This window comes from Kitasatospora griseola (assembly GCF_014648555.1).
Classification (GTDB): Bacteria; Actinomycetota; Actinomycetes; order Streptomycetales; family Streptomycetaceae; genus Kitasatospora; species Kitasatospora griseola.
On the sequence record NZ_BMRI01000006.1, the window covers coordinates 77,861 to 133,129 of the forward strand.

54 protein-coding genes are annotated in these 55,269 nt (G+C 74.5%); 31 read left to right on the top strand and 23 right to left on the bottom strand.

Annotated elements, in window-relative coordinates:
* The first annotated feature begins 243 nt into the window (after positions 1 to 243).
* The 3 genes from IEZ12_RS09935 to IEZ12_RS09945 all read left to right on the top strand — a co-directional run bounded on the left by IEZ12_RS09935 (position 244) and on the right by IEZ12_RS09945 (position 5,382).
* Complete coding sequence (locus IEZ12_RS09935) at positions 244 to 918, top strand: response regulator (protein ID WP_189271667.1); 675 nt, start codon at positions 244 to 246, stop codon at positions 916 to 918.
* A gap of 115 nt (positions 919 to 1,033) precedes the next feature.
* On the top strand, positions 1,034 to 4,732 hold the full coding sequence (locus tag IEZ12_RS39995; RefSeq protein WP_189271668.1) for a DUF4132 domain-containing protein: 3,699 nt from the start codon (positions 1,034 to 1,036) through the stop codon (positions 4,730 to 4,732).
* Between the two features lie 86 nt (positions 4,733 to 4,818).
* A complete protein-coding gene (locus IEZ12_RS09945; protein WP_189271669.1) occupies positions 4,819 to 5,382 on the top strand; it encodes a dihydrofolate reductase family protein in 564 nt (187 codons plus the stop codon).
* 40 nt (positions 5,383 to 5,422) lie between these two features.
* Here the strand turns inward: IEZ12_RS09945 and IEZ12_RS09950 are convergent, their stop codons facing one another.
* Positions 5,423 to 6,031, bottom strand: coding sequence for a DUF5134 domain-containing protein (locus tag IEZ12_RS09950; RefSeq protein ID WP_189271670.1), 609 nt, complete (start codon positions 6,029 to 6,031; stop codon positions 5,423 to 5,425).
* A gap of 68 nt (positions 6,032 to 6,099) precedes the next feature.
* On the bottom strand, positions 6,100 to 7,608 hold the full coding sequence (locus IEZ12_RS09955; protein WP_189271671.1) for a tyrosinase family protein: 1,509 nt from the start codon (positions 7,606 to 7,608) through the stop codon (positions 6,100 to 6,102).
* 509 nt (positions 7,609 to 8,117) lie between these two features.
* Between IEZ12_RS09955 and IEZ12_RS09960 the strand changes: the two genes are divergently transcribed.
* The 3 genes from IEZ12_RS09960 to IEZ12_RS09970 all read left to right on the top strand — a co-directional run bounded on the left by IEZ12_RS09960 (position 8,118) and on the right by IEZ12_RS09970 (position 11,032).
* Positions 8,118 to 8,948, top strand: coding sequence for an amidohydrolase family protein (locus IEZ12_RS09960; protein ID WP_229847426.1), 831 nt, complete (start codon positions 8,118 to 8,120; stop codon positions 8,946 to 8,948).
* Positions 8,949 to 9,056: 108 nt separating this feature from the next.
* Positions 9,057 to 10,259 carry a sensor histidine kinase gene (locus tag IEZ12_RS09965; protein ID WP_229847386.1) on the top strand — a complete coding sequence of 401 codons (1,203 nt, stop codon included), beginning with the start codon at positions 9,057 to 9,059 and terminating at the stop codon, positions 10,257 to 10,259.
* On the top strand, positions 10,256 to 11,032 hold the full coding sequence (locus IEZ12_RS09970; RefSeq protein ID WP_189271673.1) for a response regulator: 777 nt from the start codon (positions 10,256 to 10,258) through the stop codon (positions 11,030 to 11,032). Before IEZ12_RS09965 ends, IEZ12_RS09970 begins: the two co-directional genes overlap by 4 nt.
* Positions 11,033 to 11,071: 39 nt before the next feature.
* On the opposite strand, the gene IEZ12_RS09975 is transcribed toward IEZ12_RS09970, so the two are convergent.
* A complete protein-coding gene (locus tag IEZ12_RS09975) occupies positions 11,072 to 12,247 on the bottom strand; it encodes an alpha/beta hydrolase family protein (RefSeq protein WP_189271674.1) in 1,176 nt (391 codons plus the stop codon).
* Between the two features lie 234 nt (positions 12,248 to 12,481).
* On the opposite strand from IEZ12_RS09975, the gene IEZ12_RS09980 reads away from it, so the two are divergent.
* Positions 12,482 to 15,841: a DUF4132 domain-containing protein gene (locus IEZ12_RS09980; RefSeq protein WP_189271675.1), complete on the top strand. Its 3,360-nt coding sequence runs from the start codon at positions 12,482 to 12,484 to the stop codon at positions 15,839 to 15,841.
* A 42-nt stretch (positions 15,842 to 15,883) separates the two neighbouring features.
* Here the strand turns inward: IEZ12_RS09980 and IEZ12_RS09985 are convergent, their stop codons facing one another.
* The gene (locus tag IEZ12_RS09985; protein WP_189271676.1) at positions 15,884 to 16,336 is read right to left on the bottom strand and encodes an NUDIX domain-containing protein; all 453 of its coding nucleotides are present in this window, start codon (positions 16,334 to 16,336) and stop codon (positions 15,884 to 15,886) included.
* A 250-nt stretch (positions 16,337 to 16,586) separates the two neighbouring features.
* On the opposite strand from IEZ12_RS09985, the gene IEZ12_RS38090 reads away from it, so the two are divergent.
* The 3 genes from IEZ12_RS38090 to IEZ12_RS10000 all read left to right on the top strand — a co-directional run bounded on the left by IEZ12_RS38090 (position 16,587) and on the right by IEZ12_RS10000 (position 18,041).
* The gene (locus tag IEZ12_RS38090) at positions 16,587 to 17,021 is read left to right on the top strand and encodes a MarR family winged helix-turn-helix transcriptional regulator (RefSeq protein ID WP_229847387.1); all 435 of its coding nucleotides are present in this window, start codon (positions 16,587 to 16,589) and stop codon (positions 17,019 to 17,021) included.
* Positions 17,018 to 17,479, top strand: coding sequence for a hypothetical protein (locus tag IEZ12_RS09995; protein ID WP_229847388.1), 462 nt, complete (start codon positions 17,018 to 17,020; stop codon positions 17,477 to 17,479). The genes IEZ12_RS38090 and IEZ12_RS09995 overlap by 4 nt, the downstream gene beginning before the upstream one ends.
* A gap of 244 nt (positions 17,480 to 17,723) precedes the next feature.
* Complete coding sequence (locus tag IEZ12_RS10000) at positions 17,724 to 18,041, top strand: hypothetical protein (RefSeq protein ID WP_373295458.1); 318 nt, start codon at positions 17,724 to 17,726, stop codon at positions 18,039 to 18,041.
* Here the strand turns inward: IEZ12_RS10000 and IEZ12_RS10005 are convergent.
* Positions 18,010 to 18,936 carry an NAD(P)-dependent oxidoreductase gene (locus IEZ12_RS10005; protein ID WP_189271678.1) on the bottom strand — a complete coding sequence of 309 codons (927 nt, stop codon included), beginning with the start codon at positions 18,934 to 18,936 and terminating at the stop codon, positions 18,010 to 18,012. The genes IEZ12_RS10000 and IEZ12_RS10005 overlap by 32 nt on opposite strands.
* Before the next feature lie 98 nt (positions 18,937 to 19,034).
* On the opposite strand from IEZ12_RS10005, the gene IEZ12_RS10010 reads away from it, so the two are divergent.
* From IEZ12_RS10010 to IEZ12_RS10020, 3 genes are all read left to right on the top strand, one after another.
* Positions 19,035 to 19,379 carry a winged helix-turn-helix transcriptional regulator gene (locus tag IEZ12_RS10010; RefSeq protein WP_189271679.1) on the top strand — a complete coding sequence of 115 codons (345 nt, stop codon included), beginning with the start codon at positions 19,035 to 19,037 and terminating at the stop codon, positions 19,377 to 19,379.
* A 153-nt stretch (positions 19,380 to 19,532) separates the two neighbouring features.
* Entirely contained in the window at positions 19,533 to 20,495 is a 963-nt protein-coding gene (locus IEZ12_RS10015) for a quinone oxidoreductase family protein (protein ID WP_189271680.1), read from the top strand.
* Between the two features lie 56 nt (positions 20,496 to 20,551).
* Entirely contained in the window at positions 20,552 to 21,142 is a 591-nt protein-coding gene (locus tag IEZ12_RS10020; RefSeq protein ID WP_189271681.1) for a TetR/AcrR family transcriptional regulator, read from the top strand.
* A gap of 138 nt (positions 21,143 to 21,280) precedes the next feature.
* On the opposite strand, the gene IEZ12_RS10025 is transcribed toward IEZ12_RS10020, so the two are convergent.
* The 3 genes from IEZ12_RS10025 to IEZ12_RS10035 form a co-directional block, all read right to left on the bottom strand.
* Entirely contained in the window at positions 21,281 to 22,993 is a 1,713-nt protein-coding gene (locus tag IEZ12_RS10025) for a sensor histidine kinase (protein WP_189271682.1), read from the bottom strand.
* 153 nt (positions 22,994 to 23,146) lie between these two features.
* Positions 23,147 to 23,917, bottom strand: a complete 771-nt coding sequence (locus tag IEZ12_RS10030; protein WP_308431022.1) for an ATP-grasp domain-containing protein — start codon at positions 23,915 to 23,917, stop codon at positions 23,147 to 23,149.
* Entirely contained in the window at positions 23,914 to 24,780 is an 867-nt protein-coding gene (locus IEZ12_RS10035; RefSeq protein ID WP_189271683.1) for an ATP-grasp domain-containing protein, read from the bottom strand. The genes IEZ12_RS10030 and IEZ12_RS10035 overlap by 4 nt, the downstream gene beginning before the upstream one ends.
* Before the next feature lie 214 nt (positions 24,781 to 24,994).
* Between IEZ12_RS10035 and IEZ12_RS10040 the strand changes: the two genes are divergently transcribed.
* Genes IEZ12_RS10040 through IEZ12_RS10050 form a run of 3 tightly spaced genes read left to right on the top strand, consistent with a single transcriptional unit; the run spans position 24,995 to position 27,133 of the window.
* Entirely contained in the window at positions 24,995 to 25,681 is a 687-nt protein-coding gene (locus tag IEZ12_RS10040) for a P-loop nucleotide/nucleoside kinase family protein (protein WP_229847389.1), read from the top strand.
* A 52-nt stretch (positions 25,682 to 25,733) separates the two neighbouring features.
* Complete coding sequence (locus IEZ12_RS10045; RefSeq protein WP_189271685.1) at positions 25,734 to 26,960, top strand: hypothetical protein; 1,227 nt, start codon at positions 25,734 to 25,736, stop codon at positions 26,958 to 26,960.
* Positions 26,921 to 27,133 (top strand): hypothetical protein, encoded by a 213-nt coding sequence (locus IEZ12_RS10050; protein ID WP_189271686.1) that lies wholly within the window; start codon positions 26,921 to 26,923, stop codon positions 27,131 to 27,133. The genes IEZ12_RS10045 and IEZ12_RS10050 overlap by 40 nt, the downstream gene beginning before the upstream one ends.
* Here the strand turns inward: IEZ12_RS10050 and IEZ12_RS10055 are convergent.
* Positions 27,105 to 28,679, bottom strand: coding sequence for a sensor histidine kinase (locus IEZ12_RS10055; protein ID WP_229847390.1), 1,575 nt, complete (start codon positions 28,677 to 28,679; stop codon positions 27,105 to 27,107). The two genes, IEZ12_RS10050 and IEZ12_RS10055, sit on opposite strands and share 29 nt — an antisense overlap.
* Before the next feature lie 340 nt (positions 28,680 to 29,019).
* Positions 29,020 to 30,258 (bottom strand): methyltransferase domain-containing protein, encoded by a 1,239-nt coding sequence (locus IEZ12_RS10060; protein WP_229847391.1) that lies wholly within the window; start codon positions 30,256 to 30,258, stop codon positions 29,020 to 29,022.
* A 188-nt stretch (positions 30,259 to 30,446) separates the two neighbouring features.
* Between IEZ12_RS10060 and IEZ12_RS10065 the strand changes: the two genes are divergently transcribed.
* The gene (locus IEZ12_RS10065; RefSeq protein ID WP_189271688.1) at positions 30,447 to 31,400 is read left to right on the top strand and encodes a polysaccharide deacetylase family protein; all 954 of its coding nucleotides are present in this window, start codon (positions 30,447 to 30,449) and stop codon (positions 31,398 to 31,400) included.
* 44 nt (positions 31,401 to 31,444) lie between these two features.
* Here the strand turns inward: IEZ12_RS10065 and IEZ12_RS10070 are convergent, their stop codons facing one another.
* Both IEZ12_RS10070 and IEZ12_RS10075 read right to left on the bottom strand, forming a co-directional pair.
* Positions 31,445 to 31,942, bottom strand: coding sequence for a mycothiol transferase (locus IEZ12_RS10070; RefSeq protein WP_189271689.1), 498 nt, complete (start codon positions 31,940 to 31,942; stop codon positions 31,445 to 31,447).
* A gap of 15 nt (positions 31,943 to 31,957) precedes the next feature.
* Positions 31,958 to 32,335 (bottom strand): VOC family protein, encoded by a 378-nt coding sequence (locus IEZ12_RS10075; protein WP_189271690.1) that lies wholly within the window; start codon positions 32,333 to 32,335, stop codon positions 31,958 to 31,960.
* A 70-nt stretch (positions 32,336 to 32,405) separates the two neighbouring features.
* On the opposite strand from IEZ12_RS10075, the gene IEZ12_RS10080 reads away from it, so the two are divergent.
* Entirely contained in the window at positions 32,406 to 33,455 is a 1,050-nt protein-coding gene (locus IEZ12_RS10080; RefSeq protein WP_229847392.1) for a sigma-70 family RNA polymerase sigma factor, read from the top strand.
* A gap of 8 nt (positions 33,456 to 33,463) precedes the next feature.
* Positions 33,464 to 34,177, top strand: a complete 714-nt coding sequence (locus IEZ12_RS10085; RefSeq protein ID WP_189271692.1) for a hypothetical protein — start codon at positions 33,464 to 33,466, stop codon at positions 34,175 to 34,177.
* On the opposite strand, the gene IEZ12_RS10090 is transcribed toward IEZ12_RS10085, so the two are convergent.
* Genes IEZ12_RS10090 through IEZ12_RS10100 form a run of 3 tightly spaced genes read right to left on the bottom strand, consistent with a single transcriptional unit; the run spans position 34,167 to position 37,083 of the window.
* The gene (locus IEZ12_RS10090; protein ID WP_189271693.1) at positions 34,167 to 34,814 is read right to left on the bottom strand and encodes a response regulator; all 648 of its coding nucleotides are present in this window, start codon (positions 34,812 to 34,814) and stop codon (positions 34,167 to 34,169) included. The genes IEZ12_RS10085 and IEZ12_RS10090 overlap by 11 nt on opposite strands.
* Positions 34,811 to 36,094: a sensor histidine kinase gene (locus IEZ12_RS10095; protein WP_229847393.1), complete on the bottom strand. Its 1,284-nt coding sequence runs from the start codon at positions 36,092 to 36,094 to the stop codon at positions 34,811 to 34,813. The genes IEZ12_RS10090 and IEZ12_RS10095 overlap by 4 nt, the downstream gene beginning before the upstream one ends.
* Positions 36,091 to 37,083 (bottom strand): hypothetical protein, encoded by a 993-nt coding sequence (locus IEZ12_RS10100; RefSeq protein WP_189271694.1) that lies wholly within the window; start codon positions 37,081 to 37,083, stop codon positions 36,091 to 36,093. The genes IEZ12_RS10095 and IEZ12_RS10100 overlap by 4 nt, the downstream gene beginning before the upstream one ends.
* A gap of 400 nt (positions 37,084 to 37,483) precedes the next feature.
* On the opposite strand from IEZ12_RS10100, the gene IEZ12_RS10105 reads away from it, so the two are divergent.
* On the top strand, positions 37,484 to 38,473 hold the full coding sequence (locus IEZ12_RS10105) for a YihY/virulence factor BrkB family protein (protein WP_189271695.1): 990 nt from the start codon (positions 37,484 to 37,486) through the stop codon (positions 38,471 to 38,473).
* A gap of 47 nt (positions 38,474 to 38,520) precedes the next feature.
* A complete protein-coding gene (locus IEZ12_RS10110) occupies positions 38,521 to 38,877 on the top strand; it encodes an immunity 51 family protein (protein WP_189271696.1) in 357 nt (118 codons plus the stop codon).
* A gap of 107 nt (positions 38,878 to 38,984) precedes the next feature.
* Here IEZ12_RS10110 and IEZ12_RS10115 read toward each other — a convergent pair whose 3' ends face one another.
* The 3 genes from IEZ12_RS10115 to IEZ12_RS10125 form a co-directional block, all read right to left on the bottom strand.
* Positions 38,985 to 39,395: a transglycosylase family protein gene (locus tag IEZ12_RS10115; protein WP_373295455.1), complete on the bottom strand. Its 411-nt coding sequence runs from the start codon at positions 39,393 to 39,395 to the stop codon at positions 38,985 to 38,987.
* Between the two features lie 499 nt (positions 39,396 to 39,894).
* The gene (gene map, locus IEZ12_RS10120) at positions 39,895 to 40,662 is read right to left on the bottom strand and encodes a type I methionyl aminopeptidase (protein WP_189271697.1); all 768 of its coding nucleotides are present in this window, start codon (positions 40,660 to 40,662) and stop codon (positions 39,895 to 39,897) included.
* A 99-nt stretch (positions 40,663 to 40,761) separates the two neighbouring features.
* The gene (locus tag IEZ12_RS10125; protein WP_189271698.1) at positions 40,762 to 41,346 is read right to left on the bottom strand and encodes a TetR/AcrR family transcriptional regulator; all 585 of its coding nucleotides are present in this window, start codon (positions 41,344 to 41,346) and stop codon (positions 40,762 to 40,764) included.
* Between the two features lie 140 nt (positions 41,347 to 41,486).
* Between IEZ12_RS10125 and IEZ12_RS10130 the strand changes: the two genes are divergently transcribed.
* The gene (locus IEZ12_RS10130) at positions 41,487 to 41,942 is read left to right on the top strand and encodes a nuclear transport factor 2 family protein (RefSeq protein ID WP_189271699.1); all 456 of its coding nucleotides are present in this window, start codon (positions 41,487 to 41,489) and stop codon (positions 41,940 to 41,942) included.
* A 59-nt stretch (positions 41,943 to 42,001) separates the two neighbouring features.
* Positions 42,002 to 42,274, top strand: a complete 273-nt coding sequence (locus tag IEZ12_RS10135; protein WP_043907991.1) for a helix-turn-helix domain-containing protein — start codon at positions 42,002 to 42,004, stop codon at positions 42,272 to 42,274.
* An 8-nt stretch (positions 42,275 to 42,282) separates the two neighbouring features.
* On the opposite strand, the gene IEZ12_RS10140 is transcribed toward IEZ12_RS10135, so the two are convergent.
* Positions 42,283 to 42,933 (bottom strand): class I SAM-dependent methyltransferase, encoded by a 651-nt coding sequence (locus tag IEZ12_RS10140; protein ID WP_189271700.1) that lies wholly within the window; start codon positions 42,931 to 42,933, stop codon positions 42,283 to 42,285.
* 136 nt (positions 42,934 to 43,069) lie between these two features.
* On the opposite strand from IEZ12_RS10140, the gene IEZ12_RS10145 reads away from it, so the two are divergent.
* Positions 43,070 to 44,167 carry a serine hydrolase domain-containing protein gene (locus IEZ12_RS10145; RefSeq protein WP_189271701.1) on the top strand — a complete coding sequence of 366 codons (1,098 nt, stop codon included), beginning with the start codon at positions 43,070 to 43,072 and terminating at the stop codon, positions 44,165 to 44,167.
* Positions 44,164 to 44,940 carry a MerR family transcriptional regulator gene (locus tag IEZ12_RS10150; protein WP_189271702.1) on the top strand — a complete coding sequence of 259 codons (777 nt, stop codon included), beginning with the start codon at positions 44,164 to 44,166 and terminating at the stop codon, positions 44,938 to 44,940. Before IEZ12_RS10145 ends, IEZ12_RS10150 begins: the two co-directional genes overlap by 4 nt.
* 9 nt (positions 44,941 to 44,949) lie before the next feature.
* Here the strand turns inward: IEZ12_RS10150 and IEZ12_RS10155 are convergent, their stop codons facing one another.
* Positions 44,950 to 45,876 (bottom strand): aminoglycoside phosphotransferase family protein, encoded by a 927-nt coding sequence (locus tag IEZ12_RS10155; RefSeq protein ID WP_189271703.1) that lies wholly within the window; start codon positions 45,874 to 45,876, stop codon positions 44,950 to 44,952.
* Between the two features lie 214 nt (positions 45,877 to 46,090).
* A complete protein-coding gene (locus IEZ12_RS10160; protein WP_229847394.1) occupies positions 46,091 to 46,444 on the bottom strand; it encodes a hypothetical protein in 354 nt (117 codons plus the stop codon).
* Between the two features lie 216 nt (positions 46,445 to 46,660).
* On the opposite strand from IEZ12_RS10160, the gene IEZ12_RS10165 reads away from it, so the two are divergent.
* Positions 46,661 to 47,440 carry an alpha/beta fold hydrolase gene (locus IEZ12_RS10165; protein ID WP_229847395.1) on the top strand — a complete coding sequence of 260 codons (780 nt, stop codon included), beginning with the start codon at positions 46,661 to 46,663 and terminating at the stop codon, positions 47,438 to 47,440.
* Between the two features lie 246 nt (positions 47,441 to 47,686).
* On the top strand, positions 47,687 to 49,297 hold the full coding sequence (locus IEZ12_RS10170; protein WP_229847396.1) for a sigma-70 family RNA polymerase sigma factor: 1,611 nt from the start codon (positions 47,687 to 47,689) through the stop codon (positions 49,295 to 49,297).
* Between the two features lie 164 nt (positions 49,298 to 49,461).
* On the opposite strand, the gene IEZ12_RS10175 is transcribed toward IEZ12_RS10170, so the two are convergent.
* Positions 49,462 to 49,890 carry an STAS domain-containing protein gene (locus tag IEZ12_RS10175; protein ID WP_052509036.1) on the bottom strand — a complete coding sequence of 143 codons (429 nt, stop codon included), beginning with the start codon at positions 49,888 to 49,890 and terminating at the stop codon, positions 49,462 to 49,464.
* A gap of 299 nt (positions 49,891 to 50,189) precedes the next feature.
* Here IEZ12_RS10175 and IEZ12_RS10180 point away from each other — a divergent pair, with 299 nt between their 5' ends.
* Positions 50,190 to 50,996, top strand: coding sequence for a VOC family protein (locus IEZ12_RS10180; protein WP_189271706.1), 807 nt, complete (start codon positions 50,190 to 50,192; stop codon positions 50,994 to 50,996).
* 7 nt (positions 50,997 to 51,003) lie between these two features.
* Here the strand turns inward: IEZ12_RS10180 and IEZ12_RS10185 are convergent, their stop codons facing one another.
* Positions 51,004 to 52,356, bottom strand: coding sequence for a cryptochrome/photolyase family protein (locus IEZ12_RS10185; protein ID WP_189271707.1), 1,353 nt, complete (start codon positions 52,354 to 52,356; stop codon positions 51,004 to 51,006).
* A gap of 230 nt (positions 52,357 to 52,586) precedes the next feature.
* On the opposite strand from IEZ12_RS10185, the gene IEZ12_RS10190 reads away from it, so the two are divergent.
* The 3 genes from IEZ12_RS10190 (at position 52,587) to IEZ12_RS10200 (ending at position 55,226) form a co-directional block, all read left to right on the top strand.
* Complete coding sequence (locus IEZ12_RS10190) at positions 52,587 to 53,267, top strand: DUF5701 family protein (RefSeq protein ID WP_189271708.1); 681 nt, start codon at positions 52,587 to 52,589, stop codon at positions 53,265 to 53,267.
* A 191-nt stretch (positions 53,268 to 53,458) separates the two neighbouring features.
* Positions 53,459 to 54,394 (top strand): serine/threonine dehydratase, encoded by a 936-nt coding sequence (locus IEZ12_RS10195; protein ID WP_189271709.1) that lies wholly within the window; start codon positions 53,459 to 53,461, stop codon positions 54,392 to 54,394.
* A gap of 55 nt (positions 54,395 to 54,449) precedes the next feature.
* Complete coding sequence (locus tag IEZ12_RS10200) at positions 54,450 to 55,226, top strand: hypothetical protein (RefSeq protein ID WP_189271710.1); 777 nt, start codon at positions 54,450 to 54,452, stop codon at positions 55,224 to 55,226.
* The last annotated feature ends 43 nt before the right edge of the window (positions 55,227 to 55,269 follow it).

Sequence of the window (55,269 nt, forward strand, 5' to 3'; positions counted from 1 at the left end):
TGCCCGGCCGGTCGGGCCCGAAGCGGTGCGGGCCCGACGGCTCCTCCCGTCGACCTGCCGGACGGAGCCGCCATCGTTCGAGAACGTCCGGACGATGGCTGTCAAGGGCCGACCGGCCCCGGTCCGGGGACGGTCGGAGGCGGAGGGCCCTGTCGGCCTGCGGGTAGCGTTTGGCAGACTGCAGGGTGTCTGCGTCCGGACGTCGGTCCGGACGTCCGCGATTGCGCGAGGAGAGTTGCTGCCATGTCCGAGGGTTCGGCACCGATCAGGGTGTTCCTGCTGGACGACCACGAGGTGGTCCGCCGCGGGGTGCACGACCTGCTGGACTCCGAGCCCGACCTGGACGTGGTCGGCGAGGCCGGCACCGTCGAACAGGCGCTGGCCCGGGTGCCGGCGCTGCGCCCGGACGTCGCGGTGCTCGACATGCGGCTGCCCGACGGCGACGGCGTCTCGGTGTGCCGGGAGTTGCGTTCACGGATGCCGCAACTCGCCTGCCTGATGCTCACCTCGTTCGACGACGAGGAGGCGCTGCTCGACTCGATCATGGCGGGCGCGGCCGGCTACGTGCTGAAGCAGATCAGCGGCACCGACCTGGTCACCGCGATCCGCACCGTCGCCTCCGGTCAGTCCATGCTCGACCCGGGCGCGGCGACCCGGCTGATGGCCCGCCTGCGCGGCGAGGCCCCCGCGCCCGCCCCCGACTTCCCCAACCTGACCGAGCGGGAGCGGGAGATCCTCGCCCTGATCGGCGAGGGCCTGACCAACCGGCAGATCGGCGAGCGGGTGTTCCTCGCCGAGAAAACCGTCAAGAACCACATCTCCCGGCTGCTGGCCAAGCTCGGCGTCGAGCGCCGGGTGCAGGCCGCGGTGATCGCCACCCAGACGCTGGGCGCGCACTCCTCCGGGCGCGGCGCCTGATCGCGGGACGGTCCCGTTCCGGGGCCGGTGGTGTCGGGGCCGCTCGTTAGGGTTCCCCCGGGTGGCCGGCCGACCGTGGCGGCCGCCCGGAAGCCATCGGTTGTCTGGAGGAACAGTGCGGCGCTGGGAACTGGTCGGGGACGGTTCGGCGAAGTTCTGGGAGGCGGGGGCCGACGGCGCATCCGTGCAGGTCCGCTACGGCCGGATCGGCACCGCGGGACGCGTCCAGGTCAAGGAGCTCGCGGACCCGGCCGCCGCCGAGGCGCACCTGGCGAAGCAAATCGCCGAGAAGGAGCGCAAGGGCTACCGGGAGACGGGAGTTGCCGCCGCTGCGACGGCAGCCCCGGTCACTGTCACTGCCACTGCAGCAGGCGCCCAGGCCGGCCCGGGCTCGCCGGCCGTTGGAGAGCTCGCGCAGCCCTTCGAAGGCGCCCGCGAGGACGCGCCCGAAGACACCGTCCAGGACGCCGAGTTCGCCGAACTGCCGGACGAGGACGCCTTTGTGCTGCCGGAGTCCTGGTACCCGCTGGTGGTGCCGCGCCGCGGTGGCGGGGTGCCCGCGGGGCCGGCCCGGCCGCCGGTGGACGCGGCGGCGGCCGGGGAGTTGGAGTCGCTGCGGATCGCCAAGAACGAGACCTGGATCGAGCGGGTGCTCGACGACCCCAACTCCGAGCGGTACCTGGTGCGGGCCGCCCGCGCGTACCTGCGCGGGATGCCGGACCCGATCGGCGCGGCGGCGATCGCGGCGATGCTGCGCGAGACCTGGCAGAAGGGCGGGATCCAGCAGGTCCTGGACTCCTGGATCGCCCGGTTCGGGCTGGGTTTCGCGGCCCGCGCCGCGGTGGCGTCCTTCGAGTTCGACTCGGGTTGCGCCCGGCCGAACCACCACCGGATCGGGCTGATCTCGGAGGGGTCGGGCCGCCGGGAGCTGCGCGGGGCGGAGTTCGGATTCGTGCTGGCGCAGGGGGTGCGGCAGGCGCTGGCGCTCGCCGACGAGCCCGAATACCGTTCCGCGCTGGCCGAGTTGACGGCGATCCGGACTCGGCGGGATCGCCGGGCGGCGACCGCCTTCCTGGCCCCGGAGGCGCCGGGCTGGGTGGACGAGTGCCTGGCCGAGCTGCCGACGTTCGGGAAGGTCAGCGAGGTTTCGTACGCCCAGCTGGTGCACGCGATCGGCACGGCGGAGCAGGTCGCGCGGATCGCGCAGTACCCGCTCCGCTCCTGGATGGACTGGCCGCCGAGCCAACTGCCCACGCTGGCCGACGCGGTGGGCGCCGCGTGCGCGCCGCTGTTCGAGCGCGCCCTGGACACCCAGTACGACCACGACAAGGTCCGTCAACTCGCGCTCCAGATCGCCGAGTTCCCCGGCGACGAGGCGTTCCGGCTGCTGCTCGACCGGATCGCCGTCCGGCACGTCCGGCCCGGTCTGCTGCACGCGATGCGTCGCTACCCGGTGCGCGCGGTACGACTGTTGGCGGAGTTCGTCCGGCAGCACACCGGCCCGGAGGCGGCGAGCGCACGGCAGCTGCTGGTCAGTCAGGTCGGCGCGCTCCGGCCGCAGTTGCCCGCCGTCCTCGCCCGACTCGACGCCGACACCGCCGAGTTCGTCGCCGCGCTGGACGTCACGCGGCAGCAGCTGCCGGAGGCCGGGACGGGCGCGCTGCCGGAGCTGCTGACCTCGCCGCCGTGGGCCCGTCCGCGTCCCGTCCGCAAGCCGAAGGTGCTGGCCGGGATCACCGCCGACGAAACCGCCCAACTGCTGTGGAAGGACGGCGAGTCGGAGCAGTGGCAGGAGGGCAGGTCGGCCCCGTGGTCGTCCTTCGGTCCGGGCTTCGACTGGGCCGCCGAGGCGAGGAGCCGCCTGACGGAGGCCGGCAGCCTCTGGTACGGCGCGGAGCTGCTCGCGCACGGCCCCGAGGAGATCGTGGGCCGGTATCTGGCGGGCTGGCGGCCCGGCGAGTACTGGAACGCGGCGGAGTCGCTGCGCCCGGTGGTGGCCAGGTTCGGTCTGGCCGCGCTGCCGCTGCTGCGCGAAGGGGCGGCTGCCCAGCCGGGCCACGTGGTGCCGCTGCTGCTGCCGTTCCGTGACGCCACCGTGGCGGCGGTGATGGCGGATGCCCTGGTCCGGCTCAAGTCGCACCGGGCGACGGCCCGTTCGTGGTTCGTCCGGCACGGTCTGGCGGGTGCGCTGCTGGTGGTGCCGAACGCGGTCGGCAGGGCGGGCCGGGCGCGGTCGGCCGCGGAGAGCGCGCTGCGGCTGGTCGCGGCGGAGCAGGGCGCGGACGCGCTGCTCGCGGCGGTGCAGGAACGTTACGGCGAGGCAGTGGCGGCCGTGGTCGCGGAGGCGCTGAGCGCGGACCCGCTGGTCAACGCGCTGCCCGCGCGGATGCCGGAGTTCCCGGACTGGCTGCTGCTCGGTGCGCTGCCGCAGCTGGTGCTGCGCTCGGGCGAGGCGCTGCCGCGGTCGGCGGTGCGCCAGGTGGTGACCATGATGACGCTGTCGAAGCTGCGCGACCCGTATCCGGGGCTGCCGCTGGTGGCGGAACTGCTCCGGCCGGAGTCCGCGGCCGCGTTCGCCTGGACGCTGTTCGAGGAGTGGCGGCAGGCGGGAATGCCGGCGGCGGACAGTTGGGCGCTGTACGTGCTGGGCGAGTGGGGCGACGACGGGACGGCGCGCCGGCTGGCGCCGGTGCTGCGCGAGTGGCCGGGCGCGGGTGCGCACCACCGGGCGGTGGAGGGCCTGGACGTGCTGGCGGCGATCGGCAGCGACGTCGCGCTGCTGCAGTTGCACGGCATCGCGCAGCGGGTGAAGTTCAAGGCGCTGAAGTCGCGGGCGCAGGAGAAGGTCACCGAGATCGCCGAGGCGCTCGGCCTGACGGCCGATCAGCTCGGCGACCGGCTGGTGCCGGACCTGGGGCTGGACGCGAACGGCACGACGGTCGTCGACTACGGAGCGCGGACGTTCACGGTCGGGTTCGACGAGCAGCTGCGTCCGTTCGTGCTGGACGCGGCCGGCAAGCGCCGCACGGATCTGCCCGCGCCCGGCGCCGCCGACGACCCGCAGCTCGCGCCGGTCGAGCGCAAGCGCTTCGCCGCGCTGAAGAAGGACGTCCGGACGCTGGCGGCCGACCAACTGAACCGCCTGGAGGCCGCGATGCTCGCCGGGCGGACCTGGACGGCGGCCGAGTTCCGCACTCTGCTGGTCGACCACCCGCTGCTCCGGCACCTGGTCCGACGGCTCGTCTGGACGACTGCGGAAACCGCTTTCCGCGTCACCGGGGACCGCACCTTCACCGACGTCCACGACGCGGCGTTCACGCTGCCCGAGGACGCCGTGGTCCGGCTCGCCCACCCGCTGCACCTCGGTGCCGACCTGGCCGGCTGGACCGAGCTGTTCGCCCGCCACGAGCTCCGCCAGCCGTTCCGTCAGCTGGCCCGTCCGGTGGTCGCGTTGACGGCCGAGGAGGCGGCCGGGCACCGGCTGCACCGCTTCGAGGGGGCGAAGGTTCCGGTGGGCCGGCTGCTGGGCCTGACCAAGCGCGGCTGGCAGCGCGGCACGCCCGAGGACGCGGGGGTGGAGCGCTGGTTCCACAAGCCGCTGCCGGACGGCCGGCACCTGGTGCTCGACCTCGACCCGGGCATCTACGTGGGCGCGGTGGCCGAGTTCGCCGAGCAGACCTTCCGCGTGGTGTTCGTGGACACCCGGGCGTACGACTACCGGGCGAGCCGCGAGTACCGCGAGCGGTTCGCGGACCTGGACGCCGTCACCGCCTCCGAACTCCTCGCCGACCTGGAGGAACTGACGGCCGACTGAGAACCCCTCCGGGGACCGCGACGAGCCTCCCGGTCCGGCGGTCGGACCGGCCGTACGGTGGGAGGCGGCACCGAGGAGGGCTTCCGATGCGCAGCGTGATCTGCTCGATGGGCGTCTCGCTCGACGGCTATGTCGCCGGGCCGGACGGCGAGTTCGGCTGGACGGCGCCCGACGAGGAGCTGTTCCGCTTCGTCACCGACGAGATTCGCGGGGTCGCCGTCTACCTGCTCGGACGGCGGCTGTACGAGACGATGCTGTACTGGGAGACCGCCGGTCGGGATCCGTCGCTCGACGCCCCGAGGCGGGAGTGGGCCGCGCTCTGGAATGCGCTCCCCAAGGTGGTCTTCTCCACCACCTTGTCGTCGGTCCGGGGCAACGCCCGCCTGGCCACCGGGGGCTTGGCCGAGGAGATCGCGCGGTGGCGGGCCGAGCCGGGGCCGGGCGAGATCGCGATCGGCGGCCCGACGCTCGCCGTGCAGGCGGCCGAGTCGGGCCTGATCGACGAGTACCGCGCCAGGGTCCACCCGGTGCTGGTCGGCGGCGGCACCCCGTTCTTCCCGCGGGACGGGCACCGGGTGGATCTGGACCTCGTCGAGACCCGCACCTTCCCCTCGAAGGTCGTCAACCTCCGGTACCGCGTGCTGCGTTGAATCCCTGGGCGGTCGGGCCGCCGCCGCCCGGCAACCAGGGTCAGCTCATGCCGACCAGCATGTAGAACATGCCGATGGCCATCACCGTGCGCCGGGCCGAGACCAGTCGGAGCGGGGCGGGCGGCCCGGGTCCGCGGTCAAGGGCCGGATACCGGCCCGTGGTCGGGCGGGGCAGCAGGAGCGAGGCGACTCCGACGGCGGCGTACGCCAGGAAGTACGCGGCCAGCAGGAACAGCGTCCAGGCCGGCACCGCGGCGTGGACGGCCTCGTGGACACCGCTGCCGCCGGTGTGGCGGTGCTTCGGCGCCACGGCCAGGGCGGCCATCGCGGACGCGCCGACGACGTGGTGGGCGTAGTGCGCCCGGGCCCCGGGCGACGCCGGATCGCCGTCGTGGTGACGCCCGGCGCGGGCCGGGCGTCGGCGGGCCGGCCAGGCCGCGGACGCGGCGAGCAGGGCCGCCCACAGGCCCTGCGGCAGGGGGTCGAACGCCGGTGCCATCATCGCGACCACCGCGAGCGCCATCACGATCTCGGCCGCCTCCAGTCGGCGGTCCGCGCATCGGCCGCCCGCGATGCCGGACACGCCGTGCAGCACGCACCAGCCGGTCAGTGCGATCAGCAGGGCGGTGGCGATCACGGGTTCTCGCACCGGAACCTCCCTTCCGCGGCCGCGCCACCGCCACCGAACCCGGCACCAGCCGCGCCACCGCCACCGGGCTACGCGTCCTGCACCAGCAGCCGCGCGTTGACAGTCGGGCTGCCGGCCTGCGCGAGCGGGAACGCGGTGCCGATCTCCGCGGGGTGCCCGGGCACGTCGATGCGGACGGACAGCTTCCGGTCCTGGAGTTGTTCCTGCGGCATCCGGAAGTCGAGGTTGATGATGCCGTGCTTCACGCAGGTCGGGCACTTCCGCGGGGTCTTCGGCTGGAAGAAGTAGCGCTTCGCGACCGGCTCGCCGTCGGCGAGCAGCGTCACGAAGAACGACCCCGGGATGTTCAGCCGGTCGATTCCCTTCACCCGCACCGACACCGGGTCGGCGCTGCGGAACGCGAAGGGGCTGGCGGCGTCGGTGCTTCCGGTCAGGTTCTCCATGACGCTCTCCGCGGGGCCGGGGGCGGGGACGTCCAGCCGGTCGTACGAGACGGTGGTCTCGATCGTCTGGTCGGCCGTCGTGGTGAACGGCGGCAGGGCGTTGAACGGCGCGGTGAGCCAGCCGGTGTCGGTCCCCAGGGTGGACCGGAAGCCGGTCAGCGTGGTCGCCTGGGCGCGGGTCTGCCAGCTCAGCCAGAGGCGGTCGATGTTGCAGTGGAAGAACCAGAACACCGGGTCGAACGACGCGACGTTCTGGTCGGCCATCGTCGGCCCGATCGAGCCGTGGCCGCCGTCGTGGGCCTGGATCGAGAAGTCCTGGTACCCGTTCACGTTGTACGCGCCCCAGAGCGACTGGGTCAACGAGGTGGTGATGTCGTCCAGCACCCCGAAGTCCTGCACGTTCTGGGTGATGGTCGCGACGGAGAAGCGCTGGGTCGTGTACGGGAAGTACCCGGTGACGGGCTGCGGCGTCGCGGTGGCACCGGGGTCGGCCGGCAGGACGTACTGGTCGAGCGGCGGGTGCTGGAGCCGGTCCGGCAGGGCGGTCGTGATGTCCCAGTAGGGGAGCGTCACCGTCTCGCAGCCCGGGACGGACCGCAGCGCGTCCTCGAACTCGATCAGGTACTGACGGTGCCAGGGGTTGAACCGGTCCTCGTGGTGCAGGCACCAGCTCTGCGGGAGACCGTGCTGCCCGGCCAGCACGAAGTAGCTGTCCGCCGCCGACGGGTCGCGGGCCATCAGGCCGCTGAACGCGGTCTTCAGCAGCGTGAACTCGGCGTCGGTCAGTGTGGTGACGTCCTTGCGCAGCCTGGTCGGGGCCGGTCCGCCCCCCGTGGGCCCGCCGCCCGTCGCCGTACCGAGCGGCATGCCGTTGACGATCCAGTTCTTGAACGTCTGGGAGCGTTCGGCGCTCCACTGCCCGGCCTGGTCCGGGGGCATCTGCGGGTTCGGCGAGGAGGTCTGCGCGAGGATGGCGAGCGCGTTCCTCTTCACCCCGTCGTAGGTTCCGAGCTCGATCCCCTTGACGGCCATGTGGGAGACGTCCTCGGGCCGGAAGTAGAAGCGGATGTCCGCCAGATAGGTGGGCGCTGCGACGACCTGGTCGGGGGTCGGGTTTCCTGGGGTCGTGGTCATGCTTCCTCCGCTGGGCTCCGAACGGGAGTGACGAGGCCGGCTGCGCGGTGCAGCCGTCGGGGCGGTCGCATCAGTCGCTCCGGGTGGCCGAGCACTCAAGGAGGTGGCTGCGCGATCGACGCACAGGGTCCATGGTCGGAGCGTGCGCGGCCGCCTGCCAGGCAGGCTGGGCCGCTCAGGGCGCGGCCGGACGGAGGAACGCCCGCCGACGGAGCGGGAGCGGAGGGCCGGCGGGGCGGGGGCGGGAGCCGGGAGGGGAGGGCGGGCGCGGGCGGGAACCGGGGGCGGCATACGCTGATCCGGTTTCGCGCGTTTCGCACGGTCCGCACGTCCAGAGGAGAGAGGCAGTTCAGGTGAGTTCACCCCGCCGGCCGCACAGTGTCGAGCCCCCGAACGAGGAGTCCGGCGAGGAGTTCCCCGAGACGCCGGGCGAGGGGTTCCCCGAGACGCCGGGCGAGGGGTTCCGCGCGGAGGCGGACGAGGTTCGCCGGTTCTGGGGCGGGCTCGGGCTGCCCGGGCTGATCGACGTGCACACCCACTTCATGCCGGAGCGGGTGCTGCGCAAGGTGTGGGAGTACTTCGACGCCAACGGGCCGCTGGTCGGCGGACTGGCCTGGCCGATCACCTACCGCACCGAGGAGGCCGAACGCACCGCCGTGCTGCGGGACTTCGGCGTCCTGGCGTTCACCTCGATGCTCTACCCGCACAAGCCGGGCATGGCGCGGTGGCTGAACGACTGGGCCGTCGACTTCGCCCGCCGCACGCCGGACTGCCTGCACACGGCCACGCTGTACCCCGAGCCGGACACCGGGGAGTACGTCCGGGCGGCGCTCGACGCGGGCGCCCGGGTGTTCAAGGCCCATGTGCAGGTCGGCGACTACGACCCGGCGGACGAGCAACTGCACTCGGCGTGGGGGATGTTGGCGGAGGCGGGCGTCCCGGTGGTGATGCACTGCGGTTCCGGGCCGGCGCCCGGCCGGTTCACCGGGCCCGAGTCCGCCGCCCGGGTGCTCGCCCGGCACCCCCGACTGCGGCTGATCGTCGCCCACTTGGGCATGCCCGAGTACGACGAGTTCCTGGACCTGGCCGAGCGGTACCCGCAGGTGCACCTCGACACCACCATGGCGTTCACCGACTTCACCGAGAGCTTCATGCCCTTCCCCCGGCAGGCGCTGCCCCGGCTCGCCGACCTCGGCGACCGCATCCTGCTCGGCACCGACTTCCCGAACATCCCCTACCCGTACCTGCATCAACTCCGGTCCCTGGAACGGCTGGACCTCGGATCCGACTGGCTGCGCGCGGTCTGCCACCACAACGCCGCGAAGCTGTTCGGCTGCTGACCGCCCGCACCCCGGCGCCGCCGTCCGCACCCCGGCACCGCCGTCCGCCTGCGGGTGTCCGCCCACGGGCGGACGCCCGGCGGCGGCGGAGATCACTACCATCGCCGCATGGATCGGGACGTGCCGCGCGCGCCGTGGCTGAGGCGACTGCCGTCGGGGGTCTGGACGGCACTGGCCTGGTGCGCCGCCGGGCAGTTGGCCCTGCTGCTCTTCATGTCGACGACGTTCGAGCTGGCCCCGCCGCTCGGACTCCGGCACCCGCCCTCCGTGACGGGCCTCGCCCTGCGGGCGGCCCTGGCCGTGGTGCTCGCGCTGCCGGTCTGCTGGGCCAGGCGGTGGCCGACGCAGGTGTTCGGGGTGCTGCTGGCCGAGGCGGCGGTCGTCCTGCTGCTCGGTGAGCGGACCTGGCCGCTGTTCATGGCGATGGACGTTCTGATCGGCTACCTCGCGGCGGTCCGCCCGGGTCGGGTCTCCATTCCCGCCGGCCTCGCCGAATTCGCCTTCTGGCTGGTCGATTTGGCGATAACGAAGCGCGGCGCGGTGACGACCGGTGACATCGTGAGCAGCGCCGTGGCGTTCGCCGCCGGCATCGCGATTCCATGGGCGATCGGCAACTCGGTCCACCAGCAACGCCGTTACAGCAGCGACCTGCGCGCGTACGCCGCCCGTCAGGCGATCACGGTCGAACGGCTGCGGATCGCCCGGGAGTTGCACGACGTGGTGGCGCACAGCATCGGCGTGATCGCGATCCAGGCCGGTGCGGCGAGCATGGTGCTCGACGTGGAGCCGGCCGGGGCCCGCCGGGCGCTGGACGCCATCGACGCCACCAGCCGGGAGACGCTGGCCGGTCTGCGCCGGATGCTCGTCTCGCTGCGGCACGCCGAGACCGGCGCCGACGATCCCTCGATCGCCGTGCCGCTCGCCGGACTTGAGGCCGTCGAGCGGCTGACGGCGACGATGGCGCAAGCCGGCGTCGAGGTCGACGTACAGTGGCGGGGGCGGGCGCGCCCGCTGCCGCCCGAGATCGACCTGGCCGCCTTCCGGATCGTCCAGGAGTCGGTCACCAACGTGCTCCGGCACGCCGGCGCCGACCGCTGCGAGGTGCACATCGCCTACCACGAGGAGGAGTTGGCCATCGACGTGATCGACGAGGGCCACGGCCGCGCGCCCGACCGCCGCACCGGCGGCACCGGCGGCACCGGGTACGGCATCGCCGGGATGCGCGAGCGGGTCGCCCTGCTGAACGGCCGCTTCAGTGCCGGCTCCCGCCCCGAGGGCGGCTTCCGGGTCGCCGCGAGGCTTCCCGCATGACGGCCACCGACCGAACTGCCGCCGCCCGAACGGCCGTTGACCGAACCGCCACTGCCCGAACCGCCGCCGACCGGACGCCCGGTGACCGCGCAGCGGCCGACGGCGTCGGCTCGGCGATCCGGGTGCTGCTCGCCGACGACCAGGAGTTGGTGCGCGCCGGGCTGGGCATGGCGATCGGCCACTCCCCCGGTCTGGAGCTCGTCGGCGAGGCGGCCACCGGCGCCGAGGCCGTCCAACGGGCCGCCGAGGTCCGCCCGGACGTCGTGGTGATGGACATTCGGATGCCCGGCACGGACGGGATCGAGGCCACCGGGCTGCTCACCGCGGGCGCGGCCGGCCCGGTGCCCCGGGTGCTGATCCTGACCACCTTCGACGACGACGAGAACGTCTACGCCGCGCTGCGGGCCGGTGCGAGCGGCTTCCTGGTCAAGGACATGGCGCTGGCGGAGATCCTCGCGGCGATCCGGGTGGTCGCAGCCGGCGACGCCCTGATCGCCCCGAGCGTCACCCGGCGACTGATCGCCGACCTCACCGCCCGGCCCGCGCCCGTCGCACCGAAGCGCCGCCTCCCGGGCGTCACCGAACGCGAGCGCGAGGTCCTGGCGCTGGTCGGTCGCGGTCTGTCCAATGCCGAGATCGCCGAGCAGCTGTTCATCGCCCCCGCCACCGCCAAGACCCATGTCGCCCGGCTGCTGGCCAAGTTGGACGCCCGCGACCGCGTCCATCTCGTCATCGCCGCCTACGACGCGGGCCTGGTGTCCCCGTCCGGCTGAACTCACCCGGACCGGGACACCGGCCACCGATCGCGTGCGCTACGGGAGTTGGACGGTGACCTCCGGCATGTCCGGGGAGGGACCGTCGAACAGCGGCTCGGGCTTCCCCTTCAACTGCTGGTCGAAGAAGGCGCCGAGGTACGTCCGGGTGATCTCCACTCCGCGCACGGGGTCGATCGCTCCGGGCTTGGCGGGGATGCCCACGGCGCGGGCGAGTATCAGCAGGTCGCTGAAGGTGCCGTGCTCGGCTCCGGCGACGGTGAGCCGGCGCTTCCAGCCGTCCAGCGCGGCCCAGGCGTCGTCCCAGCTGGGGTCCGTGCCCGGAGCCTCGCCGGGCTGGGCGCCGAACAGCAGGAACGGCCGCCCGCCCAGGCCGGTGGCCGGGACCGGCGCGAAGAAGGTGCCGTCCATGTTCACCCCCGCCTGCACCCGGCGGTCGGCGGCCATCGTCACGGCGGCGGCGTCACCCCCGATCGAGTGCCCGGCCATGCCGATCCGGTGGCGGTCGATCAGCCGGGCGTGCGCCCACGGCGAGCGTTCCGACGTCAACTGGTCGATGACGAACGAGGCGTCCTTCGCCCGGCTCTCGGCGATGGCCGCCGGACCGCCCGTCGGCGGACGGTCGCAGATGGCGCATTCGAGCGTCCGGCCGTCCGGGAAGGTGACGCCGGTGGACTCGTAGGTGTGGTCGATCAGCGCGACCACGTACCCGCGGCCGGCCAGGTCCTCGGCGATGCCGGAGAACGCGGCCCGCGGGAACGTGAAGCCGGGCGAGAGCAGCACCAGCGGGAACCGGCCGCCCACCGGGCGGGCGTCCGCCCGCGCCCAGGTGCCCGTGCCGGCCATCGTCTCGGGCGGAATGCCCGATCCCGGGGCCTTCGCCGCCAGGAACAGCCGGGCCTCCTCGGTGGTCATGTAGGGCGCGGGCGTCCCGCTCCCGGCCCGGGCCGGGTAGTACATCGACACCATCAACTGCCGGGCTCCCGCCGACGGCACCCAGGGGTCCTGGCGGTTCCGGTCGACGAGGTGCAGCAGGTCGCGCCCGACCGCGTACGGCCCGGTCGGCCGGGGCAGCGAGACGGCGGACCCGACCGGTGCCGGGGCCGCGGCGGACGGCGGCGCAGCGGTGGCGAATGCAGGGGCCGCAGCGACGATCGGCAGCGGCAGGACGAAGGCGAGCGCGGCGGTCACGGCCGCGCGGCGGAGACTGGTCATGTCCTTGAACCTAGGCTGCGCGGAGGCCACTTGACGTCTGCTCGGGAGCGGAGTGCCAGGTCCGCTCCCGGACGGATCCGGCCTCCGCCGCGGGGCGGACCGCGTCCTGCACCCAGGAGCAGGGCCGGGCTGTCGGCGCGGCTGACTAGGGTCTCCCGCAACAGTTCGTCCGACCCGCTGCGCCTCCGAGCCGCCGCTCGGGACGCCGGCCGGTCGGGTGGGTCAGGAGGACCGGTGCAGGACGTCAACGCCGCTGAACGGCAGCTCGGTTGTGGCGAGGAGTCGCCGTTCGACGAGGACTTCGTGATGCCCGCGTCGTGGCGCCCGCTGGTGCTGCCCCGGCGCGGCGGCCGCGTCGCGTCGGTGGCGGACCGGCCGGGCGTCGAGGCCGTCGCCGCCGAGGACGCCCTGATCGCGGAACATCGGGAGGCGATCGAGCGGGTGCTCGCGACCGGGTCCCACGACCCGGAGCTGGTGGCCGCCGCCCGGGCGTATCTCGCCGGTGCGGCCGACCCGTTGGGGGCGGCCGTGCTGCCACGGCTGCTGCCGCCCGGCGAGTGGTGGGGCGACGGGCGGTGGGCCGACCTGGTCGACGCGTGGACGGCCCGGCACGGCCTGGCGTTCGCGGTGCACGCGGCCGTCCTGGCGCTGGATGTGACGCGGTGCAGCGCAACGGAGTTCGGGGACCTGGTCCGGCAGGACGTGCTGCGGGAGCACTACCACGCCGTCCCCGACGAGTACGGCCTGGTCCGCTGGGCGCGCCACCTGCTGACGATCGCCGACGAGCCCGCGTACCTGGCGGCCCGTGCCACGGTGGAGGCGCTGCGCACCACGCCCGGCCGCCGCGTCCTGGCCGCCCACCTGCTGCCGGACGTCGCCGAGTGGGTGGACGACTGCCTGGCCGAGGAGCCGACGTACGACCACGCGGGCCCGGTCCTCCGGACGCTGCTGCTGGCCGCGCTCGGCAACCGGGCCCAGCTCGATCGGCTCGGGCACCGCCCGACGGTGACGTGGCGGGCCTGGACGATCGCCACCGTCGCCACCCTCGCCGACGGCCTGGGCAACGCGTGCGTTCCGCTGCTCGCCGCTGTGTCGGATCCGTCGGAGAACACTCCGTGGATGCGCGAACGCGCGGAATTCCTACTGGAGTTCCGTACCGACGAGGCGTTCCGGGCGCTGCTGGCCGGCCTGGAGATCCGGCAGGTCGCTCCCGTCCTGCAGGAGGCGCTGCGCCGCGACCCGGTGCGCGGGGCGCGCCTGTTGGCCTCGGCCGCCCACGGCGGCGGCGAGGCCGCCCGGCAGGCCCTCGACCGGCACCTGCGGGTCTCGTCGGCCCGGCTCCCCGAGATCCTCGCCCAACTCGACTCCCCCACCGCCCGGTTCGTCCGCTCCCTGGACGGCGCGCAGCCGCTCGCACCGGCCGCCGCACCGGCCGCGCTGCCCGAACTGCTGGCCTCCCCACCGTGGACGCGCCCGCGCCGAGCCCGCAAGCCGGCGGTGATCACCGGTCTCCCCCTCGACGAGTCACGTCAACTGCTCTGGCGGGAAGGCGAACAGGCGGCCTGGGCGGACGCCCGGCACTTCGACGACTGGTGGAGCTACGGCGAGGACACCGACTGGGCGGCCGAGGCGGCGAAGGGTCTGGAACCCCAAGGCCTGTGGTACTCCTGCCGGTTGCTGCACCAGGGCCCGGTGGAGGTGCTGGCCCCGCTGGTGGCCGATTGGCGTCCGCGCCGCTTCAACCTGGGCCTGGAGTACCTGCGGCCGGTGCTCGGCAAGTACGGCCTCGCCGCCGCGCCGATGGCCCTGCACGCGGCCCGCTCCAGCCCGGCCACCATGTCTCCGCTGCTGCTGCCACTGCTCGACATCGAGGCGGCCCGGCTGCTGGCCGCCGGCCTGGTCCGGCTCAAGTCCGTTCGGGCGACGGCGCGTTCGTGGTTCGCCCGGCACGGCGTGGCGGGCGCGCTGCTGCTGGTCCCGGACGCCCTCGCCAAGCCGGGCCGGGACCGGGCGGCCGCCGAGGCGGCACTGCGCCTGGTGGCCGCGCCCGACGACGGCGAGGCGCTGCTGCGGGCCGTCGCCGCGCGGTACGGCGCGGCGTCGGCGGGGGCGATCGGCGCGATGCTGGCCGTGGACCCGCTGGAGAGCGCCCTGCCCGCACGGCTGCCGCAGGACCCCGAGTGGCTGGAGCCCGCCGCGCTGCCGCAACTGCTGCTGGCGGGCGCGGAGGAGGCGCTGCCGGAGTCGGCGGTGCGTCAGGTGGTGGTGATGGCGGCCCTGGGCAAGCCCGACGCCCCCTACCCGGGTCTTGCCACCGTCGCCCGCGCCTGCCGTCCCGACAGCCTCCCGGCCTTCGCGTGGGCACTGTTCGAGGAGTGGCGACGGGCCGGCCTGCCCGCCGCGGACAGCTGGACGCTCACCCTGCTCGGCGAGTGGGGCGACGACCGGACCGCCTGCCGGCTGGCCGCTGTCCTGCGCGAATGGCCCGGCCAGGGTGCGCACCGACGGGCCGTGGAGGGGCTGGACGTCCTCGCTGCGATCGGCACCGACACCGCGCTCCGCCAACTGCACCTGCTGGCCCAGCGGGTGAAGTACGGCGCGCTCAAGGCCCGGGCGGCCGAGAAGATCGCCGAGGTCGCCGAACACCTGGGCCTGACGGCCGATCAACTCGCCGACCGCCTGGTGCCCGACCTCGGCCTGTCCGCGGATGGCACCACCGTCGTCGACTACGGCTCGCGCACCTTCACCGTCGGCTTCGACGAGCAGCTCCGCCCGTTCGTCCTCGCCGCGGACGGCCGCCACCTCAGGGATCTACCTGCCCCCGGCGCCACGGACGACCCGCAGCTCGCACCCGCCGAACGGAAACGTTTCACCGCCCTGAAGAAGGACGCCCGCGCCCTCGCCGCCGACCAGATCCATCGCCTCGAAGCCGCGATGCTCACCGGCCGGACCTGGACCGCCGCCGAGTTCCGAGACCTTCTCGTCGCCCACCCGCTGCTCTCGCACCTCGTCCGCCGCCTCGTCTGGACCACCACGGAAACCGCTTTCCGCATCGCCGGGGACCGCACCTTCGCCGACCTCCACGGCCACGCCTTCACCCTCCCCGACGACGCCGGCGTCCGCCTCCCCCACCCCCTCCACCTCGCCGAGGACCTCCCCGGCTGGACCGAGCTCTTCGCGGACTGCGAACTCACCCAGCCGTTCCCCCAACTTGCCCGCCCCGTCCGCGCTTTGACCCCCGGCGAAGCAGCCGGCCACCGACTCCACCGCCACGAGAACCGCACCGTCCCCGTCGGCGCCCTCCTCGGCCTGGTGAAGCGCGGCTGGCAGCGCAACGGCGCCTCCGACAACGGCGTCGAATCCTCGCTCTCGAAGTCGCTGCCGGGCGGCCGATGGCTGTCCGTCACCCTGGACCCCGGCTACAGCGTCCCGGTGACGGCCCATTCCCCCGAACAGACCGTGCAGGAAGTCTGGCTGGGCACCCGCCCGGGCGACTGGTTCGCCGGTGCCGCCCAGGAGCACCGCTTCGCCGACCTCGATGCCGTCACCGCGTCCGAACTGCTCACCGAACTGGAGCAGTTGACCGCCTCCTGACCCGACCGGCCCACCCTCGGACGCGAGGGTGGGCCGGTCGCGTCAGGACCGCTGACGGTGGATCAGTTCCCGGTGCGACTCCTGCAGCCCCTCGGGGAGGTCGTCCGGCGAGAACCACCGAGCCTCCAGGATCTCGAACGACTCGACCTCGATCCGTCCACCGACCAGCAGCGCCTCGTACGCGACTTCGAGGCGCAGCTTGAACCCGCTCTTCAGGTAGGCGAGTTCGCCCACCTTCACGGTGAGCCCGGTCTCCTCCCGAACCTCCCGGACGACGGTCTCCTCGAAGCTCTCCCCCTTGTTCGCATAACCGCTCGGCAGCCCCCACTGCCGTCCCTCCGGCCACAGCCGGTGCTTCAGCAGCAGCACCCGGCCTTCGTCGTCACGCACGATCCCGGTGACCCCGACCATGAACTTCGCGTGCCACACCCACAGCACCCGCCACTGCATCGGCCCCCGGATGATCCGCCAGAGCTTCACGGCGACCTTCTTCATGGCCCCACCCTTCGTCGATGTCCCGCCCACCGGCCGCGAACGCGAAACACCCACGATCCCGCACCGGACCTGCGACGCCAAGCGGACCGGCGCCGCCGCCCCCACCGGCTCGAACGTCCGATGCTCCGGCCGGGCGGGTTCGCCGTGCCGCTCTCCGCTCCGAGCACTTGGCGGAGCGCGGGACCGGTGCGCCCGGCGACGCCGGGAACATTTTGCCGCCAAGTACTCCGATATCGTAGTATCCGAAACCGTGAATTCCGAATCCGTATCATCAAGCGGGTCTGCGCTGCTGGCCTTGCAGCGCGCGACCCACGCCACCCTGCAGCTGATCGCCGCCGAGCTCGTCGACCTCGATCTGACCGCCTCCGAGATCAATGCGCTGGCCAACCTCGCCGACGGCCGGGGCCGCACCGTCTCCCAGCTGGGGGCCGCGGTCGGCACCCGCCCGACGACGCTCACCGGCGTGCTGGACCGACTGGAGCGCCGCGGCCACATCACCCGCGGCACGCGCACCGGCGACCGCCGCTCGGTGCTCGTCGAACTGACCGACTCCGGCCGCGCGACGGCCGCCGCCATCACCCGCACGCTGGCGGCCATCGAGAACCGCGCGATGGACGGCCTGCCCGCCGAAGCAGTCGCCGGTTTCCATGCCGTTCTGGACGCGCTGGTCAAGGTGGGCTCATGACCACGCACACCCCCGGTCCGCACTCCGGCCACGGCGCGAACAGCACGGAGGACGAGTCCTCGCCGTTCGCCGAGTTGATGGGCGAGACGATGGCGACCGCCGAGCGGTTCGGGCACCGCCAGCACATCCGGCTGACCTGGCTGGCCGTCCGACGCTACGGCACCGGTGCGGCTGTCGACCTGGTCAGCGACGGCATCCGGCGCACCGCCCGCTACGCGGGCGTACCGCAGAAGTACAACGCCACCGTCAGCCGAGCCTGGGTCGAACTCGTGGGCCACCACGCCGGGCAGTCGGCCACCGCCGACTTCGACGCCTTCGTCGAGCAGCACCCCGCGCTGCTCGACAAGAAGTTGCTCACCCGCTTCTACCGCTCGTCGACGCTGGCGGGCGACCCGGCCAGAACCGGCTGGGTCGAACCGGATCTCGCTCCGTTTCCCTGGCAGCAAGCCGGCCGGTGAGTCCCGGTGCGGCTGTTCCCGCACCCCTCTCCCACCCCGGTGACCGGCGCGAACGCCACCGAGGAGCACCCGTCGACGGAACCGCCCACCCGGCCTCCGCGCTCGGTGCACCTGCGCAAGCACGACACGCCCGCGCAGATCGCGGTCGGCTTCCGCATCGGCGACGGCCGTGCCGACCGTTCGGGCAAACACCGTCGCCACGGGGGTGAACCACCAGATCATCACCGGCCCGACCGGAAGGTTGGTGTGGACCTCCCGCGCCCTGCCCGGGCGCGCCCACGGCCTGACCGACGCCCGCACCCACCGCACCGTGAAGTCCTGCGTCCGACTCCACGTCCCGCACCTGGCCGACATGGCGCACACCGGTGCGGGCGGAACCTTCGAACTCGGCATCACACAGCGATCGTCGAACCGGGCCCACGCCCGGCTCCGCCACCCGGTCGAACGCGGAGTGGCCGCACTCAAACGCTGGAGGATTCCTTCAGCCCGGAAGCCGGTCCTCCGACGAGTTCGAACGCCGGTCGGGCCGGTCAGCGCAGCAGGAGGTCGACCACGCCCGTGAGGTCCTCGTCCGCGCTGCCTTCTTCTGCCAGGCGGCGGCGCATCAGGTCGAAGTAGGGGGTGAGGAGTTCGGGGCTGACTCCCTGCTGTTCGGCGGTGTCGAGGAAGGTCGGGGTGCCGGCGACCTGCATGGCGAGGGTGGAGACGACGCCGGTGGTGTAGTCGCCGGTGCGGAGCTGGTCGGCGGTGCGGTGGACGGAGGGGGCCATCGCGGTGAGCCAGTCGGCGAGGAGCGGGGCGAGGGTGGCGGGGTCGATGTCCTCCTTGCGGACCAGGGCGAAGGCGTGCGCGGCGCCGGCGAGCATGCCGTACATGGCGCTGAGCAGGGCGATGTCGTGCAGGGCGGCGAAGCCCGCGTCCTCGCCGACGTAGGTGGTGGCGAGGGGGACGGCGAGGGTGGCGCGGTGACGGTCGAACAGGTCCTGCGAGCCGCTGTAGAAGACGTAGCCACCGGCCTGCGGGACGCCGACCATCGGGGGGACGGCCATGATGCCGCCGTCGAGGTAGCGGGCCCCGCGCTCGCGGGCCCACTCGGCGCGGGCGCGGGCCTGGGCGGGGGTGCTGGTGGTCAGGTTGACCACGTCCCGGCCGGTCAGGTCGATCCCGGTGTCGGTCGCGCTCTCGCCCAGGACGTCGCCTATCGAGGCGTCGTCCAGCAGGCAGAGCACGATCAGGGTGTTCGCGGCGACCGCCTCCGCCGCTGTCCCGGCAACCGTCGCTCCCTCGCCGCCGAGGGCCTCGGCGCGCGCCGCGGTGCGGTTCCAGACGGTGAGCGGGTGGCCGGCGGCGAGCCAGGTGCGGGCCAGTGCGGCGCCCATCGTCCCGAGGCCCAGCAGGGCGACGGGAGTCCTCTCGGCAGCATGGGCAGTGTCGTTCTCAATGGTGTTCTGTGCCATGCGGATTAGGCTGGTCCACGGCCCGAAGGTGATCAAGTACGCACTTCGCAGTGGGTGGTTACCCCGGGGTGAGTGAGCACGTCGGAAGGGGTGGGGGCATGGCGACGCTGAACCGGCCGGGCACGGCGGAGGGACACGTCTGCGGGATCGACACCGCGATGGAGGTGATCGGCGGCCGGTGGAAGGTCCTGGTCCTGTGGGCACTGCACGAGCAACCGTGCCGCCGCTTCGGGGAGTTGCGCCGACTACTCCCCGGGATCACCGAGAAGGTACTGGCTTCCCACCTCCGCGAACTGGAGGCCGACGGCGTCGTGCGCCGCGTCTCCTACGACGAGGTCCCGCCCCGCGTCGAGTACTCACTCACCGAGGACGGCCTCCGCCTCAACGACGCACTCCAGCCACTGGCTGCCTGGGCCCGCGAACGCCGGTCCCGTCAGCCATAGGGCCGCCCGGTCGGATCGGCGCACGTCACGTCGGCCGCCCGGCCGACGAGCCGCGAGACGACGCGGGATTTCTGGACTTGTTGGTCCATTTTCACCTCCCTAACGTACGGACTGCGCCCGGAACAGCGGGCCTCCACAGGAAGGTGTCATCCCATGCATGCGATTCGTATCGAGGAGCACGGCGGCCCCGAGGTCATGCGCTGGACCGAGCTGCCGGATCCGGCGCCCGGCGCCGGGGAGGTGCTGGTGCGGTTGGGGGCGGCGGGCGTCAACTACATGGATACCGGTGCACGGGCGTCGGGCGGGCCGGGGTGGGCGGCGCCGGTGGTGCTGGGGGCCGAGGGGATGGGGTACGTGACGGCTCTCGGTGCGGGTGTGACGGAGTTCGCCGTCGGCGACCGGGTGGCGTGGTTCTACCACCCGGGCAGCTACGCCGAGTTGCTGGCGGTTCCGGCGACATCGCTGGTGAAGGTGCCCGACGGAGTGTCGGACGAGGTGGCCGGCGGTCTGCTGATGCAAGGTCTGACGGCGAATCACCTGAGCACCGAGACGTACCCGATCGGGCCGGGCGACACGGCGGTGGTCCACGCGGCGGCCGGCGGGGTGGGCCAGTTGCTCACCCAGCTGGTGAAGGCCCGCGGCGGGTCGGTGATCGGGCTGGTCTCCCGGGAGGACAAGGCGGCGGTGGCCGAGGAGGTCGGCGCGGACCACGTGCTGGTGCACTCCGGCGCCGGGTTCGAGGACCGGGTGCGGGAACTCACCGGCGGACGGGGGGCCGACGTGGTCTACGACGGCGGCGGAGCAGACACCTTCCGCTCCTCCCAGCTGGCGCTGCGCACCCACGGCGTGCACGCGTACTACGGGCCGTTCATGGGTGTGCCGACGCTGCGGCCCACCGATCTGCCCAACAGCATCCTGCTGACCTACCCGGTGGTGCACCATCACGTCGCCACCCGCGAGGCGCTGGTCCGGCGGACCGGCGAGGTGTTCGACCTGGTGCGGAGCGGGCAGCTGACGCTGCGGGTCACCGGCCGCTACCCGCTCGCCGAGGCCGCCCGGGCCCACGCCGACATCGAATCGCGCCGCACCACCGGCAAGTTGGTCCTCGTCCCCTGACAGACTGGCGCCGGAGTCCGGGCGGGTTCCGGACGACGTCGACGGCTGGAGGATCCATGACGTTGACCCGCAAGGGCCTCGCGACCAGGCAGCGCATCGTCGACGGTGCGGCCGAGCAGATCCGTGAGCACGGGGTGTTCGCGGTGCGCCTGGAGGACGTGATGACCCGCACCTCGACCAGCAAGAGTCAGCTCTTCCACTACTTCCCCGGCGGCAAGGACGATCTGCTGCTCGCCGTGGCCCGGCACGAGGCGGACCGGGTGATCGAGGACCAGCAGCCCGAACTGGGCTCGCTCACCTCCTGGGACGCCTGGCACCGGTGGCGCGACAAGGTCCTGGCCCGCTACCGCACCCAGGGCAGCGACTGCCCGCTGCACACCGCCCTGGCCCAGCTCGGCGGCGTCACGGACGCCACCCGGTCGGTGGCCCGCGAACTGCTCGCCCGGTGGCAGCGCCAACTCGCCGACGGCATCCGCCGGATGCAGTCCGACGGGGCGATCGCCCCGCACCTGGACGCCGACCGCGAGGCCGCGGCGCTACTGGCGGGCGTCCAGGGCGGCGTGCTGATCCTGATGACCACCGGCGACTCCACCCACCTGGAGGCCGCCCTCGACACCGCCCTGGCCCGCCTCCGCGAATCCCGCTGAGCCGGACGCCGCCCTCGACACCGCTCTCGACACCGCCCTCGTCGGCCCGCCAGGGCAGTCTCCGGCGAGGCCATCGGCAACGCCGTCCGGGCGAGCGGCACCTCCGCCCGAGCTGCCCCGGCAGGAACGGGCGGGGTGTCAATGCTCCAGTGGGGCCGTCCAGTTGAGGGTGGTGCCGCCGTTGGGCGGGGCGGTGACGGTGAGGGTGCCGCCGAGGGAGCGGGCGCGTTCTTCGAGGTTGCGCAGGCCGCTGCGGCGGCCCTGGGCGGGGATGCCGACGCCGTCGTCCTGGACGGTGAGGACGACCTGGCTGCCGGTGGCCTGGAGGACGACCTCGACGCGGCCGGCCTTGGCGTGGCGGGCGGCGTTGCTGAGGGCTTCGCCGAGGACGGCGACCAGGTGGTCGGCGACGGCGGGCGGGACGTCGGTGTCGAGCAGGCCCTCCATGCTGAGGCGGGGGGCGAAGCCGAGCGCGGAGTGGGCCTCCTCGACCACGTGGACGGCGCGGGCCCGCAGGCCCTGGCCGACGCCGGCCTCGCGGACCCGCAGGCCGAAGATCGTCGACCGGATGATCTTGATGGTCTCGTCCAGGTCGCCGACCGCTCGCAGCACCCGGTCCGAGGCCCCGGGGTGGTCGATGAAGCGGGAGGCGCTCTGCAGCGTCATGCCGGTGGCGAACAGGCGCTGGATGGCCAGGTCGTGCAGGTCGCGGGCGATCCGGTCGCGGTCCTCCAGGACGGCCAACTGCTCGGCGTCGCGCCGCCGTTCGGCCAGTTCCAGGGCCAGCGCGGCCTGGTCGGCGAAGGCCAGCAGCGGATCGGTCTCGCGCTCGGTGAACTCCGGCTCGCCGGGGCCGCGCACCAGCAGCAGCACGCCCTCGGTGTGGCCCTCGGCGCGTCCGAGCGGCACCGCGACGGCCGGGCCGAGGCCCGCGTACCGGTCCGCCCGGGCCGGGAAGCGCCGGTCCTCGGCGAGGTCGTGCGAGGTCACCGGCGCGCCCTCGACGCACGCCGCGCCCGAGATGGTGCCCTCCAGCGGGATGTCCGCGCCGGCCCGGCCGGTCAGGTCGCCGCCGAACGAGAGCTCCACGTGCAGGCCGTTCCCGGCGGGCAGCACGGTGAGCACGTCGGCCTGCCGGGCGCCGCTGATGTCGCACGCCCGCTGGGCGATCAGCTCGACCACCTGGGTGCGGGAACTCCCGGACAGCAGGCGGCGGTTGATCTCGGCGGTGGCGGTCAGCCAGCGCTGCTGGCGCTGCGCCTCCTCGTACAGGCGGGCGTTGTCGATGGCCACGCCCGCCGCCACGGCGAGGGTGGCGATGACCGACTCGTCGTCGTCGTCGAACCCGGCGGCGCCGCGCTTGTCGGTCAGGTAGATGTTGCCGAACACCTCGTCGCGGACCCGGACCGGCAGGCCCAGGAAGGTGCGCATCTCGGGGTGGTGGGCGGGGCAGCCGGTGGACGCCGAGTGCTCCCTCAGGTCGTCCAGGCGCAACGGCTGCGGGTGGCGGATGAGTTCGCCGAGCAGGCCCTTGCCGGTCGGGTAGGGGCCGATCCTGGCGATCTCCTCGTCGCTGAGGCCGACGGTGAGGAACTGCGAGAGGGTGTCGCCGTCGGGGCCGATCACGCCGAGCGCCGCGTACTTGGCGTCGGCGAGGACGGCGGCCGCCTCGACGATCCGGCGCAGCACCTGAGTGAGTTCCAGTTCCCGGCCGACCGAGAGCACGGCCTCCAGCAGGCTGTGCACCCGGTCGCGGGTGCCGCGCGCCACGTCGATCCGGGCCTGCAGTTCGGCCAGCAGTTCGTCCAGCCGAAGCTGGGGAAGCCGCGACCGCGGTTCCTCCTCGCGCACTGCGTTCCTCCTCGTCCGTGGGCCCAGCTCGCCGCCCGATTCTCGCAGACGGGGCGGCGGGAGTGGACCCACGGGGTCGTCGGAAGGGTCACAGCGGGGCAGGTACGGGGCGGATCACGGGTGGCGGCGGCCCACGGCGGGCGCCTGCGCAGGTCAGCCGGCCCTCGCCTCCCGGGCGGCGAGGGCGGTCCGGACGGCCAGGGCGGCCAGTGCCTCGGGCGCGCCGGGCTGGTGGCGGATGCCGGGGAAGGCGTTGACGTCGACGGCGACCGGGCCGTCGGGGCCGGGCAGCAGGTCGACGCCGTACACGTCGAGGCCGAAGGCGGGGCCGGCGGCGAGGGCGAGGGCGCTCTCCTCGGCGCCGGGGGTCCAGGGGCGGCGGGCGGGCCCGCCGGGGTGGAGTTCGGAGCGGCGCTGTTCGGCGAACAGCTGCCCGTCGACCACCCAGAGTTTGCGGTCCCAGCCGTCGCCGGCCACCGGCCGCTGGGTGATCACCGGCTCGCCGGGCCACCGGTCGGCCAGTGCCTGCCACTGCTCGGCGGTGTCGGCGCGGGCCACCAGGTCGTCGCGCCGGCTGTGCCTGCTCTTCACCACCACCGGCCCGGACCAGGCGAGTCCACCGATCGGACCGGAGGCGACGGTGGCCGCGAACGGGATGCCGGCGGCGCGGGCGAGCCGCGCCATGGCCGCCCGGTCCTGGCAGAACGCGGTGGCGGTGGCCGAGTTGAGCACCGGTGTGCCGGACTCCTCGTAGCCGCGGGCGACTTGGAGTGCGGCGGCGCTGCGCGCCTTCAGCAGCAGCAGGTCCGCGTCCTGCCCCGTCGGCACCGTCGAGTGCCCCTGCGCGGACAGCAGTCGGCGGGTGGCGGCGAGCAGCGGATGGTCGAGGTCGCGGGCCAGGACCGCGATGCGCAGCGCCGTCACCGGGCGGCGGGGGCGGAGGTGAGCAGGGAGCCGGCGTCGGGGGTGGGCCAGGAGGAGCCGGTGCGGGCGAGGCGGACCACCGCGTCGGCCACCCGCTCGACGGCGTGCGGGACTTGGCGGAAGCTCGGGAAGTCGTTGATGTCGACGACGGTGGGGCCGTCCGGTCCGAGCAGCACGTCCAGGCCGTACAGGTCGAGGCCGAACACCTCGCCGACCTGCGCGGCGAGCGCGGCGACCTCGCGCGGCAGCGGGACGGGCCGTTCGGTGGCGGGCCGGTGCGGGTGCAGCGGCGAGGTGCGCTGGGTGGCGAAGAACTCGCCGCCCGCGCAGTAGACCTTGAGGTCGAGTCCGTCGTTGGCGACGTACGGCTGGGCGATCAGCAGCGCGCCGTCCGCGGGCGCTGCCAACTCGGCGAGCCGGTCCGGGTGCTGGATCAGGTGGACGGCGCGCCCGGAGGAGCCGTCGGCGGGTTTGACGACCAGCGGGTAGTGCCGCTCGGGTATCGCGGCGAACGCGGCCGGGTCGGCGGCGGCCCAGGTGCGCGGCATCGGCAGCCCGTGCAGGGCGGCGACCACGGCGGTCTGCGCCTTGTCGCGGACCGGGCGGATCGCCCGGGCGTCGTTGACGGTGGTCAGGCCGGCCGCCGCAGCGGACTCCAGCAGGCCGAGCCCGGGCCCGCCGGAGACGGTCTTCAGCACCCATGCGTCGTGCGCGCCGCCGCGCACCAGCCGGGCGAGGTCCAGCAGTTCGGCGCCAGGGCGCAGCACGTCCACGGTGTGGCCGGCCGCCCGCAGGTGATGGACCACCTCCAGCGGCATCCCGTCGTGGCGGTAGTGCTCCTCGACCAGGAAGCAGAACCTCATCTGTGCCCACCCATTCCCCTCTGTCCCCCCGTGCGCGTGCCGTGGGGCCGTTCACATCCGTCCACCCTGTCACGGAAGTTCGGCGCGAGAGCGGCCAGGGTGTCCGGGAACGGCCACAGGCACGTCACAGCCGTATTGCCGCAGGTCTGGAACCCTTTGCCCTGGGCATGTCGTTGACATGACGTTCTCTTGGCACACTCTTGAGGGGGACCGTGTGCATTCACAGCTGCACCCGCACGCCCGGCACGACCTGACGGACCGTCCGGCGCCGGCCGTGCTGGCCTACCCGGCGGACGACGTCCTGGTGGTCTCGGGCCTGCCGGGCAGCGGCAAGAGCACCCTGATGGCGCGCTGCGCCCGGGCCCGGGTGATCGACTCCCAGCACACCCGGCAGCGCTTCGCCGCCGCCCTGCCGGGCGTCCCGTACCCGCTGTACCGGCCGCTGGTCCGGGCCGCCCACTACCTGCGGCTGCACGCCGCGCTGCGGGCCGGCGGGCCGCTGGTGGTGCACGACTGCGGGGCGCTGCCGTGGGTGCGCCTGGTCGTCGCCCGCACCGCGCACCGCCAGGGCCGCCGGCTGCACCTGCTGCTGCTGGACGCCACGCCCGCGCAGGCCGCCGACGGGCAGCGGCGGCGCGGCCGCCGGGTCTCCCGGTACGCGTTCGCCCGCCACCGCCGGGCCGGCGCCGCGCTGCGCGGCCTGGTCACCGCGGACGGGCCGCTGCCGTCCGGGGTGGCCTCGGCGGTGCTGCTGCCGCGCGCGTCGGCGGCCCGGCTGGCCGCCATCGAGTTCACCGGCCACGCGGTCGACCCGCGGGTGACGCCCCGTCACCGGGTGTCCGCGGCCCGCCGGACGCAGTTGCCGGCCCGGACGGCGGCGGGCGCTGCGGCGAACGGCTGAGCCGGTCCGCGCGTCGCCCGCCGCCCGGCCGCGCGCTGGCTAGTCTCCGGCCATGCGCACCCCCGACCGCACTCCGGACGCCGCCGCTCCGGACGCCTCCGCCTCCGCCCGGCCGCCGCGCGGCCCGCAGGTGCGGCGGATCGCCGACCGGCTGTCCGTGCAGTTCCGCGTCCCGATCGAGCCGCAGTACGAGCAGGCCGGGCACCGCTGGACGCTGCGCTGGTACGACGGCCCGACCGTCGGGGCGGTGCGCTGCGCGCTGGAGCGGCTGTTCCCGGACGGGGAGCGGCTCGCGGTGCGGCGCGACCTGACCACCCGGGCGCTGGCGCTGGCCGCGATCCGGGAGACCCGGGCCGGGGCGATGCACCGCTCGGTGGGCAGTTGGGGCCAGCGCTACCACCTTGAGCAGCTGCTCGCCGACCAGGAGCACCCCGACCGGACCGCCGACCCGCGCGAAGCGGCCATGCTGGAGCGCCTGTTGGAGGCCTCCTCGACCGCCCGCGTCCACGGCGCCGCCGCACCGGACCTGGCCCGCGCGTTCGACCTGGTGGCCCGCGACGGCATCGCCCGGCTGCTGCCCGAGCACCGGCTCGCCGGGCCCGCCGAGCGGGACGCCCTCGCGCTGAGCCCGCTGGAGTACCTGACGTCCCGCTACGCGACGGGCGTCCACCGCGCCGCGTGGGAGACGGCGCTCGCCACCCTGCCGCTGCGCACCGCCGTCGCCGCCGCCCACCAGGATCCGCAGCCCGACCCGGACGCGGCCCGCGCCGCCCTCACCCTGCTGCCCGCGCTGCGGCGCCCAGGCGTCCGCCGAACTCGACGCGGTCGAGGCCCGGTTGGCCGCGGTGGTCGCCGGCGCCCCGGCCCGGGACGTCGACGGCGTGGCCACCGATCCGGGACGGCCGCCGGTAGTCCGGGACGTCGACGGCGTGGCCACCGATCCGGGACGGCCGCCGGTCGCGGGCGACGCCTCCGGCAGCGTGTCGACCCCTATTCTGCCTGCTCACGCGCCCGCGCGGTAGGACCGGACGCACACTTCTCCGCCCTTGTCCGGGCGGCCGGTTCGGCCGCAGACTCGTCCGCATTCCCCCCTTTGGACGAGTCGATGGGAGTCGTGTGTCTTCACACGTCGATCAGGAAATGGCCCTGCGTGCCCGGGTGCTGCTGGCCGGCAGCGAACCGCCCACCCCGTGGCAGGCCTACCGGGCGCACCGCCTGCTGTCCCGCGACAACCCGGCGGTGCACCTGCCGAAGCTGGCCCTCGCGGCCGTCGAACTGACCCGCCACCACCCGCTGCTGCTCCGCCGCGACCTCCAACTGCGCCTGTTGGACGAGGCGTTGGAGGCGGCCGCGGCGATCCCCGCCGACGATCCGTTCCGTGCCGAGGCGCTGGCCCGGATCCGTCACGAGCATGCGAAGCGCCTCAACGAGCTGCGGATGCCGACGGGGTGACGCTCCGGCCGGGCGCGGCCCCGTCCGGCTGCGCCCGGCTGCGGAAGTGCTGCTTGTCCACCAGCAGGCCGTTGTCGAAGCAGAACCGCACCACGTCCTGCCCGTCGCCGGGGTCGGTCTCGACGTCGCCCGCGAACCATCGGCAGTGCGCGCCGTCCGGCGCCGGCGGGCCGTACTTCTTGAAATCGCCGGTCAGGAAGTCGTTGCCGATCGGCAGCCGGGCGTTCACCACGCCCTCGGACTGGCCGACCTCGATCGAGTCGTACAGCGAGGTCGACACGGTGGCGTCCCGCATCGCGCCGACGAACATCAGCGCCCCGATCGCGCCGACCACCCCGACCACGCCGAGGACCGCGAGCGCGCCCAGCGCACAGCCCATGGCGGGGCTCCGGCGGCGCTTCTCCGGGCCGATCAACGTCCCCGCCAGCTCGCGCAGTTCCTCGTCCTCGGGGACGGCGTCCAGCGCCCCGTCCGAGGTGTACGGGAGCCGGCCGCTCAACCGGAACCCGCCGTCCGACTCCCGGTCCGCGTGGATCGACCCGCCCAGCAGCCGGGCCCGCTCCCGCAGACCGGTCAGGCCCTGACCGCCGGAGACCGCCGCCGTGCCGTCCCCGCCGGGCCCGTTCAGCACCTCCACCATCACCGCGTCGCGCTCGTACCGCACCGTCAGCACGATCCGCGCGCCCCGCGCGTGCTTGTGCGCGTTCGTCAGGCCCTCCTGGGCTATTCGGTACGCGGCGTGACCGGTCGCGGCGGCGAGCTCGCGCGACGTGCCCTCGTGCCGCAGCTCCACCAGCGTGCCCGCCGCCTGCGAACTCTCCGCCAGCCGGTCGATCGCGTCCACGCCGCCCGCCGCCGGCACCGAGTCGTCCCGCAGCAGACCGACCACCTCGCGCAGCTCCCGCATCGCGCCGGTCGCCGCCTGCCGCAGCACGCCCACCGCCTCGCGCTGCCGCTCGCCGAGCGTACGGTCCACCTCCAGCGCGCCGGTGTGCACGGCGATCAGCGCCAGCTGGTGCCCGAGACTGTCGTGCATGTCCTGGGCGATCCGGTGGCGTTCGCGCAGCCGCGCCTGACGGGCGATCATCACCCGCTCGCGCACCAGCTGCTCGTTGCGCTCCCGCAGACTGTCCAGCAGCGCGCTGCGCTGCGCCCGGTACCGGCCGAGCAGCGCGGGCAGCACGCCCAGCAGCAGGAACCCGACCACGCTGATGCCCAGCAGCGCGGGCACCGGGAAGTGGTCGCGGCGGTTCTGCAGCACGCCCACCGCGAAGTTCAGCACGAACCCGAGCCCGAAGACCGCCGGCGCGTACCAGGGCCGGGTGATCCGCCGACCCGCCGAATACCCCGCCGCGACCAGCAGCGGCAGGAACCCGCCCGGCCCGCCGACACCCGCCGACGCCAGCACCAGCACCGTCCCCGGCAGCCCCCGCCGCAACAGGAACAGCACCCCGGCGGCCGCCACCACCAGCCCCGACGGCCAACCGCCGCTGTCCACCGCCTGCAACAGCGCCGCCAGCCCGCACACCACGAGCCCGCCCAGCACCTCCCGGACCACCAGCCGCCAAACCCAAGGCCCCGGAACCGCCCGCTCCACCCACGTCCGCATCACCCCCCGACCCTAGCCGCCCCGACCCACCCCCGGCCCCACCCGGCCCCGGCCGCCAACGCGCCTGCGCAACGCCGCCGGGCCACCACATGCTGCGGTCGCACCGAACTCCAGGAGCAGGTCGACGGGTTCGAGGCACCACCGGCAGAAGGTACGCACCGTCGATGCCCGGCGTGCCGACAGGCCTTGACGGCGCGGAGGAACCGAACAGCGTCGGTCCGCTCGCGGGTGGGCTACCGGGGCACGGTCCGTTCGTGGTGCTCACCGGTGCCGTCGCTCACACCGGGGCCTGGTCGTTCCTCTCCCCCTCCGGGTGCGTGGCGGCGGGCCAGCGCGGGCCGGTGCGGGGGTCGTTGGCCCAGACGAACTGCTCGGTGGGGGTGCGGGTGAGGCCGTAGTCGTAGACGCCGGGGCAGCCTGCCGCCTCCCACTGGGACCAGGCGGCTTCGACCTCTTCGGCGAGGTGTCGCGGTCCGCCCTCGGCGGTCCAGGCGCCGCCGGTGGTGCGGGCGGACAGGACGGCCCAGGAGGTGCGGCCGTCGGTGATCCATGCGCTGGTGCCGTCCGCGTCGTCGTGGGTGTGCACGGACAGGTCGGGGAGGGCGACGCGCAGTGCGAAGCCCAGCCCCCACGGGTCGACGAGCTGTGTCGGGTCGCGGTCGGTGCTGCCGCTGCGGTCGGGTTCGGCGGTGCCGCGGACTTCGCCGAACGTCCGTCGCCGGTGGGCGTGTTGGGTGCGGGTGGGCATGAACCGGGCCAGGCCCTGCATCCAACCGGTGGCGGACTTGCCGTCCTCGGCGACAGTGAGCGCGACGTGGCCGAGGCGGCCCCACGGAGTGACGATCCGCCCGCCGGGCGCGGTCTGCTCGACCCAGGCCCAGGGGATCTCCTCGACGGCGTAGGTGGCGATCACCCGATCGAACGGGAACTCGTCAGGCACCCCCAAGTCGCCGTCTCCCGTGCGGACTTGCACCTCCATGCCGGCGGCGACCAGACGTACGTCGGCCGCGGCGGCCAGGACCGGATCCGCCTCGACGCCGACCACCCGGCCCGGGCCGGCGCGGTGGGCCAGCAGGGCCGCGTTCCAGCCGCTGCCGGTGCCGAGTTCGAGGACGCGGTGCCCGGGTTCCAGGCGCAGGCTGTCCGCCATGTCGGCGACCACGGCCTGACAGGACAGGCTCGACGTGGGCAGGCCGTCCCCGAGCTGTGTCACCGCCGCCTCGTCCGGCGAGCGGTACAACTCCCCCGCCCAGCCTGCCGGATCGACTGCCCGGTCCACCGGTTCCCACGCCCGGCCGCCCCACCGCCACAGCCGTTTCGGCGCGAACCCGTCCCGGGGCAGCGCCGCCACCGCCTCCCGCACCCACGGCGATCCCTCGGGCCAGGCTCCGCGCTCGGCCATCACCCGGTCGAGCCGCGAGCGGTACGCGGGCAGGTCCAATTCCTCGGCCACCGCGTCCACTTGCGCCGTTCGCCCGCACCGGTGCCGAACGGCGCGCTCCTCGTGCTCACGCATCGCTGCCGCTCCTCCCGTGACGCCTGCGGCCGAGTCCTCATCCTGCCGTTCGCCGTCCGCCGTCGGCAGGGCGTGTAGGAGCGGTTCCGGGGCACTCGGGCGGCGGGTGCGCCGGACGGGCGACGGCAGGCGTCCGGCCGGGTGACGGGCGGGTTGGTGGCTGGACGGCGAGGGGATCATCGGCCGGTATGTCGACGAAAGACCGTGACCGCAGGGGCCCGCGCCGCCGTCACCTCGCCGCGCTCGCCGTGCTGGCCGTCCTCGGTGTCGGCTGCTCCGCCCTGCGGGCCCAGGACGGGAGTGGTGGGCGCGCCTCCGCCCCTGCTGCGCCGCCGGTCGCGGGGCAGCCGGCGGTGGCCGTTCCGAAGGGTGCGGCGGGGCAGGAGGTGAACGGTCGACTGGGGGTTGCCGAGCGGGAGTCGAGGCAGCAGCAGGCCGAGCTCGCGGCCGCCCGGCACTGGGGGCTGGCGGCGCTGCCGCTGAAGGCGCCCGAGGCGCCCGCAGAGAAGCCGGAGCTCGTCGCGGGGCCGAACGTCCTGCTCGCGGACGGGCTGCCGCCGGTGGTTCGCCGCGTTCCCACCGAGGACAAGGTGGTGTTCCTGACCGTCGACGACGGCGCGGCGAAGGATCCGGAGTTCGCCGAGATGGCCGCCGGCCTGGACGTGCCCCTGTCGGTGTTCCTCTCCGACTACCTGGCGCGTTCCGACTACGACTACTTCCGCGCCATGCGCGACCGCGGCGTGTCCGTCAACAACCACACCGTCAACCATCCCGACCTGCGCCGTCTCGGCGCCGATGCGCTCCGCCGCGAGATCTGCGGCCAGCAGGACCGCCTCGAACAGGAGATCGGCACCCGCCCCTGGCTGTTCCGGCCGCCCTACGGCGAGTACACCGCCGCCGCGCTGCGCACCGCCGCCTCCTGCGGCGTCACCGCGGTCGCCCTGTGGACCGAGGAGGCCTTCCCGGACCACCTCGAGTACCGCTACTCCGACGAGAAGCTCCACCCCGGCGACATCATCCTCACCCACTTCCGCAACCCGGCCCCGGGCTGGAAGGGCACCATGGCCGACATGCTCCGCCGCGTCATCGACACCGCCACCGCCGAGGGCTTCGCGATCGGCCGCCTGGAGGACTACCTCTGACAGCCGGGCCGGAGGGGCGGCTCGCCCCTCCGACCCGCCGCACGTCAGTTCTGCTCGGCCGCCGCGGCGGCCCGCTCCCGGTACCGGTACCACCACGTGTCGTCCGTCGCAGGCATCCGCTCGTCGCCCGGCCGGTGGCCGACCGCGCCGTCGATCGGCTCGCGGACAGTGCCGGCGTGGCCGGCGCGGCCGGCGTGCCGCGCGGTCCCGGCGATCAGGTGGATCGGCACCCGGCACCGGCTGGGGGCGGCGTCCGGCCCCGACCACCACGGGACGTGGCCGACGGTGTCCAGCGGCAGTTCCTCGGCGGTGGCCCGGTGGTCGGTGTCGGGTTCGAGCCCGGCCGGGCCGAGGTCCGGGCGGAACCACGCGACCGACTCCCCGTGGTGGAGGTTCTCGACCGGGCCGAGCAGGTTGATCCCGGTCGGGGTGAGCGGGCGGCGGAGGTCGCGTTCCGGCAGGCCGTCGGGCGTCCACCGGACGGCCTCGCGGGCGTCCGGCAGGTGGCGGCGCAGGCCGGTCCCGGGGTCGGTGATCGTCATGGCGGATCCCTTCGCTCAGGCGCCGAGCAGGCCGACCGGGTTGCCGTCCGGGTCGTCGAACACGGCGATCCGGCCTCGTCCGGGCACGGCCTGCGGCTCCAGCCGGCGGCGGCCGCCGAGCTCCTCGGCCTTGGCGAGCGCCAGGTCCACGTCCGCGACCCGGAAGTACACCACGATCCCGGTGTAGGGGCTGCCGGGGCCGGACTGGCCGATCCCGCCGGCCGGTTCGCCGTCGGCCGCCCCGACCAGTGCGTAGGTGGCGTCCAGTGCGTCGACCTGCCAGCCGAACAGCTCCCGGTAGAAGCGGTGGGCGCGCGGCGCGTCGACCGCGGAGATGTCGAACCAGGCCGGTGTGGACGGGAATTCGGCGTTGCCGGTGGTGGCGCTGGTCATGAGGTCCTCCTCAGGTACGGAAAATGCCGGTCGAAGAGGTGACTCCCGCGGTGCGGCAGAATCGTCGCCCGTGAGCGAGGAATCCTGCGCGACCCCACCATCCGTCGCCGCCGACGACGACGCCGACGACCTGTCGCTGGCCCGCGACGGCGACGACGCCGCCTTCACGCGTCTGGTCGCGCCGCTGCGCCGCGAGTTGCACGCGCACTGCTACCGCATGCTCGGCTCCACCCACGACGCGGACGACGCGCTGCAGGAGGCGCTGGTGCGCGCCTGGCGCGGCCTGGAGCGGTTCGAGGGCCGCAGCTCCCTGCGCGCGTGGCTGTACACGGTGGCCACCCGCACCTGCCTTGACGCCGTCGACCGCCGCGGCAGGCGGGCGCTGCCGATCGACCTGGGTCCGGCCTCCCCGCACGCGGTGCTCGACGCCGCGCCGTTGACGGAGGTCGCCTGGCTGGGCCCGTACTCCGACGCGGGCCTGCCGATCGGGCCCGTCGGCCCCGCCGCCCGCTACGAGCAGCGCGAAGCCGTGGAGCTCGCGTTCGTCGCGGCCGCGCAGCACCTGTCGGGCAACCAGCGGGCCGCGCTGCTCCTGTTCGACGTGCTGGGATTCTCCGCCGAGGAGATCGCCGCCATGATGGACACCTCCGCCACCGCGGTGAACTCCGCCCTGGCCCGGGCCCGGCGGAAGCTCGCGGCGACGCTGCCCGAGGTGTCCCAGCAGCAGACGCTGCGGATCCTCGGCGACACCCGCGTCCGGGACATCGCGACCTCGTTCGCCACCGCCCTGGAACGCGGCGACGCCGACGCCCTGGTCGCGCTGCTCACCGAGGACGTCACCTGGTCGATGCCTCCGCTGGCGCACTGGTACGCCGGTCTCGGCGCGGTCATGGACTTCGCAGCAGCTGTCCCCATCGCCCGCTGCCCGAGCTGGCGCCATCGTGTCACCACCGCCAACGGGCAGCCCGCGGTGGCGTTCTACCTGGGAGCGACCCCGGACGCGCCGCACCCGGCCTGGTCCCTCACCGTCCTGACGCTGCGTCGGGACTCGGTGGCGGAGATCGTCTCCTTCCTCGGCCCGGAGCACGTCCTGGCCGCCGGCCTGCCTGCGGAGCTCTGAGCCCTTGCGTGGAACGCCCTCTGACGATACGTCGAGGAAAGCGCGACAGGTCGGCCGGGCGCCGATGGCCGGCGAGCTGCTGCCGCACGTCCCGCACGAGCGCGTGCCCGCCGCCGAGCCCGTCGTCCGTACGCCGCTCGGGCCGCCGGCCTTCGCCGCCGCGCTCGACGGACGTCCGCTGCCCGGCGTCCCCGACACGCTGTGGCGGCTGCCGTCCGGCGCCCGGATCGCCCGCTGGGCGGGGCCCGACGCCGACCTGGAGCTGCTGCTCACCGCGCACCTGCCGGAGCCGACCGGTTTCTCCCGGGTCGTCACGGAGGCCTGGGCGGCGGCCTGGCACCGAGAGCGGCTACGGCGGCGGCCAGTACCTCGCCGCCCTGGAGATCACCGGCGCCGGTCACGACCTCGCCCTGGCGGGCGAGGACGCGGAGGCGATCTGCCGCCGCGCGGCCGACGGGACGGGCGTTCCGGCCCGCTGGGCCGGGGAGTCTGCGGCGGTCGAGGAGCACCGCCACGGGTGGGGCGAGGAGTACCTGTGGGACCGGCACGCCCTGCGCTGGACCCTGCCGGACCTGCTGCCGGGCGAGCACCTGCTGCTGCCCGTCGCCGCCGCCTGGCTGCCGACCGGCCCGGATGACGACGACGCGTCCGCCCTGTGGGCGGCCGACCTGCGGCTGGAGGTGATCCTGGCCGCCGCCGAGGGCCTGGGTCTCAGGGGGTGACGAAGCCGGAGCGGTAGGCGATGACCACGGCGTGGGTGCGGTTGCGGGCGGCGAGTTTGGTGAGGATGTTCGCGACGTGGGTCTTGACGGTCTCCGCGCCGAGGAACAGGGTCCTGGCGATCTCCGCGTTGCCCAGGCCGGCGGCCATCAGGCGCAGCACCTCCTGTTCGCGGTCGGAGAGCGGGTGGGGGAACGGGGTGGTCTCGCGGCGGTGTCGGAGCGCCAGGTCGCGCACCGAGTCCGGGAACATCAGGGTGTCGCCGAACGCGGCCAGCCGGACGGCCTGCACGATCGCTTCCGGGCGGGAGCGTTTGAGCAGGAAGCCCGCGGCCCCGGCGAGCAGCGCGTCGTGGACGCTGTCGTCGTTCTCGAAGGTGGTGATCACGACGACGCGCGGGGCGGGGACGACGGTGTCGAGGATCCGTCGGGCGGCCTGGATGCCGTCGAGGGCGGGCATCCGTACGTCGGTCAGCACCACGTCGGGTGTCAGGTCGCGGGCCAGGGCGACGGCCCGGGCGCCGCTCTCGGCCTCGCCGACCACCTCGATGTCCGGTTCGGCGGAGAGGATCACCGCCAGGCCGGAGCGCACCAGGGGTTCGTCGTCGGCGATCAGGACCCGGATCGGTGTGGTGCTCAAAGTTCCCTCCCGGGGCGGTCGTTGGCCCGGCCGAGGGTGAGCGGCAGCCGGACGGCCACCCGCCACAGCCCATCGACGGGTCCGAACTCGGCGTGGCCGCCGAGCAGTTGGGCGCGTTCGGCGATGCCGCGGGTGCCGCGGCCGCCGCGGTGGCCGGGGCGGCGCGAGGCCGGCAGCGGGTTGCCGATCTGCAGGCGCAGCTCGCCCGCAGCAGCGTCGATCGTCACGTCGACGGGTGAACCGGCCGCGTGCCGAAGGGCGTTGGTGAGGGCTTCCTGGACGATCCGGTAGGCCTCGCGGGAGACCACGGCGGGCATCGCGTCGAGGTCGCCGACGGTGAGGGCGACGGGTGAACCGGCGGCGCGGGCGGAGTCGGCCAGGCGGTGCACGTCGCGCAGGTCCGGTTGGGGGGTGCGGCCGGGGCTCTCCTCGCGGAGCAGCCCGAGGACGTGGTCGAGTTCGTCGGCGGCCGAGCGGGCGGCCTCCTCGATCGCGGCGAGGGCACTGCGGGCGAACGCCGGGTCCCGGTCGAGGACCCGGCCCGCGGCGGCGGCCTGCAACGTCACCACACCCAGCGCGTGGCCGACCGAGTCGTGCAACTCCCGTGCCAGCCGGTTGCGTTCGGCGAGTCGGGCGCCGAGGCGTTCGGCTTCGGCGAGCCGCTCGGCGGCGGACGGCCCGAGCAGTGCGGGCGCCGAGCGTTCCAGGGCCCGGCCGGCCGCCCACGCGGCGGTCGGCAGCAGCAGCGCGAGCAGCACCCCGGCGACCGGTCCGAGCCCGGCGGGCACCGCGTTCAGCCAGCCCGGCGGATCGTCCAGGAACGGACGCACCGTCAGCAGCACGACGACGGCGGGCGGGACGGCCATGGTCGCCCCGGAGACGGGCGCGCCGAGGCCGAGGTGCAGCACCGCCCAGGCGACGGTCCGTCCGCGCGAGGCCTCGGCGTCCTGCGGCCGCTCCCCCAGCGTCCCGGCCGGCAGCAGCGTCCGGACGATCACGAACTCCAGCTGCCGGACGAACGGGAGGACCGCCGCGGCCGCCGCGACCAGGGGCAGCGCCGCCAGGTACGCCCCGAACTGGATCAGCAGCGTCCCGCCGAGCGAGGTGGCTCGGAACAGCGGCGCGAGGGCGACGTTCATCACGAACCAGAACGGCGTCATCATCGCGCCGCCCAGGATCAGCAGCGCCCAGCGCCGCAGGGCCGCCCGGCCCCACAGGGCGAGCGCCGCCCGGCCGAACAGGGCAAGGGCGGTCCGGCGGAACTCCCCCCGTCGAGTCACGCCTGGATCATCCCACTGCGGTCGGCCGCGTTCTCCGACGCCCCCGCCGCCTCCGTGACCAGCAGGGCCAGCACGGTGGCGAGCACCGCGCCCGACAGTGTCTGCAGGCCGCCGACCAGGGCCAGGCCGCGCATGTCCTGGCCCTCGTTGAGCGGGGTGTGGAGGGCGGAGGTCAGCAGCCAGAACAGCCCCCAGCCGAACGCCGTGCCGGTGCCGACCCAGGCGGTGATCAGCGTCCGCAGGGCCGGCCGTCCGTCCGGCCGTCGGGTCAGTGCCGCCATGGCGACCAGCCCGGCCAGGACGAGGAGTGCGAAGCCGCTGTCGATGACCAGGGATTGCGCCGCGGTGCGGGTGTCCTCGGGGCGCAGGGCGTGGCTGCCGAACGCCCAGGACAGTTGGACGGCCACCGGGATCAGCCCGAACGCGGCGACCCCGGCCACGATCAGCCGCCGGGTCCCGGCGGCCGGCCCGGCGGGCAGGTCGCGCAGCCGCAGCGCGAACACGCCGGCCCAGCGCTCGCGGGCGTGCATCACGAACCCGGCGACCAGGCCGATCGCCTGGAGGCCGAAGCCACCGTAGACCACGGCGTACACCCAGCCCTCGATGAGGTCCTGGCTCGGGTCCCCGGAGGACGAGAAACCGCCGGTGAACGCCCCGACCACGGCCGCGACCGGCACCACCAGGGCGATCGGCGCGAGCAGCCCGGTGGCCACCCACATCGGCAGGACCAGCAGCCAGCCGGGGACCCGCCGGCCCCACGGCCGGGCCAGCGCGAGCGCCAGCACGGCGGCGATCGCGTCCATGCCGAGCGTCGCCAGGTTGGCGCCGATCATGGCGCCGCTGCGCATGCCGTCGCCGTGCACGCCGATCCCGCTGCCCGTGACCCAGGCGATCTTCAGCGCGAGGTAGGGCAGCGTGGCGGCGATCGTGCCGACGCAGACCGCCGTCCGCAGGCGGCCCGGGCTTCCGAAGTTCTGCATTGTCGTCATGCCACGACCTTCGCAACCGACGGCGCGGCCCCGATTCCCCCGGACAGGGGACAACCCTCCCCCGTTCGGGGGAAGGTCCGCTACGTCTCCGGTGCCCGCACCCTGCGCCGGGCAACCGGCCGACGCGTCGTCACCTCGGCGACCCGGTCGCAGACGTGGAGCACCAGTACCACCGTCGCGCCCGCCACCGCGAGCCGTACCGCACTCCACCGCACGCCGTCCGCCTCCTCACCGTCCGCACCGCGGCCCGCCCGGGCTCCGGCCGGGCGGCCGGAGCCGTGCGGCCGCCTTTCCGCCGCGCGGGGATTCACACCCCCGGGTGACGGTCCGCGCCGGTGGGCGGTGGGTGCGGCACGGTCGGGCATACGCGGGGTGCCGATCAGCGAGGAGGGACGGGCCCGTGAATCCGATCGAACGCGCGCTGCGCGCCGTCGACCGCACGCAGCAGCGGCACCGGGTGCCGGCCGCGGTGTTCGGCGTGATCAAGAAGTACGGCGACGACCGGGGCGGGCTGCTAGCCGCGCTGATCACCTACTACGGCTTCGTGTCGCTGATCCCGCTGCTGCTCCTGCTCTCCACCGTGCTGGGGTTCGTGCTGCACGGCCATCCGGAGGCGCAGGAGGCCGTGGTCGACTCCGCGCTGGCCGATTTCCCGATCATCGGCGACCAGTTGCGGGAGAACGTGCACTCCGTGCAGGGCAGCGGACTGGCGCTGGTGATCGGCATCCTCGGCCTGCTCTACGGTGCGCTGGGCATCGCGCAGGTGCTGCAGCACTCGATGGCCGAGGTGTGGAACGTGCCCGGCGTGCGGCGGCCCGGCTACTGGCCGCGGCTGGCGCGCAGCCTGGCGCTGTTCGGCGCGCTCGGCCTCGGCCTGGTGGTGACCGCGGCGGCCGCGGCGCTGGTCGGCACCACGGCGGCCGGCACCTTGGCCCGGGTCGGCGGGCTGCTGCTGTCGGCGGTGCTGAACACCGCTGTGTTCGTGGCCTGTCTGCGGATCCTCACCCCGAAGGAGGTGCGGACCTGCCGCCTGCTGCCGGGCAGCCTGGTGGCGGGCCCGCTGTTCACTGTCCTGCAGGCGTTCGGCGCGGCCCTGGTGGCGCATCAACTGCGGCACGCCAGCGCCGTGTACGGCTTCTTCGCGACGGTGATCGGCCTGCTGTCCTGGCTCTACCTGGCGTCCCAGATCACCGTGTACGCGGCCGAGACGAACGTGGTGCTGGCCCGCCGGCTGTGGCCGCGCTCGCTGCTCCAGCCGCCGCTGACCGGCCCGGACCAGGAGGTGCTGGCCCTGCTGGCCCGCCAGGAGGAGCGCCGGCCCGAACAGCGGGTGGAGGTCGAGTTCGAGCTGCCCGAGGACGAGGACGACGGGCCGGAGAACGGGCGTTGACCGCCGGGCCCGGCGAGGTGTCGGTGGCCGCCGGTACCGTCCGGATCATGACTGATCGTGAGACGTACGCCCCGCTGAGGTTCTTCGAGTACGACCACCGGCCCGGCTCGTACTGCCTGATGCTGACGGACGATCGGATGGTCGAGGTGGACGAGGTGTTCGAGGCCGCCGGTCAGGACAACGGCGGCTACGGCTGGGAGGCGGTGGCCCGCTCCGCGGTGCGTTCGCGCGCCCCGCAGCTGGAGGGCCGGTTCCGGTACGACCCGGAGGCCGGCATGTTCGTCGCGTACGGCGAGGACGCGGAGGCCCTGCGCGAGCTCGGCACGCTGCTGTCCGCGGCGTTCCGCGACCGGCCGACGCTGCGCGAGCTGATCGACGCCGCCGAGCCCGACTGGTTCGACTGATCCGCGCGCCGGGCGGACGCGGAAACGCCGACGGCCGCTCCCTCCGGGAAGGAGGGAGCGGCCGTCGGCGGGTGCGGGTGGTCCCGCGGGGTCAGCGCGTCACCGGGTCAGCGGGTCAGGCCGGCCTTGACGGAGCACACCGGCCAGGCGCCGGGGCCCTGGGAGGCGAGCACCTTCTCGGCGACCTCGATCTGCTGCGCCTTGGTGGCCTGGTTGGCCTGCGGCGCGTAGGCGGTGCCGCCGTACGCGGCCCAGGTGGAGGAGGTGAACTGCAGGCCGCCGTAGAAGCCGTTGCCGGTGTTGATGGACCAGTTGCCGGTCGACTCGCACTGCGCGACCTTGTCCCAGGTGGACACGTCGGCGGCGTGGGCCGAGGTCGCCGTAAGGAGACCGGCCACCGGCAGGACGGCCACGGCGGAGCCCGCCACGATGGCGGCGCGGACGCGGCTGCGGGTGCGGCTCCCCTTCTTGGCGGTGGTGGCGGTCGTGGCGGCGGCGGTCTCGTTACGGAAGATCATGCGATTCCTTTCGGCTGCCCCGGGCAGGCAAGGCGGAACCAGGGCCCTGGCGGGCCGGCTGTTTCACGCTTGTGGATCGGACGGGGCCGTCGCTTGCCGACATGCTCTCCGTCGCGGTCACCCTGCCCGTTCGGTCCGGCTCGGTGGCCGTTCCGGGGCGTTGGTGTCGGGTGATCCCGGGTAGTGCGCCCTGCACTGGTTACGAAGTTACGGGCGTTTCGGCCGATGTCCAAGCATTCGAAGGTCTGCGCAGGTCAGAGCCGCGTTACCGGCGGTAAATCGGGGTCTCGGGGCGCACTGCCCCGCGATTTCTCGGGCCCGGCCCGCCCGTCCTGTGACCGGCCTCACCGGCTTTGGACCCCTTCCGCCGGGGAACCGCACACGCCGCGCGACCCGGCGGTGGCCGACCGTCGACCGACCTGCCTCCGGGCTATGGGCCGGGCCACAACGGTCACGCTCCGCCCACTTCCAAGTGACCCGGCGTGGCCGAATTGCCGCCTCAGGACAGTGCGGTGAGCACTCGCGGCCCGTCCTCGGTGATCGCCACGGTGTGCTCGGAGTGCGCTCCGCGCGAGCCGTCCGCCGACCGCAGCGTCCAGCCGTCCCGGTCGGTCCGCAGCTCCGCCGTGCCGGCGCACCACCACGGCTCCAGCGCCAGGGTCAGCCCGGGGCGCAGTTCCAGGCCGCGCCCGGGGCGGCCGACGTTGGCGACGTGCGGGTCCTCGTGCATGGTGCGGCCCAGGCCGTGGCCGCCGAAGTCGGTGTTGATCCGGTAGCCGGCCCCGTGGCCGACCTCGGCGATGGCCGCCGAGAGGTCGCCGATCCGGTTGCCGGGCACAGCCGCGGCGATCGCCGCGTCCAGCGCGGCCCGGGTGGAGTCGATCAGCCGGACGTCCTGCTCGGCCGCCGCGCCCGCGACGACCGTGACGGCGGAGTCGGCGACCCAGCCGTCGATGGACACCGCGAAGTCCAGGCTGATCACGTCCCCGTCGCGCAGCACATAGGGGTGCGGCTGCCCGTGCAGCACCGCGTCGTTCACCGACAGGCAGATCACGTTGCGGAAGGGCCCGCGGCCGAACGACGGCGCGTAGTCCCAGTAGCAGGAGACCGCCCCGCGCTCCTCGACCAGCTTCCGGGCCCGGTGCTCCAGGTCCATCACCTGGCGGCCGGGCTCGACCAGGCCCGACAGCTCGGCCAGCGTCTCGGCCACGAACCGGCCGGTGACAGCCATCTTCTCGATCGCCTGCGGGGTCTTGTACTCGATCACGACACAGCTCCTGAACAGCGGCGGCGCGCCGCCCACTCGATGACGCTGCCGGTATTTGAATACCGGCGGGACGGGGACACCCTAGCAGCAGAGCGGTATTTAAATACCGCTCCGGGGCTCGCCACCCGCCAACAACGCCTCGACGGCGGCACGCGCCTGTCGGGCCGGGTCGGGACTGCCGGAGATCGCGGCGGTGACGATGGCACCCTCGGCAAGCAGCTGGACGGACGCCGGCTCGGCGAGGCCGGCGGCGCCGGACCAGTCGGCCAGGTGCCGGTGGAAGGCCTCCTTGTGGGAGCGGACCTCGGCGAGCACCGCCGGCGAGGCGGGGCCCAGCTCACCGAAGGCGTTGATCCAGGCGCAGCCCCGGAAGCCCGGCTCGGCGCACCACCCGGCCAGCCAGTCGAACGCGGCCAGCAGCCGGGCCCGCGGGTCGGCGTGCGCCTCGGCGGCCGCGACCAGCCGCCCGCGCCAGCGCCCGTCGCGCCGGCGCAGCACGGCCACCACCAGGTCGTCCTTGGTGGGGTGCAGGCGGTAGATGCGCTTGAGCGGCAGTCCGGAGGCGGCCCGCACCTCGTCCATGCCGACGGCCCGGATGCCCTTCTCGTAGAACAGCGCCTCGGCGGCGTCGAGCAGTTTCTCGTGGTCCTGGCGGGCCTGTTCCTCGGTGAGCGGGGCGGGCATCGGCGCACTCCTGCGGCGGGTCGACGGTGACGGATCGACGGTGACGGATTGACGTGGAGAACGATCGTTCCCTACCCTAGCGCCCACTGCCGGTCGAGAACGCGCGTTCTCCACCTCTCCCACCCTTCGAGGAGCCCGCCATGACCGAGGACCGCCCGCCCCGCCCGCCGTTCACCCGCGACACCGCCCTCGCCAAGGTCCGGGCCGCCGAGGACGCCTGGAACAGCCGCGACCCGCAGCGCGTCGCCCTCGCCTACACACCGGACTCGGTGTGGCGCAACCGCGACGCCTTCCTCACCGGCCGCGCCGAGATCGTCGCCTTCCTCACCGCCAAGTGGGCCCGCGAGCACGAGTACGCGCTGCGCAAGGACCTGTGGGCGTTCGACGGCGACCGGATCGCCGTCCGCTTCCAGTACGAGTGGCACGACGACGAGGGCCAGTGGTGGCGCAGCCACGGCAACGAACTGTGGGAGTTCGACGCGCACGGGCTGATGCGGCGGCGCGAGGCCAGCATCGACGACGTCCGGATCGACGCCGCCGACCGCCGCATCCTCGGCCCCCGGCAGGACGACGAACCGGAGCTGCCGGTGCGCTGAGGCCGGCTGCCTCCCCGGGCGATGCGACGCGGGGCCGCCGTGTTCAGTAGCGTGGCGGCATGGTGCGAGTCCCCCTCACCCCCGAGCAGATCGAGGCCGGCCGGCGTCTGGGCGCGTTGTTCCGCGAAACCAGGGCCGGCCGTGACCCGGTCGCCGTCGCGCAGAGCGCCGGCATCTCCCCCGAGACCCTCCGCAAGATCGAGATGGGTCGGCTCCCCAGCCCCGGTTTCGGCACCGTGGTCGGCCTGTGCGCCGCGCTCGACGTGCCGCTGGACGACGCCGCGCAGGTCTGGCTGGGCGTGGTCGCCGACGACCGGCGCGCCGCCGGCTGACCGGGGCGTCAGACGGTCGCCACCACGGCGTACCGCTCGTCCGTCACCGGGCCGCCCCACAGTGCGGCGTCCGCCGACAGCGGTTCCACCCGCAGCTCGCGCACCAACGGCCTCACCGCACGGGCCAGTTGATCGGCGCTCGCGCCGCCGGCCCAGGGCAGTTCGCCCGCGCCCGGGGTGTACGGCTCGGTGACCGCCTCGCGCCAGCGGCCCTCGATCAGCACCAGTCGGCCGCCCGGGCGCAGCAGGGTCGTCCAGTGGCGCAGCGCCGCGTCCGGGTCGGGCAGCGTCCACAGCAGGTGGCGGCAGAGCAGCGCGTCGAACCGTTCGGCGCCCACCGGCGGCCGCGACGCGTCGCCGACCAGGAACCGGCCGGGCAGTCCCGCACCGGCCAGCTTCGCCCGGGCCCGGTCGACCATGCCGGCCGCCAGGTCGACCCCCGTCACCCGGTGCCCGGCCTCCGCCAGCAGCTGCGACAGCGACCCGGTGCCGCAGCCCGCGTCGAGCACGTCCAGCGGCCCGTCGGGCACCCACGCGCGCAGTCTCCGCTCCCAGGCCTGCCGGGTGACCTCGGCGGCCAGCCCGTGGTCGGGCTCCTGGTCGAAGGCGGGGGCGGCGTCGTTCCAGTACTCGGCGATGGCGTGCAGACGGGTGTCCATCGGAGCACTGTCCCACCGGCCACCGACAACCGGGTGTGGGCCGGGTCACGGTTGAGGTTGACCTCGGGGCAGGGTGGAGGCTCCTCGTATCGGCGCCGCGCCGACTGGGCAACACGATGCGAAGGAGCCGACCAGCATGTCCACCACTGTGTCCGACCGGGGGCCGGAGCGCCCTGAACTCCAGCGGGTGATCGGGGAGTTGGTCGAGTCCGGTTTCGTCGGGGTCCGGCTCCGGGTGAACGACGAACGGGGCGAATGGGTCGGCGGCGCCGGTGTGCGCGCGTTGGACCGCAGCGCCGGGCCGACGGTCGACGGGCACTTCCGCATCGGCAGCACCACCAAGAACCTGGTCGCGGCCGTGGTGCTCCTGCTGGTCGCCGAGGGCAGGCTCGGCCTGGACGACCCGGCCGGCGGCCACCTGCCCGGGTTCGGCCTCGACGGGCGGATCACGGTGCGGATGCTGCTGCAGCACACCAGCGGGATCTTCAACCACACCGGCGAGCTCTACGAGGACGGGACGATCGTCCTGGGCGTCCCCTGGCAGGGCAGGGAGTGGGTGGAGGGCCGCTTCCGGACCTACCTGCCCGAGGATCTGGTGCGGCTGTCGCTGTCCCGGCCGCCGCGGTTCGCGCCGGGCGCGGGCTGGAGCTACGCCAACACCAACTACGTGCTGGCCCGGCTGGTGATCGAGCAGGTCACCGGCCGCCCGTTCGCGGCGGAGCTGCAGCGGCTGGTGCTGGGGCCGCTGGGGCTGACCGGCACCGTCGCGCCGGGCGTCTCGCCCGAGGTCCCCGAGCCGCACAACCGCAGCTACTACCGCTACCCGGACGGCGGGCGGGAGCGGATCGTCGACGTCACCCGGCAGAACCCGTCCTGGGTCGGGGCCGGCGGCGATCTGATCTCGACCACGCGCGACCTGCACACCTACTTCTCCGCACTGCTGGGCGGCCGGCTGCTGCCCGCCGAGCTGCTGGCCGAGATGCGCGCGCCGGAGGCGACGGCCGGCTACGGCCTGGGGGTGTTCGCCCAGCAGACGGACGCCGGGACCGTCTACCACCACAACGGCGCCACCATGGGCTCGGCGGCGCTGATGTACGGCACGGCCGACGGCGCCAGGACCCTGACCGCCGGGCTGACCTGGGTGGACGACGCCGACCTCACGATCGCCCCCGCGTTCCTGACCGCCCAACAGCGGCTGGTCGACGCGGTGTTCTGCGGCACACTGGCCCGATGAGCAACGGAGTGACGATCGGTCGGGCGGCGGCCTTCGTCGGTGTCACGGTGAAGACGGTGCGGCACTACCACCGGCTCGGCCTGGTCGCGGAGCCGGAGCGCGACAGCTCCGGCTACCGCCGGTACGGGTCCGCGGAGTTGCTGCAGCTGGTGCAGGTCCGGACGCTGGCCGCCGCGGGCGTGCCGCTCGCCGGGATCGGGGCCGTGCTCGACGCCGAGGCCGCGCAGTTCGGCGCGGCACTCGCCGATGTCGGGCGGCAACTCACCGAACGCATCGACGAGTTGGTCGCCCGCCGCGACACCCTGCAGCGGCTCGCCGACGGCGACCGGGCGCTGCTGCCCGACCGCGCCTGCGCGGTCCTGGACCGGATGCGCGACCTCGGCCTCGACCCCGGCTACGTGGCCGCGCAGCGCGAGGCCCTGGTGCTGGCCCGGGCGCTGGTCCCGGCCGGCTTCGACGGCTTCCTGGGTCAGCTCGAACGGGGGCTGCACGACCGGGAGTTCGTCGAGCTGACCAGGCGCGCCTGGGAGGCCGAGAGCTGGCAGCCGGACGATCCGAGAATCGAGGAGCTCGCGGCCGCCCTGGCCGACCGCTACCTCGCCGACCCTGCGCTGCTCGGGGATCACGCCAGCCTGCGGGCCTGGGCGAACGCCCCGGCCCAGTACCGGCTGATCAACAACCACCGCGAGGACCGGGCGCCGGTCGCGGCCCGACTGACCGCACTCACCGAGGCCAGGCTCCGCGCGGCGGGCGTCCCCCTGCCGCAGCGCTGAGGCGAGCCCTCACCCCCGGCCCGGCGCCGAGCGGCACAGCAACTCGGCGATCCGGTCGGTGACTTCGACCAGCCAGTCCGGATCGCCGTGCTCCCGCCCCCAGTGCGCGGCGTGCACCGCGCGGGCCTGCGCCCACCGGCGGACCCGCTCGTGGTCGAGTTCGGCGGCCTCCGCCCAGATCGCGAGCCGGCGCAGCACCGCACGGTGCGGGTCGTCCGCGGCGAGCAGTTCCTCGAACCGGCTGCGGATCAGGGCGATGGCGTCGAACGCGGGGTCGCCGACCTGGCCCTTGGGGTCGACGGCCAGCCAGGGTTCGCGCTCGGCCCGCAGGATGTTGGCGAAGTGCAGGTCGCCGTGGACGAGGGTGTCGGGCTGGTCGGGCCCGAGCTCGCGAACGGTGGCGATCGCGGCATCCACCACCCGGCGCGGCAGCGGCCGGGGCAGCCGGTCGGCGTCCTCGCGGAGCCGCTCCGCCCACTGCCCGGCCCGGTCGCTCAGCCTCGGCAGGCCCGGCGGCGCGGCCACCGCGAGCCTCCGGGCGAGGCGGCCGGCGACGGCGACGGCCTCGTCCACGCCCACCTCCGGATGATCGGCGAGCGTGCGCCGGTCGGCCCGCTCCAGCAGCATGGCGAACCGCGGGTCGTCGCGCCGGTGCAGCCGCACCGCCCCGCGACCGCCCCAGACGTCGAGGGCATCCGGCTCGTGCACGTTGCCGGGGTGCGGGAACGAGACCTTCAGCACGGCCGACGTACCGTCAACCACCGTCACTGGCACCACAATTCCGACCTGCCCGTGCCCCACCTCCCCGTCCGGCCGACACTCCCACCGCTCCCCCAGCTCCCCGACCAACCCGGGCAGCCCGGCCAGCCACTCCCGCCCGGCCTCGCCCTCCCGCGCCACGACGATCCGCGCGAACTCCTCCGGTATCCCGATCACGCCTGCACCCTACGGGCTGCCCGTCGCCGACCGCGCCAAGTGCCGCTCCCCGTCGGCCTCCTGCGGGTTCGGTCAGCGCAGGCCGCGACCGCCGTCGCCCCGCCGGCGGCGGGGGCCCAGCCGCGGCGGCCCTCCTGCAGCAGCACTCCGACCGCGCCGAGCGGCACCGCCACCCCGAGTCCGGCCACCACGCCTTCGACCGCCGCGCCTGTCGTCATTCCGCCACGATGGCGTCCCGACCCGACCGCCTGCACCTCATTTTCGCGCCTCCGATGTCCGACCGGTCGGAGCACTCGCCGCGCCGGTGCGCGGCCCGCACCGCCAGTGCCGAGCGGTACGACAGCAGGGCGAGCACCGAGTCCGCCGAGAGGACGGACGCGGCGCTGCGCCAGGAGCCCACCGACAGCGCCGAGAACGCGGAGCCGACGCTGCCGAGCGACAGCGCCGACCCCACCGAACCGATCGACAGCACGGAGTACGCGGATCCGATCGACAGGAACGATCCCACCGACCCGACCGAGAACCCCGCCTCCAGCGCCCTGCGCCAGCCGTCCCGACAGTTCGTCACCGTGCCTCCTCCGGGCCACCCACGACATCCGACAGTCCGTCAGTCATACCTGATGACGGGCCGGCGACCGTGGATCCGCCGCCGTCGCCGCCCGACCTGCCCGCCTGGACGGGTCACCGGCCGCCCGATGGGCGGAACGTCGCAGGTCGGCGGGATCGGCAAGGGCGCGACGAATCCGGGTGCGGGGCCACCGACCCGGCTCCGACAATGGCCGCCATGACTTCGAGCGGACTGATCGAACTCGGCGACGGCGCCGTCTGGGCCGAGGACAGCGGGGGCGACGGCCCGCCCCTGGTGCTGCTGCACCCCGGGGTGGGCGACTCGCGGATCTGGGACGGCCTGTGGCCCGAACTCGCCGCGCGGAACCGGCTGGTCCGGTTCGACGTGCGCGGCTACGGGCGCTCGCCGGAGCCCGTCGCCGGGTACTCGAACCTCGCCGATCTGCACGCGGTGCTGGACCGCTTCGGGCTCGACCGGGTCCATCTGGTCGGCTGCAGCATGGGCGGCGGAACGTCGCTCGGCTTCGCCCTCCGGCACCCGGAGCGGGTGGCGTCGCTGACGCTGCTCTGCCCCGGCGTGGGAGGCTACCCGTGGCCGGACGAACCGGAGTCGGACGCCGAGTACGACCGGCTGGTGGCCGCCGGCGACCTGGCGGGGCTGACCGCCTTCGGCCTGCGCGAGTGGGCGGCGGCCGGTGCGGACCCGCAGGCCACGGCCCAACTGCGTTCCGCCGCCCGGGCCTGGCCCGGCGAGGACGTCCACCAGCGGCCCGACCCGCCGGTATTCGACCGGCTCGGCGAACTGTCCGGCCTGCCCGCGGTGGTGCTGATCGGCGACCTCGACCGTCGCCCGGCGATCGGCTGCGCCGAGCGGACCGCCGAGCGGCTCGGTTGCGAACTGGTGCGGCTGCCGGGCGTCGACCACCTGCCGCCGCTGCGGGCGCCGGACGCGGTCCTGGAGGCGATCCGGAAGGTGACCGTGCGCGGACGCCGCTGACCCGGGCCGACCGGCCGTACCGCCGACCGGCCGAAAGACCCGGGCGGCCCGGATGAACCCCCACCGGCCCCGCCCGACCCTCGTGACACGGCCCGTCCGCCGGGCCGTAGGGTCGTCTCCGGCCCTGATCGGGGAGATTTCCCCAGGTCGGGAGATTGCTCCGCACTTTTCCGTTATCCGCCGGCCGCCGGTGGATCTCCGATGGGTGTGAGGGCACGACGCGAGAACACGAGGACGGTCAGGGCTGTGGACAGTGGGCAGGTGGCGACGCTGGTCGGTCGGGCCCAGCACGGCGACCGGCAGGCGGTGGCGGAGCTGGTGGGCGGCCACCTGCCGCTGGTGTACAACGTGGTGGGCCGGGCGCTGTCGGGGCATCCGGACACCGACGACGTGGTGCAGGAGACCATGCTGCGGGCGGTCGACGGGCTGTCGGGGCTGCGGGATCCGGCCGGGTTCCGCAGTTGGCTGGTGGCCATCGCGCTGAACCAGGTGCGCCGCCGGTTCCGGGACGAGGGCGTCGAGGGCGCGGCGCGCCAGGCGCCGGACCCGGTGGCGGTCGCGGACCCGGCGGCGGACTTCGTCGGGCTGACGATCGTCCGGCTGGGGCTGTCGGAGCAGCGGCGGGAGGTCGCGGAGGCGACCCGTTGGCTGGACGAGGGCGACCGGGACCTGTTGGCGCTGTGGTGGCTGGAGGCGGCGGGCGAGCTGTCCCGGGCGGAGCTGGCGGCGGCGCTGGAGGTGTCGCCGCAGCACGCGGCGGTGCGGGTGCAGCGGATGAAGGGTCAGCTGGAGGCGGCCCGGGTGGCGGTGCGGGCGCTGGCCGCGGTGCCGGTGTGCACGTGGTTGGCGGAGTTGACGGCGGGTTGGGACGGCGTGCCGAGTGCGCTGTGGCGCAAGCGGATCGGCCGTCATGTACGCGAGTGCGCGGGGTGCGGCGAGCACCGGCGCGGGCTGGTGCCGGCCGAGGGGCTGCTGGCGGGTCTGGCGATGGTGCCGGTGCCGGACGGTCTCGCCGCGCTGCCGCTGGAGCCCGCGGGTTCGGCGCAGGGCGCGGTCCCGCACCGGCGCGGCCCGGCGGACGGCGGGCCGCGCGGCGGCTCGCACCGGGCGGGGTCCCGGCACGGCCGGCGGGCGGCGGCGCGTCGCGGCCCGCGTCGGGTGCTGGTGGGCGGCGGGGTGGTGGTGACGGTCGCGGTGGGGCTGCTGGTGGCGGTCGGCCTGCCGGAGTCGTCCTCGACGACGGACGGGCCGGAGGCGGCGCGGCAGCCGGCGGCGGCCGGTCCCGAGCAGGTGGAGGCGCTGGCCGTCCCGGCGGGCGGCACCGCGCCGTCCCCGTCCGCCGCCCCGTCCTCGTCCGCCTCCCCGAGCGCGAAGCCGTCGGCGTCGGCTTCGCCGTCGGCGTCCGTGTCCGGCAAGGAGCCGTCCGCGACGGCCTCCCCGCGGTCCACCTCGACGCCGGCCGCGAAGCGGACGACGGATCTCGGGCAGCAGGTGCTGGATCTGGTCAACTCCCAGCGCGCGCAGGCGGGTTGTAAAGCGGTCAAGTCGAACGGGCAGCTGGCGGCGGCGGCCCAGGAGCAGTCGGACGACATGGCGGAGCGCGCGTTCTTCGACCACACCAACCCGGACGGCGAGGGCCCGGAGCAGCGGATCGACGCCGCCGGGTACCAGTGGAGCGGCTGGGGCGAGAACATCGCGCGCGGCCAGAAGGACGCCGCCGCGGTGATGGCCGGCTGGATGAACAGCCCGGGCCACCGGGCGAATATCCTGAACTGCGCGTTCACCGAGCTGGGCGTGGGGGTGCACCAGGGCGCGGGTGGGCCCTGGTGGACGCAGGATTTCGGCACTCCGGGCTGACGGGGCCCCGCGGCCACGGAGGCTGCTGCCGATGCGGGTGGTGCGCGGGCGTCGTCGACGCTGCGGGGTCGCCGCTGCCGTCGCCGCCGCGCACGGAGGGTTGCCGCTGCGGGTGCGGCCGTCGCCGTTGACGGCCGCCCGCCCGCCGGGCGGGTCGGTGCGGGTCAGTCGGTGACGGCGCGGCTGCCCTCGCGGGGGCGCGGGACGGCCTCGGCGCCGTCCGCGGCCGCGGGCGGCCTGGTCTCGTTCATGACCGTCTCGCGCAGGTCGGCGAGGGCGTCGTCGACCGAGTCGTGGACGTCGAAGATCCGCTGGATGCCGAAGAGTTGGAGGATCTTGCGGGTGTGGGTCTCGGGGCCGGGGAGGACCAGCCGGAGCCGGCCGCCGCGGGAGGACAGCATGCGGCGGGTGGCGACCAGGACGGCGAATCCGGTGGAGTCGCAGAAGTCGACCCGGCTGATGTCCACCACCATGCGCAGACAGCCTTCGGTGACCAGTCGCTGCAGGCGCTCGCGGAGTGCCGAGACCCCGCTGATGTCCACCTCGCCGGCGACCTGGACGACCGTCCAGCCGTATCGCTCCCCATAGCTCACGCTCAGTGCCACTCCGGTGCCTTTCTCGTGGTTTCGCTGGGGGTATGCGGCCTCTGCCCGATTCCAGCGGCCCGAACCCTGTTCCTGGTGACGATTTCGCGGTCAGAGGGAGTAATTTCCGCGAAATGTCATGCCCGGGCTCCGTTCGACGGTCGAATTCCATGCTCCACCCGACGATCTGCACAGGATTTCCTCCGCTTGGCGGTACCGGAGATCGTCGCCCGCCGTCCGGGCCGGGACGCGCCGGGCGGGGGCCGGTGACAGGCTGGGTAGGGAGTGCCCGGCGAAGGGAGACCGCCATGATCACCACCGATTTCGTGCCCGGTTCACCGTGCTGGCTGGACCTCGGCGCGCCGGACGTGTCCGCCGCCGGGGACTTCTACAGTGCGGTGCTGGGTTGGGAGTTCGCGCCGATGGAGGGCTCCGACGGCGCGTTCGGGCTGGCCACCTCGGGCGGTCGCACGGCCGCCGGGATCGGGCTGCTCACCGAGCGGGGCGCCCGCTCGGCGTGGATGATCTACTTCTTCACCCCGGACGTCCACGAGACCGCCGCCTCCGTCCTGCGGGCGGGCGGCACGGTGCGGGTGGAGCCGCAGGACGCGGACGGCTGGGCGTCGGTGGCGCAGTTCACCGACCCGCAGGGCGGCCAGTTCGCGGCCTGGACGCCGGGCCGGGCGCGCGGCCTGGAGGCGACCGACGACCCGGGCGCGCTGTGCTGGACGGAGCTGTACACCACGGACGCGTCGGCGGCGCTGGCGTTCTACGAAACGGTGTTCGGCTGGCAGCGCGAGGACATGAAGATGCCGGGCGGCGGGGGCGAGACCTACACCATCGTCACCCCGGCCGGGCAGCCCGCCGAGCGGATGCACGGCGGTGTCCTGCAGGTGCCGCCCGAGCAGCTGTCGCTGTCCCGGGGCCTGCCGTCCTGGCACCCGGTGTTCACGGTCTCCGACTGCGACGCGGCCGCCGCGACCGTGCGCACCAAGGGCGGCGAGGTGCTGATGGGCCCGTCGGACGCACCCGGCATCGGACGGATGGCGGTGTGCGCGGACGGCGCGGGCGCGGACTTCGTGCTGATGACCCCGGCGGAGGCTCCCGCCGCCTGACTGATCGTCAGTTCTGCTCGTCCTGACCGCCCTTGAGGATCTCGCGCGCCTCGCGGAAGCGAACTCCGGTGCTCTCGGGGGCGATCAGCGGGGCGGGGTAGTCGGCCGGGCGGTGCCGGGCCCGCCAGGGGCGGTGGATCTCCCGGCCGGGCAGCGCGGCCAGTTCGGGCACCCAGCGGCGGACGTACGCGCCGTCCGGATCGTAACGGTCGGCCTGGGCAAGCGGGTTGAGGACCCGGTTGGGGCGGGTGTCGGTGCCGGTGCCGGCCACCCACTGCCAGTTCAGCTGGTTGTTCGCCAGGTCGCCGTCGACCAGGTGGTCGAGGAAGTGCCGGGCGCCGAGCCGCCAGTCCAGGTACAGGGACTTGGCCAGGAAACTCGCCGTGAGCAGCCGGGCCCGGTTGTGCATCCAGCCGGTCTCGGCGAGCTGCCGCATCCCGGCGTCGACGATCGGGAACCCGGTGCGGCCCTGCTGCCAGGCGGCGAACTCGGCCTCGTCGGTGCGCCAACTGTCGTGCCGGGTACGGTAGTCGGCATGTGCGGCGGCCGGGCGGGCGGCCAGCACCTGGTGGTGGAAGTCGCGCCACACCAGCTGCCGGACGAACGCCTCCGCGCCGGGCCCGCCGCGCCGTTCGGCGAGGTGGACCAGCTCGTTCGCGGACAGGCAGCCGAAGTGCAGGTACGGCGACAGGTGCGAGGTGCCGTCGGCGGCCAGGTCGTCGTGCAGCTGCGCGTACTGCGCGACGCGCCAGTGCTGCCAGGCCAGGCGGGCGGCGCTCTCGCCGGCCGCGGGCAGGCTGCCGGCGGTGGGCTTCACGCTGCCGACGTCGGTTCCCTGCAACCCCGTTGGGGTGTTGAGCGGCCCCGGGACGGGCAACGGGGCGCGGCGGCCGACCTGCTGCCAGGCCCGCTGGTACGGGGTGAACACCGCGTAGTGGTCGCGACCCGCGGGTGTCACCGCGCCGGGCGGCACGGCCGTCAACGAGCCCTCGTGCACCCGCAGGCGGTCGCCGAGCGCGCGGCGCAGCCGCTGTTCGCGCCGCCGGGCGTAGCCGCTGACCCCGGCGGCGACGTGCACGGCCACCGCGCCGAGTTCGGCGGCCAGTCGGGCGGTCTGCTCGGCGGTGTCGCCCTCGCGCACCAGCAGCCGGCCGCCGATGCGGCGCAGCGAGGCGTCCAGGTCGGTGAGGCAACCGGCCAGGAACGCACGGCGGTTGGGGGCGTCGAAGCCGGCGGCGGCGATCGCCGGGTCGGTGACGAACAGCGGCACCACCTGGTCGGCCGCGGCGCGGGCGGCGTGCAGGGCGGGGTTGTCGTGCAGGCGCAGGTCCTGGGTGAACAGGACGACGGCGAGGGTCATCTCGGTGCGCGGCTTCCGTGGTCGGCCCGGCGGGCGTGGAACGAGCGGTCTCCCGGAGTGACCGGGCGGGCCGCCGGGGACGGCCGTCCCCCTCTGCTCATCGGCGCGAACGCCGCCGCGGATGAGCGCCGGACGCCGACTGCCCGCACACGGCATGCCGCGCGCGGGAACATCTCGGCGGGCCGCCTCGTTCCTCCGAGGTCCCGTCGCCTCGCTGCCCTGGGAGCGCCATGCCCGAAGCCACGCCCGCCATGTCCGCCGCGCCCGCCGCGCACTCCCGCCTCACGCCGCTCCGCGTGCAGGCCGAACGCCTGGTCGAGCTGGGGGTGCACGAGATCGTCGGCCTGTCCGCCGCCGAACTCCGCGCCTTCGCCGCGGCCGCCGAGACCACCGCGCCCGCCGACGGCGCCCTGCTCGCCGTCCATCCGGACCGCGCTCCCGCCTCCGTGCTCGCGCCACTGCTGCGCCGCGAGGGCAGGCCGGGCTTCGTCGTCGTCGACATGCTCGATGTCGACGCCTTCGCCCCGCTGGACACCGTCGAGCTGCCCGACGCCCCGCTGTACCTCGTCACCGGCCTCGACCGCGGCGACCGGATGGCCAACTGGAGCCCCGACGAGGCACTGCCGGCCCTCGCGGCCGAGGACCGCACCCCGCTGCTGCTCACCGAGGGCATCCACTGGGTGCTGCAGCAACCCGAAGTCCTGGCACGCGGCAACTGCTTCATGACCATCGGCTCCCGGCTGCGCCGGCCGAACGGCGCGCTCGACGCCCGCACCCCGGCGATCTGGATCAGCAACGGCACCGGGCGGGACGGCCGCGAGCGCCGCAACGCCCCGAAGGTCGGCTGGTGCTGGGCGGGCAACCGGCACACCTGGCTGGGCTTCGCGTCCGCGACGGGCCGCAACCCGTAGCCGCCACCCGCAGCGGCGACCCGCAGTCGCCACCCGTACCCGCGACCCGCAGCGGCGACCCGCAGTCGCCACCCGCAACCGCGACCTGTAGCCGCGACGCACCGGCGAGGTGCGGCCGGAAGGTACGGTCGGGGTTCGACCGATGCGGGCCTCGCGGGCCCGCGCACCCTCGATGCGGCAGGAGCGACAGCGTGCACCAGCTCACGTACGGCGACATCAAGGCGGCCGGCGACCGGATCGCCGGCCGGGTCCGGCCCGTCGCGGTGGCCCCGCTCGACGTCGCCGGCGGGGAGGTCTGGGCGGCGCTCGAACTCCTGCAGCACACCGGCTCGTTCAAGGCCCGGGGTGCGCAGAACTTCGTCCGGGCGCACCGGGAGGCCGGCACGCTCCCCGACGCGGGTGTCACCATCGCGTCCGGCGGCAACGCGGGCCTGGCGTGCGCCTGGGCGGCGCAGGAGCAGGGCGTCCGGGCCACTGTGTTCCTGCCCGCGAACGCCCCGGCGGTGAAGGTGGCCCGGCTGCGCGGCTACGGGGCCGACGTGCGGCTGGCGGGCCGGGAGTACGCGGAGGCGCTGGCGGCCTGCGAGGAGTTCGCGGCGTCCTCCGGAGCGCTCGCCTCGCACGCCTACGACCACCCGCTGGTCGCAGCCGGCGCGGGCACCCTGCTGGACGAGATCCGCCGTCAACTCCCGTCCCTGGACACGGTGGTGGTGTCGGTCGGCGGCGGCGGCCTGTTCGCGGGCGTGGCCACCGCGGCCCGCGAGCACGGGGTGCGCACCGTCGCCGTCGAGCCGGAGGGTTCGCAGGCCCTGCACGCCGCGGTGGCGGCGGGCCGGCCGGTGGACGTCCCCGTCGACTCGGTCGCCGCCGACGCCCTCGGCGCCCGGCGGGCCTCCGCGGCCGCCCTGTGGGCCACCCGCCAGGACGGCGTGCGCACCGCCCTGGTCGCCGACTCCGAGATCGTCCGCGCCCGCCGACTCCTGTGGGACGGCCACCGCTTGGCGGTCGAGCACGCCGCCTCGACGGCGCTCGCCGCACTCACCGGCGGCGCGTACCGGCCCGCCGAGGGCGAGCGGGTGTGCGTGGTGCTGTGCGGGGCCAACACCGACCCGGGCACGCTCGCCTGACACTGCGTCAGCTCTCGATTTCCGACTGTCGGACGGCGGCACTACGGTGCCGCCCATGACCTCACACCACACCCCGGCCGCGAGCGACTGGGACCGTCAACTCGCCGACGCCTTCGCGGTGATGCTCGGCCGGCCCCTGCACGAGTACGGCCCGGACGCGGTGTACGCCGCAGGCGTCGGCGGCAACCTGATCCACGAGGTCGAGTTCGACCGGGACGCCGCGTGGGTGCGGCCGCAGGCGCTGAGCGGCGCCGAACCGGTGCGCTGGGACTGCTCGTTGTTCGACGACAGCGAGCGCACCCCGGTGTTCGACGCCGCCGGTTCGATCTTCGCGATACCGGCCGACCGCGATTCGCCGGCCCTGCCGGAGCCGTTCGCCTCCGCCGTCGCCGCCGTCTGCTTCGCCGAGGGCCTGGTCCGGGGCGCCGATCTCGCGCCGCTGGTGGTCGAGCACGGCGTCGACCTGGCCGACCACCCGGGCAGTTGGGTGGTCTTCTTCGCCCGGCTGCGCTCCGACGGCACCCTGCTGGACGCGTTCCGCGCCGCGCTCGACACCGGCCGCTCCCCCGAGGACCTGGTGCCGTTCGAAGCCGCCCCCGCCGACGACTGGGAGGAGGACCTCGCCGCCGTCGAGCACCCCGGACTGCGCGCCCACCTCGCCTACTTCCTCACCGACGGCGAGGAGGGCCTGATGCCGATGGTCGAGGACGCCCCGGCCTGGGGCCTCGACGACTTCGGCTGCGAACCGGTCATCGGCTGGGAGGACGGCTTCGGCCAGCTCGACCTCGCCGTCGTCCGCCTGAGCCCCCTGGCTGCCGGCCCCCGCCCCTGACACCCGCACCCGCCGCCCCGCCCGCGGCACTCAACCGGCCCGG

Bases quoted from the DNA above. Each gene is read 5' to 3' on its own strand.
- IEZ12_RS09935 (WP_189271667.1), top strand. From the start codon at position 244: ATGTCCGAGGGTTCGGCACCGATCAGGGTGTTCCTGCTGGACGACCAC.
- IEZ12_RS09945 (WP_189271669.1), top strand. From the start codon at position 4,819: ATGCGCAGCGTGATCTGCTCGATGGGCGTCTCGCTCGACGGCTATGTC.
- IEZ12_RS09955 (WP_189271671.1), bottom strand. From the start codon at position 7,608: ATGACCACGACCCCAGGAAACCCGACCCCCGACCAGGTCGTCGCAGCG.
- IEZ12_RS09965 (WP_229847386.1), top strand. From the start codon at position 9,057: ATGGATCGGGACGTGCCGCGCGCGCCGTGGCTGAGGCGACTGCCGTCG.
- IEZ12_RS09970 (WP_189271673.1), top strand. From the start codon at position 10,256: ATGACGGCCACCGACCGAACTGCCGCCGCCCGAACGGCCGTTGACCGA.
- IEZ12_RS09975 (WP_189271674.1), bottom strand. From the start codon at position 12,247: ATGACCAGTCTCCGCCGCGCGGCCGTGACCGCCGCGCTCGCCTTCGTC.
- IEZ12_RS09985 (WP_189271676.1), bottom strand. From the start codon at position 16,336: ATGAAGAAGGTCGCCGTGAAGCTCTGGCGGATCATCCGGGGGCCGATG.
- IEZ12_RS09995 (WP_229847388.1), top strand. From the start codon at position 17,018: ATGACCACGCACACCCCCGGTCCGCACTCCGGCCACGGCGCGAACAGC.
- IEZ12_RS10005 (WP_189271678.1), bottom strand. From the start codon at position 18,936: ATGGCACAGAACACCATTGAGAACGACACTGCCCATGCTGCCGAGAGG.
- IEZ12_RS10010 (WP_189271679.1), top strand. From the start codon at position 19,035: ATGGCGACGCTGAACCGGCCGGGCACGGCGGAGGGACACGTCTGCGGG.
- IEZ12_RS10015 (WP_189271680.1), top strand. From the start codon at position 19,533: ATGCATGCGATTCGTATCGAGGAGCACGGCGGCCCCGAGGTCATGCGC.
- IEZ12_RS10020 (WP_189271681.1), top strand. From the start codon at position 20,552: ATGACGTTGACCCGCAAGGGCCTCGCGACCAGGCAGCGCATCGTCGAC.
- IEZ12_RS10035 (WP_189271683.1), bottom strand. From the start codon at position 24,780: ATGAGGTTCTGCTTCCTGGTCGAGGAGCACTACCGCCACGACGGGATG.
- IEZ12_RS10045 (WP_189271685.1), top strand. From the start codon at position 25,734: ATGCGCACCCCCGACCGCACTCCGGACGCCGCCGCTCCGGACGCCTCC.
- IEZ12_RS10060 (WP_229847391.1), bottom strand. From the start codon at position 30,258: ATGCGTGAGCACGAGGAGCGCGCCGTTCGGCACCGGTGCGGGCGAACG.
- IEZ12_RS10065 (WP_189271688.1), top strand. From the start codon at position 30,447: ATGTCGACGAAAGACCGTGACCGCAGGGGCCCGCGCCGCCGTCACCTC.
- IEZ12_RS10070 (WP_189271689.1), bottom strand. From the start codon at position 31,942: ATGACGATCACCGACCCCGGGACCGGCCTGCGCCGCCACCTGCCGGAC.
- IEZ12_RS10075 (WP_189271690.1), bottom strand. From the start codon at position 32,335: ATGACCAGCGCCACCACCGGCAACGCCGAATTCCCGTCCACACCGGCC.
- IEZ12_RS10100 (WP_189271694.1), bottom strand. From the start codon at position 37,083: ATGACGACAATGCAGAACTTCGGAAGCCCGGGCCGCCTGCGGACGGCG.
- IEZ12_RS10110 (WP_189271696.1), top strand. From the start codon at position 38,521: ATGACTGATCGTGAGACGTACGCCCCGCTGAGGTTCTTCGAGTACGAC.
- IEZ12_RS10115 (WP_373295455.1), bottom strand. From the start codon at position 39,395: ATGATCTTCCGTAACGAGACCGCCGCCGCCACGACCGCCACCACCGCC.
- IEZ12_RS10125 (WP_189271698.1), bottom strand. From the start codon at position 41,346: ATGCCCGCCCCGCTCACCGAGGAACAGGCCCGCCAGGACCACGAGAAA.
- IEZ12_RS10130 (WP_189271699.1), top strand. From the start codon at position 41,487: ATGACCGAGGACCGCCCGCCCCGCCCGCCGTTCACCCGCGACACCGCC.
- IEZ12_RS10135 (WP_043907991.1), top strand. From the start codon at position 42,002: ATGGTGCGAGTCCCCCTCACCCCCGAGCAGATCGAGGCCGGCCGGCGT.
- IEZ12_RS10140 (WP_189271700.1), bottom strand. From the start codon at position 42,933: ATGGACACCCGTCTGCACGCCATCGCCGAGTACTGGAACGACGCCGCC.
- IEZ12_RS10145 (WP_189271701.1), top strand. From the start codon at position 43,070: ATGTCCACCACTGTGTCCGACCGGGGGCCGGAGCGCCCTGAACTCCAG.
- IEZ12_RS10150 (WP_189271702.1), top strand. From the start codon at position 44,164: ATGAGCAACGGAGTGACGATCGGTCGGGCGGCGGCCTTCGTCGGTGTC.
- IEZ12_RS10165 (WP_229847395.1), top strand. From the start codon at position 46,661: ATGACTTCGAGCGGACTGATCGAACTCGGCGACGGCGCCGTCTGGGCC.
- IEZ12_RS10180 (WP_189271706.1), top strand. From the start codon at position 50,190: ATGATCACCACCGATTTCGTGCCCGGTTCACCGTGCTGGCTGGACCTC.
- IEZ12_RS10185 (WP_189271707.1), bottom strand. From the start codon at position 52,356: ATGACCCTCGCCGTCGTCCTGTTCACCCAGGACCTGCGCCTGCACGAC.
- IEZ12_RS10190 (WP_189271708.1), top strand. From the start codon at position 52,587: ATGCCCGAAGCCACGCCCGCCATGTCCGCCGCGCCCGCCGCGCACTCC.
- IEZ12_RS10200 (WP_189271710.1), top strand. From the start codon at position 54,450: ATGACCTCACACCACACCCCGGCCGCGAGCGACTGGGACCGTCAACTC.